Origin of the sequence: Caproiciproducens sp. CPB-2 (genome assembly GCF_036287215.1) — a bacterium.
Lineage (GTDB): Bacteria > Bacillota > Clostridia > Oscillospirales > Acutalibacteraceae > Caproiciproducens.
In genome coordinates this window covers 1-57671 of sequence record NZ_CP142860.1, presented here as the reverse complement: position 1 = coordinate 57671, position 57671 = coordinate 1, and the positions used below count along the sequence as shown (strand labels likewise).

54 protein-coding genes and 1 tRNA gene (1 of these 55 running past the window's edge) are annotated in these 57671 nt (G+C 55.6%); 27 read left to right on the top strand and 28 right to left on the bottom strand.

The annotated features are described in order from the left end of the window. The 10 genes from VXK30_RS00275 to VXK30_RS00230 all read right to left on the bottom strand — a co-directional run. Window positions 1-187: the start of an ABC transporter substrate-binding protein gene (locus tag VXK30_RS00275; protein ID WP_275715033.1), read on the bottom strand. Its footprint begins 1025 nt before the window's first position; only the first 187 of its 1212 coding nucleotides appear in the window; it begins with the start codon at window positions 185-187; its stop codon lies off the left edge, out of view. Between the two features lie 161 nt (window positions 188-348). Then, a complete protein-coding gene (locus tag VXK30_RS00270) occupies window positions 349-1242 on the bottom strand; it encodes a dihydrodipicolinate synthase family protein (protein ID WP_275715035.1) in 894 nt (297 codons plus the stop codon). Further along, window positions 1235-2275: a 2-dehydro-3-deoxygalactonokinase gene (locus VXK30_RS00265; RefSeq protein WP_275715037.1), complete on the bottom strand. Its 1041-nt coding sequence runs from the start codon at window positions 2273-2275 to the stop codon at window positions 1235-1237. Before VXK30_RS00265 ends, VXK30_RS00270 begins: the two co-directional genes overlap by 8 nt. A 21-nt stretch (window positions 2276-2296) precedes the next feature. Beyond that, entirely contained in the window at window positions 2297-3265 is a 969-nt protein-coding gene (locus VXK30_RS00260; protein WP_275715039.1) for a C-terminal binding protein, read from the bottom strand. A gap of 156 nt (window positions 3266-3421) precedes the next feature. Continuing rightward, entirely contained in the window at window positions 3422-4225 is an 804-nt protein-coding gene (locus VXK30_RS00255; RefSeq protein ID WP_275715041.1) for an IclR family transcriptional regulator, read from the bottom strand. Between the two features lie 466 nt (window positions 4226-4691). Further along, complete coding sequence (locus VXK30_RS00250) at window positions 4692-5117, bottom strand: VOC family protein (protein WP_275715043.1); 426 nt, start codon at window positions 5115-5117, stop codon at window positions 4692-4694. Window positions 5118-5443: 326 nt separating this feature from the next. After that, the gene (locus tag VXK30_RS00245) at window positions 5444-6412 is read right to left on the bottom strand and encodes a ketopantoate reductase family protein (RefSeq protein WP_275715045.1); all 969 of its coding nucleotides are present in this window, start codon (window positions 6410-6412) and stop codon (window positions 5444-5446) included. Window positions 6413-6543: 131 nt separating this feature from the next. After that, window positions 6544-6620, bottom strand: a tRNA-Arg gene (locus VXK30_RS00240). Window positions 6621-6681: 61 nt separating this feature from the next. After that, a complete protein-coding gene (locus tag VXK30_RS00235; protein WP_275715047.1) occupies window positions 6682-8601 on the bottom strand; it encodes a glycoside hydrolase family 13 protein in 1920 nt (639 codons plus the stop codon). A 27-nt stretch (window positions 8602-8628) separates the two neighbouring features. Further along, the gene (locus tag VXK30_RS00230) at window positions 8629-11091 is read right to left on the bottom strand and encodes a glycogen/starch/alpha-glucan phosphorylase (RefSeq protein ID WP_275715049.1); all 2463 of its coding nucleotides are present in this window, start codon (window positions 11089-11091) and stop codon (window positions 8629-8631) included. Window positions 11092-11579: 488 nt separating this feature from the next. Here VXK30_RS00230 and VXK30_RS00225 point away from each other — a divergent pair, with 488 nt between their 5' ends. From VXK30_RS00225 to VXK30_RS00095, 27 genes are all read left to right on the top strand, one after another. Further along, complete coding sequence (locus tag VXK30_RS00225) at window positions 11580-12101, top strand: cell division protein ZapA (protein ID WP_275715051.1); 522 nt, start codon at window positions 11580-11582, stop codon at window positions 12099-12101. Then, complete coding sequence (locus VXK30_RS00220) at window positions 12088-14154, top strand: U32 family peptidase (protein WP_275715053.1); 2067 nt, start codon at window positions 12088-12090, stop codon at window positions 14152-14154. Before VXK30_RS00225 ends, VXK30_RS00220 begins: the two co-directional genes overlap by 14 nt. 9 nt (window positions 14155-14163) lie before the next feature. Further along, window positions 14164-14625 carry a dUTP diphosphatase gene (dut, locus tag VXK30_RS00215; RefSeq protein WP_275715055.1) on the top strand — a complete coding sequence of 154 codons (462 nt, stop codon included), beginning with the start codon at window positions 14164-14166 and terminating at the stop codon, window positions 14623-14625. Further along, a complete protein-coding gene (locus VXK30_RS00210; RefSeq protein WP_275715058.1) occupies window positions 14622-14888 on the top strand; it encodes a DUF4321 domain-containing protein in 267 nt (88 codons plus the stop codon). Before dut ends, VXK30_RS00210 begins: the two co-directional genes overlap by 4 nt. A 10-nt stretch (window positions 14889-14898) precedes the next feature. Further along, complete coding sequence (locus tag VXK30_RS00205; protein WP_329493870.1) at window positions 14899-15471, top strand: Maf family protein; 573 nt, start codon at window positions 14899-14901, stop codon at window positions 15469-15471. Window positions 15472-15592: 121 nt separating this feature from the next. Continuing rightward, window positions 15593-16606 (top strand): rod shape-determining protein, encoded by a 1014-nt coding sequence (locus VXK30_RS00200; RefSeq protein ID WP_275715060.1) that lies wholly within the window; start codon window positions 15593-15595, stop codon window positions 16604-16606. 86 nt (window positions 16607-16692) lie between these two features. After that, complete coding sequence (gene mreC, locus VXK30_RS00195) at window positions 16693-17610, top strand: rod shape-determining protein MreC (RefSeq protein WP_275715062.1); 918 nt, start codon at window positions 16693-16695, stop codon at window positions 17608-17610. A gap of 1 nt (window position 17611) precedes the next feature. Further along, the gene (gene mreD, locus VXK30_RS00190; RefSeq protein WP_275715064.1) at window positions 17612-18124 is read left to right on the top strand and encodes a rod shape-determining protein MreD; all 513 of its coding nucleotides are present in this window, start codon (window positions 17612-17614) and stop codon (window positions 18122-18124) included. A 15-nt stretch (window positions 18125-18139) separates the two neighbouring features. After that, complete coding sequence (locus VXK30_RS00185) at window positions 18140-20305, top strand: penicillin-binding transpeptidase domain-containing protein (RefSeq protein ID WP_275715066.1); 2166 nt, start codon at window positions 18140-18142, stop codon at window positions 20303-20305. Window positions 20306-20422: 117 nt separating this feature from the next. After that, window positions 20423-21169: a nucleotide-binding protein gene (locus VXK30_RS00180; protein WP_275715068.1), complete on the top strand. Its 747-nt coding sequence runs from the start codon at window positions 20423-20425 to the stop codon at window positions 21167-21169. A 36-nt stretch (window positions 21170-21205) separates the two neighbouring features. Then, the gene (locus VXK30_RS00175) at window positions 21206-21610 is read left to right on the top strand and encodes a methylglyoxal synthase (protein WP_038322367.1); all 405 of its coding nucleotides are present in this window, start codon (window positions 21206-21208) and stop codon (window positions 21608-21610) included. 274 nt (window positions 21611-21884) lie between these two features. After that, window positions 21885-23177: a histidine--tRNA ligase gene (gene hisS, locus VXK30_RS00170; protein ID WP_275715069.1), complete on the top strand. Its 1293-nt coding sequence runs from the start codon at window positions 21885-21887 to the stop codon at window positions 23175-23177. A gap of 420 nt (window positions 23178-23597) precedes the next feature. Further along, window positions 23598-25382 (top strand): aspartate--tRNA ligase, encoded by a 1785-nt coding sequence (gene aspS / locus VXK30_RS00165; RefSeq protein WP_275715071.1) that lies wholly within the window; start codon window positions 23598-23600, stop codon window positions 25380-25382. Between the two features lie 588 nt (window positions 25383-25970). Then, a complete protein-coding gene (locus VXK30_RS00160) occupies window positions 25971-26645 on the top strand; it encodes an epoxyqueuosine reductase QueH (RefSeq protein WP_275715073.1) in 675 nt (224 codons plus the stop codon). Window positions 26646-26723: 78 nt separating this feature from the next. Next, on the top strand, window positions 26724-27872 hold the full coding sequence (locus VXK30_RS00155) for an MFS transporter (protein WP_275715075.1): 1149 nt from the start codon (window positions 26724-26726) through the stop codon (window positions 27870-27872). Window positions 27873-28032: 160 nt separating this feature from the next. Next, complete coding sequence (locus tag VXK30_RS00150; protein WP_275715077.1) at window positions 28033-28440, top strand: winged helix-turn-helix transcriptional regulator; 408 nt, start codon at window positions 28033-28035, stop codon at window positions 28438-28440. Between the two features lies 1 nt (window position 28441). Further along, window positions 28442-29455 (top strand): L-glyceraldehyde 3-phosphate reductase, encoded by a 1014-nt coding sequence (mgrA, locus tag VXK30_RS00145; RefSeq protein ID WP_275715079.1) that lies wholly within the window; start codon window positions 28442-28444, stop codon window positions 29453-29455. 242 nt (window positions 29456-29697) lie between these two features. Continuing rightward, entirely contained in the window at window positions 29698-32031 is a 2334-nt protein-coding gene (locus VXK30_RS00140) for an anaerobic ribonucleoside triphosphate reductase (protein WP_275715081.1), read from the top strand. Further along, window positions 32021-32542 carry an anaerobic ribonucleoside-triphosphate reductase activating protein gene (nrdG, locus tag VXK30_RS00135; RefSeq protein WP_275715083.1) on the top strand — a complete coding sequence of 174 codons (522 nt, stop codon included), beginning with the start codon at window positions 32021-32023 and terminating at the stop codon, window positions 32540-32542. Before VXK30_RS00140 ends, nrdG begins: the two co-directional genes overlap by 11 nt. Before the next feature lie 128 nt (window positions 32543-32670). Beyond that, a complete protein-coding gene (locus VXK30_RS00130) occupies window positions 32671-33885 on the top strand; it encodes a BTAD domain-containing putative transcriptional regulator (RefSeq protein WP_275715086.1) in 1215 nt (404 codons plus the stop codon). Between the two features lie 33 nt (window positions 33886-33918). Then, complete coding sequence (locus tag VXK30_RS00125) at window positions 33919-35010, top strand: transglutaminase-like domain-containing protein (RefSeq protein ID WP_275715088.1); 1092 nt, start codon at window positions 33919-33921, stop codon at window positions 35008-35010. A gap of 50 nt (window positions 35011-35060) precedes the next feature. After that, a complete protein-coding gene (locus VXK30_RS00120; RefSeq protein WP_275715090.1) occupies window positions 35061-36131 on the top strand; it encodes a type II secretion system F family protein in 1071 nt (356 codons plus the stop codon). A gap of 18 nt (window positions 36132-36149) precedes the next feature. Then, on the top strand, window positions 36150-36476 hold the full coding sequence (locus VXK30_RS00115) for a hypothetical protein (RefSeq protein WP_275715092.1): 327 nt from the start codon (window positions 36150-36152) through the stop codon (window positions 36474-36476). A 16-nt stretch (window positions 36477-36492) separates the two neighbouring features. Then, window positions 36493-36957, top strand: a complete 465-nt coding sequence (locus tag VXK30_RS00110; RefSeq protein ID WP_275715094.1) for a DUF4860 domain-containing protein — start codon at window positions 36493-36495, stop codon at window positions 36955-36957. A gap of 13 nt (window positions 36958-36970) precedes the next feature. Continuing rightward, window positions 36971-37414 (top strand): hypothetical protein, encoded by a 444-nt coding sequence (locus VXK30_RS00105; protein ID WP_275715096.1) that lies wholly within the window; start codon window positions 36971-36973, stop codon window positions 37412-37414. Between the two features lie 12 nt (window positions 37415-37426). Then, the gene (locus tag VXK30_RS00100) at window positions 37427-38044 is read left to right on the top strand and encodes a hypothetical protein (protein WP_275715098.1); all 618 of its coding nucleotides are present in this window, start codon (window positions 37427-37429) and stop codon (window positions 38042-38044) included. Between the two features lie 18 nt (window positions 38045-38062). Then, entirely contained in the window at window positions 38063-39145 is a 1083-nt protein-coding gene (locus VXK30_RS00095) for a type IV pilus twitching motility protein PilT (RefSeq protein ID WP_275715100.1), read from the top strand. Between the two features lie 91 nt (window positions 39146-39236). Here the strand turns inward: VXK30_RS00095 and VXK30_RS00090 are convergent, their stop codons facing one another. The 18 genes from VXK30_RS00090 to dnaA all read right to left on the bottom strand — a co-directional run bounded on the left by VXK30_RS00090 (window position 39237) and on the right by dnaA (window position 57671). Continuing rightward, the gene (locus VXK30_RS00090; RefSeq protein WP_275715102.1) at window positions 39237-40679 is read right to left on the bottom strand and encodes a DUF4340 domain-containing protein; all 1443 of its coding nucleotides are present in this window, start codon (window positions 40677-40679) and stop codon (window positions 39237-39239) included. Window position 40680: 1 nt separating this feature from the next. Next, complete coding sequence (locus VXK30_RS00085; protein ID WP_275715104.1) at window positions 40681-42360, bottom strand: Gldg family protein; 1680 nt, start codon at window positions 42358-42360, stop codon at window positions 40681-40683. 13 nt (window positions 42361-42373) lie between these two features. Continuing rightward, window positions 42374-43078: an ABC transporter permease subunit gene (locus tag VXK30_RS00080; protein ID WP_275715106.1), complete on the bottom strand. Its 705-nt coding sequence runs from the start codon at window positions 43076-43078 to the stop codon at window positions 42374-42376. After that, on the bottom strand, window positions 43075-44061 hold the full coding sequence (locus VXK30_RS00075) for an ABC transporter ATP-binding protein (RefSeq protein WP_275715108.1): 987 nt from the start codon (window positions 44059-44061) through the stop codon (window positions 43075-43077). Before VXK30_RS00075 ends, VXK30_RS00080 begins: the two co-directional genes overlap by 4 nt. Before the next feature lie 387 nt (window positions 44062-44448). Beyond that, the gene (locus VXK30_RS00070; protein WP_275715110.1) at window positions 44449-44703 is read right to left on the bottom strand and encodes a hypothetical protein; all 255 of its coding nucleotides are present in this window, start codon (window positions 44701-44703) and stop codon (window positions 44449-44451) included. A 10-nt stretch (window positions 44704-44713) separates the two neighbouring features. Beyond that, a complete protein-coding gene (locus tag VXK30_RS00065) occupies window positions 44714-45292 on the bottom strand; it encodes an NUDIX hydrolase (protein WP_329493859.1) in 579 nt (192 codons plus the stop codon). 530 nt (window positions 45293-45822) lie between these two features. Continuing rightward, on the bottom strand, window positions 45823-46458 hold the full coding sequence (locus VXK30_RS00060; RefSeq protein ID WP_275715112.1) for a lysozyme inhibitor LprI family protein: 636 nt from the start codon (window positions 46456-46458) through the stop codon (window positions 45823-45825). Window positions 46459-46473: 15 nt separating this feature from the next. Continuing rightward, window positions 46474-49020, bottom strand: a complete 2547-nt coding sequence (gyrA, locus tag VXK30_RS00055; RefSeq protein ID WP_275715114.1) for a DNA gyrase subunit A — start codon at window positions 49018-49020, stop codon at window positions 46474-46476. Continuing rightward, complete coding sequence (locus VXK30_RS00050; RefSeq protein ID WP_275715116.1) at window positions 49020-49571, bottom strand: YcxB family protein; 552 nt, start codon at window positions 49569-49571, stop codon at window positions 49020-49022. The genes gyrA and VXK30_RS00050 overlap by 1 nt, the downstream gene beginning before the upstream one ends. 12 nt (window positions 49572-49583) lie before the next feature. Beyond that, window positions 49584-50150 (bottom strand): YcxB family protein, encoded by a 567-nt coding sequence (locus VXK30_RS00045; protein WP_275715118.1) that lies wholly within the window; start codon window positions 50148-50150, stop codon window positions 49584-49586. 21 nt (window positions 50151-50171) lie between these two features. Further along, window positions 50172-50831 carry a YcxB family protein gene (locus VXK30_RS00040; protein WP_275715120.1) on the bottom strand — a complete coding sequence of 220 codons (660 nt, stop codon included), beginning with the start codon at window positions 50829-50831 and terminating at the stop codon, window positions 50172-50174. A 134-nt stretch (window positions 50832-50965) separates the two neighbouring features. Continuing rightward, window positions 50966-52906 carry a DNA topoisomerase (ATP-hydrolyzing) subunit B gene (gene gyrB, locus VXK30_RS00035; RefSeq protein WP_275715122.1) on the bottom strand — a complete coding sequence of 647 codons (1941 nt, stop codon included), beginning with the start codon at window positions 52904-52906 and terminating at the stop codon, window positions 50966-50968. A 58-nt stretch (window positions 52907-52964) separates the two neighbouring features. After that, window positions 52965-53363: a hypothetical protein gene (locus VXK30_RS00030; RefSeq protein ID WP_275715124.1), complete on the bottom strand. Its 399-nt coding sequence runs from the start codon at window positions 53361-53363 to the stop codon at window positions 52965-52967. A 9-nt stretch (window positions 53364-53372) separates the two neighbouring features. Then, window positions 53373-53645, bottom strand: coding sequence for an extracellular matrix regulator RemB (gene remB / locus VXK30_RS00025; RefSeq protein ID WP_275715126.1), 273 nt, complete (start codon window positions 53643-53645; stop codon window positions 53373-53375). A 15-nt stretch (window positions 53646-53660) separates the two neighbouring features. Next, window positions 53661-54728, bottom strand: a complete 1068-nt coding sequence (recF, locus tag VXK30_RS00020) for a DNA replication/repair protein RecF (protein WP_275715128.1) — start codon at window positions 54726-54728, stop codon at window positions 53661-53663. Then, window positions 54725-54943: an RNA-binding S4 domain-containing protein gene (locus VXK30_RS00015; protein ID WP_275715130.1), complete on the bottom strand. Its 219-nt coding sequence runs from the start codon at window positions 54941-54943 to the stop codon at window positions 54725-54727. Before VXK30_RS00015 ends, recF begins: the two co-directional genes overlap by 4 nt. Before the next feature lie 2 nt (window positions 54944-54945). Then, window positions 54946-56052, bottom strand: coding sequence for a DNA polymerase III subunit beta (dnaN, locus tag VXK30_RS00010; RefSeq protein ID WP_275715132.1), 1107 nt, complete (start codon window positions 56050-56052; stop codon window positions 54946-54948). A 305-nt stretch (window positions 56053-56357) separates the two neighbouring features. Next, complete coding sequence (dnaA, locus tag VXK30_RS00005) at window positions 56358-57671, bottom strand: chromosomal replication initiator protein DnaA (protein ID WP_275715134.1); 1314 nt, start codon at window positions 57669-57671, stop codon at window positions 56358-56360.

Sequence of the window (57671 nt, the reverse complement as noted above, 5' to 3'; positions counted from 1 at the left end):
TTGCCGTCGAAACCCCAAAAAGGATGTCTCCTTTCGGCGACGCGTCAGAACCCGCTGCGGAGCCTGTGCCCGCCGACGCGCCGGAGGCCGCCGAAGGGCTGCCGCCGCAGGCCGACAGCGGAACAATCATCGACAGGGCGAGAAGCATTGCAAGAATTTTCGAAGTTTTTCTGGACTTACCGTTCATTTTTCAATCTTCCTTTCTTTTACTAACAGTGTTATTCCTTTATTTCCGACATGTTTGGAAATGTATTCTGCTGACCGCTAAGAAAAGGATAATCTTTTACAAAAAGTTATTGGTTCGCATACTGAAATTTAGCAGTTTTGTAGTTTTAGCCCTAAAGTTGACTAAAGTTTTATGACGCCAAGCGCGAGAAGCTTTGCTTTGATTTCATCCTTTTCAAGCTGTGTGGGCGGCAGAAAAGGAGAACGGGGAAACGCTTTGAGGATTCCGCGGATCTCCAGCATCGCATAGATCGCAAGCTGAGTCGATTTCGCAAGATACATGATATCCCGAATCTGATTCACTTCGAATTGGGTTTCACGCAGGGCGTCATATTCTTTGTTCATTCCCTGATCGAACATCTTACAGCAAATCTCGGGGAGCGCGTTTCCGATTCCCGGAATGAAAGCCTCACAGCCCAGGACACAGGCGGAAAGCCACATGGCTTCCGTCCCCAGCGCAACGTCGAAATTGCCGTCCTTCAGAACGCGCATATAGCTTGCGTGGGCCAGAATGTCGAAGGTAGCGTCCTTCACGCCGTGGATGCCCATGCCTTTCAGCCTCTTCAGCAACTCCAGGCTGATCGTATAGCCCTGAAACTGGGTATTGTTATAAACATATACCGGGTAATCCGGTCCGACCGCCTCCATAATTCCGTCGTAAAACGCACAGATGCTGTCGTCGTTATGTTTGTAGTAATAAGGCCCCACCGCCGCGACCGCCTGTGCGCCGGCCTCTTTCGCGTACTTGGACAGCCGCGCCGCGCTTGCGGTGTCGGCCGTGCCCGTGTGAACGATCACGGGAATTTTTCCATCAACCTCTTTCACCGTAACGTCGATGATTTTCTTTCTTTCTTCTTCGGTGAGCAGTACGCCGCTCCCGTAAGAGCCCGTTATAAACATTCCATGCACATTGTTTTTGAGAAAATGGGCTAATGTTTTTACCCCTTCGTAATCCACCCCGCCGTTTTCCAAAAAGGGCGTAATTACCGGCGGAACTACCCCTCTCATCTTAAACATGATCGATTCCTCCCTTTTCACTTAATTGCCTGTACAGATCTGCGATTTTGACTCCGCCCCGAACCGTCAGTTCGGCAAGCTTCTCTTTGTCGAAAACGGAAACGATCTTCGCATTCTCCCCATATTCCTTCTTCAACAAATAGGAGTATAATTTACAGCGGGATTCCGGCCCGAAAAGAATATAAGCACCTCCATTATATTTCAAATCGAAGCTTCTGATGGCATTCATATCATCAACCGCAATGGAAGCGTCGACAAAACCGCGCCTTTCCATATAGTCCGATTTCAGCAATACCTGCATGAATCTGGGGATCATGAAACACCGGACAAGCCCTTTCGTACGGACGCAGCGCCCCGCAAACGTCACGATCTCCTCAAAGGTGTATCCTCCGCTCTCTTCTCCGTCGCACGGAACCAGACTTTTCCCCACGTTGGTCTGGTTGATGACCGCTTCGAACAGCTGCCCGCTGAGAGTCGTCATGCTTGCTTCCACTTTTCCGTCCCCGTTCACATGAATCATCTTTGAGTGGGAGCTGAGCACCAGGATATTCACCGGTTCCTTAATCCGGTATTCGTCGAGGATCCCAATGACCTGCGCCTCTTCGCCGCGCATAAAATCCACATCGTCGATTTCCGTCAGCGTGGCGTTGTCGCCGTAGTTGTTTCGGATTCCCCGTATAAACATGATGGGGATGTCGAGAGAAATAATTTCCCTGCCGGAAACGATTTTCACATTTTCGGCGAGCTCCCGGATTCCCGCGGGCGCCACCAAATGCGGGATTTCCATCAGTCCGATCTCCGACGTGATCATTCCCGAAGCAATCGCGTATTTTATATCTTTTGTTTTTGCTCCGGATTTTTCGATTGCCTCCAGAATAGCTTCCCGAAGGCCGTTTCTCAGCGCGTCCTTCGACCCCGTCATAGAGGTGTCCCGAACGCCCACCTTACGGGCGGCCTGACCTACCATCTGGTTTTCGTTATTTAATATGTAGACTCTTGTATTGGTCGTGCCGCAATCAATGACTGCATACATGATCTTTTCAGCCCCTTTCCATCAGCGTAATGACTTGTTTACCAGGTTCTTGGGCGCATTTCCCGAAAGCACCCGCGCCACCTCTTCGCCCACCTTCTGTTGAAGCGCATGAATGGATTCTTCCGTATACCACGCAATGTGCGGGGTGACGATAACGTTATCAAAATGAAGCAGAGGGTTGTCCATGGCAATCGGTTCCGTTTCCAGCACGTCGATTGCCGCCCCGCCGATCTCCTTTTTCCGAATCGCTTCGATCAAAGCCTTTTCATCCACGATGCTGCCTCTGGCCGTATTGATAAGCGCCGCTGTGTTTTTCATTTTTCTGAACACATCCGCGTTGATGGTCGCTCTGGTCTGCTCTGTAAGAGGACAATGGACGGACAGATAATCACTGGTTTCGACCAACTCTTCAAAGTCCACTTTCCGGACGCCGCACTGCTGCATCTGTTCTTTTGTCACATACGGATCATAGGAAATGATCTTCATTCCGAAGTTTTTCATCTTGCCTGCGACCATTTTAGGAATTGCTCCAAAGCCGTCGAGGCCAAGGCAGGCATTGCTTGCTCTGTACATTGGCTTCAGCAGGGAGTAATTCCATCTTCCTCCTCTCACCATAGAAACGGTTTGGTTCAGCTTGCGGTTCATGGCCAAAATCAGCATCACCGCGTGGGTTGAAACCTCATCAATAGAATAATCCGGTACATTTGCAACATAGATGCCCTTTTCCGTTGCGGCATCTATATCTATATTATCAACACCAATAGCATACCGCACGATCAGCCTGCAATGTTCCAAATTATTGATGACTTTTCTGGTGATGGGGCAGAACTGGACGATCAAAGCGTCGCAATTTTTGGCGACCGCGATTACTTCGTCTTCCGTTTTACACTGATAATCGAAAACTTCGGCATTGACTTTCGATATCTCCTCCTTTTCCGCATCAAGATTCTGATAAGCGTAATCCGTTATTACAACCTTTAATTTTTCCATTCTTCTATAATTCCTTTCATTAAAAATTACATAATTTAGGTTTGTTTTAGTTTTACTGAGTAAAACTAAGGTTCATTAATTTGCAAGATTATAAAAATCAAATTGACTTGGCCTGTCTTCCTGCCCTCCGCAATGTTTCTGTCTGCCGTTTCCGCCTTAGCTTACTATATTATGGCCTAGCTCATTTGAAATGTCTTCCGAAGCCTTCTTCGCAGCATCTTTAATTTTATTGATATCCATATCTGCTATCACTTCGCGAATTCCCGAAGCGCTGAAACCGGCAATCATTTTATTTGTATGGTCATAAATCGGGTAGCAAATACTGATGATTCCGTTTTCATGTTCGGAACTGGTGATAATTGATTTCTCTTTCGCAGCTGTTTTTACCAGGCGCATGATTTCGTCTCTGTCTAAAATAGTATTGGGCGTATACTGTTTTAACTCACAGGAATTCAAAATTTCTCTTGCCTTTTCCTCTTTCATATTGGCAAGAAACAAGCGGCCGATCCCGGTGCACCATATTGGCATGGAACCGCCGATATGAGAGCTTAAAGCCCGGCTGAATCCTACCTTCGGCAGGATTTTCAAAGTTAAGATCAGCTCATTTTTATTTAAAATCGCCATTTGTACGATCAGCCCGGTTTCATCTGCTAATTTCTTCAGTCTCGCAGATGCGATTCTATTTAAATCTAAAGAGTCAAAAGCAGACAAGCCCATTCTGACAATTTCAATTCCGAGCTCATATTTTTTTGATGTCTCATCTTGTTTTAAAAAGCCTTCCTGCACTAAGGTAAACACAATGCGAAGGGTAGTGCTTTTACTGATTCCACTTAATTTGCTGATTTCAATCAAAGAAAGCTGCACATTCTGCGCATCAAATAATTTTAAAACCTTTAGCGCGTTCTGAACGCTGGTAATTGCATATCTGCCGTTTCCCTCAGGTTTATTTCCCCTATACATAATATTTCAAATTGTCCCCTTAATCAAAATTTATTGTATTTAAATTTTATTGAGTAAAACTAAGTTTTATTATATGTCAATAATAACATGGGATTATGCAAAAGTCAATAATATATTTTTACATGAAATGAAATTTTTAGTTGTAATTTTAAAAAATGTGATACAAGGTATCAGCAGAAAGGCAATTTAAACAGTCATAAATTTCTATATTGGAACGGAATACAGGTGCTGCACGCTTAACCCGCGTTCCGGACGCAGTGCGGCCTTTGCACCTGCGGCGGCGGTCGCCCAAACCTGCACCGGGGTTTTCGCCTCGTGGCAGACAAAAAACAAGGACAGGGGCAAAGCCTGTCCTTATTTTTGGAGTAATAGTGGAAAAAAGATTTTGTAGATCCCGTAAATCATCTTACCAATTAAACCCGTATTTACAGGAATATCGTGAATTTCCTCTCAATTTCGTGATTTTCTATAACAACGCAAACTGGGCACTCTCGATAATCGATTTCATTTGACATAAGCAAAAAGGGTGTCCGGCGGGATCAAGCATAACTCTCCAATGATCAGAAAATTGCTCATCTGCGATGGTTGCTCCACAATGGATTGCATATTGAACTGCTTCTTCTAAATCATTAACAGCGAAGTCTATATGTGCCATTTGCTGTTGGGCTTCAGGCTCTGCCGGCCATACAGGCGGTTTATACTCCGGATTCCGTTGAAACATTATACCAGGATATGTCCCCTGATTGGTTCCCGGAGCGTATACACACGCCCAATCTTCATCGATAAACATGGTCTCCCACTTGAGCAACGCCGCATAAAATTCTGCTAATTCATGCGGGTCCTTGCAATCCACTGTAAATGAGTACAATTTTATTTTCAATTCATCATCCATAACGCTAATCCCTCCTATAATAATCTACACTACAACTGCCTGTTTATCGGCATGATGCAATATCTTTGAAATCCATAATATCACATTTATATATATAAAAAAAGACATACTATCCTCCTGACGGGAAAGTATGTCTTTTAGGCGCCCGGAGGGACTCGGGTGCGGAACGCTTCACCCGCGTTCCGGACGCGGCGCGTCTTTCGCGCCTACGGCGGCGGTCGCCTAAACCGTCGTGAAAAAACTTTCATACAGGGACTGTTGCAGAAAATGAATTGCCGCTTAGGGTTTTTCCCTCTGCACCGGGGTTTTCGCCTCGTGTCATTCGGTCAAAACAGATGCTCAATCTGCTTTTGAACCGCGCTGTAATTTGCATAAAAAGTTGGTGCCTGGACCTTGTTTTTTATTCCGCATTTATACACACTTTGACAGACAAACAACAAATCGTCCAAATTACTGTGGAGTGTCATAATTTCCCTTGTTAAAAGATTGCTGGCAAACATTTTTTTCATAATGAGGCCCGCCAGCTTCGATGGTATTTTATAAGGTAGAAGCTCATTTCTGTAATTTTTCAGGCATACACCTCTGGAAGCAATAATGTTTGCTGTGTCTCGAATGGATAAAACTACTTCCGACAGAGCTTTTGATGAACGCATAATCTTTTCGGCCGCGGCAGAGGTTTCCTGAACATTACCATATTTCCCGGCCGTGGTGATGACCCCGGCATTGATTGCCATGTGAAGCCATATCCATTCCAGCATATCAAATGGGACTTCAGGCTTAACCTCACAATCTGAAAAGAGCTGAACTAACTTTTCATAATTTAGAATATTAGTTTTACTTCGGGATTCAAGCATAAAATGGTCAAAAACACAGCAGCGTAGTCCTGATTCTGAAATGCTTCCGCCTGCGACCGGATAACCAAGGACATATTTCCAGCCGTCCATTGTTTTTTCAAGACAGGAGCGCTCCTCCCATATACCACATGATAGCAGAACGGTCCCATGCATATTCCACTCTTTTAGGGTAGCTATAACGCCAGACAGCTTACCTGCCGGCACACTGACAAAAATCAAATCATAGTTTTCATTTGGAGCTGCGTGATTTACAGAATATATTCCGTATTTTCTTTCTCCCTTTGAATTGATTCGTCCATCCAGAAGAGAGACACTCAATTCAGTGGTGGAAGCATTTCTGCTGCTATTTTGGATCAGATGCTCCACTTGGTGTCCGGCGCTTTGAAATAAGTATCCGTATGTGCTCCCTATGACGCCAAGACCAACAATTAATATTCTCATAACTTTTTACTCCCCACAAATGTTTTTTTCAGTTCCTTTGCCTTACTAACAATATCCATGTTTTTAAATTATGAATAATAAAAATCAGGCCGGAACAGACGCAGCTTTGCATCTGTTCCGGCCTATAATATTGGCGCGCCCGGAGGGACTCGAACCCGCGACCTCTTGATTCGTAGTCAAGCACTCTATCCAGCTGAGCTACGAGCGCATTTTGCGGCTTTGTTTTAAGCCGCCTAAGTATCATATCACATTTAGCGGGGATTTGCAACTTATTTTTTCAATTCAACTGATTCCTTCTGGAATTGCCCGCACTCCGGCCCGGCCGCCTTTGCCGTTTCCTTTTTCAGCAAAACGGCGCAGTCCTCCGGATTCAGGTACAGCGTATTGTTCCCGTCCGGCACCACGCCGATCACCGCGCGGGACTGCCGCCATTCTCCGGGAACCCGCACGCTGCGGCTTTCCGCCCCCGCATTGACGACGCAGAGCAGGCTGACCGCTTCGTCCCGGCGGAGATACCCCATGCAGGAGCCGTCGGCAAGAAACGGAAGAAAATCTCCTTCCCTGAGCGCGGAACAGTTGCGGCGCAGCCTGCCCAGCAGACGGTACCACTCCACCAGCTCCTTCTCTTCCTGCCCCCACGGGTAACAGGCCCGGTTGAACGGGTCGCGGTAGCCCTCCATCCCGGCTTCGTCGCCGTAGTAAATGCAGGGTACGCCGGGCAGGGTGAACTGCATCAGCGAAGCGAGCCGCATCAGGCGCAGGCCGCGGCGGCGGCGCTCCCTTGTCAGGCGCGCGGTGCTCTGCCACTCGCGGCCGCGCCCGTCCAGAGGCTCGCCCGCAAGCACAGTGAGCGCGCGTTCGGTGTCGTGCGTGCCGATATGGTTCATCAGCAGGCGGATGACCTGCGGCGGGTAATTTTCCAGAATACCGAGGATGATTTCCATCATATCCCCGGCGTCCGCCGCGGTCAGAAAGCCCAGGATCGCGCTGCGGAACGGGTAGTTCATCACGCTGTCGAGCTGTTTGCCCAAGAGGTACCGGCGCCTTTGTCCATAGGCCGTCTTATTGGAGGCATCCTCCCAGACCTCGCCCAGAATCAGCGCATCGCGCTTTTGCGCCTTTGCCGCCGCGCGGAGTTCGTCCAGAAAGAAGTCCGGCAGCTCGTCGGCAACGTCCAGCCGCCAGCCCGCCGCGTCCGCAGAAAGCCATTTCCGGATGATGCCGTTTTCGCCGTTGACATATTCCCGGTAGGAGGGCTCGCTCTCGTTCACGCTGGGCAGGGTAATGAAATTCCACCAGCAGTCGTATTCCTTCGGCCAGTGCCGGAAGGTGTACCAGGGATAGTACGGCGAATTTTTGGAATGGTACGCGCCGGGGGCGGCGTAGCGGTCCTGCCGGTTAAAGTAGACGCTGTCGCTGCCCGTGTGGTTGAAAACGCCGTCGAGCACCACCCGGATGCCCGCTTTTTCGGCGGCGGCGCACAGGCTCGTAAAATCCTGCTCATTTCCCAGCAGGGGGTCTATTTTGGAATAGTCCGCCGTGTCGTACCGGTGGTTGGAGTGGGATTCAAAAATCGGGTTCAGGTACAGGCAGGTGACGCCCAGCGACTGAAGGTAGGGGAGCTTTTCCTCGATTCCGCGCAGGTCGCCGCCGAAATAGTCGGTATTGGTGATCCTGCCGTCCTCATTGGGCCGCCAGTCGGGCTGTTCCTCCCAGCTTTCGTGCAGCCTCCGGTCGGCGGGAACGCCGGTTTTCGGCTGCGCCGAGCGGGCGAACCGGTCCGGAAAAATCTGGTACAGGATGCCGCCGGCAAGCCAGTCCGGAGTGGCAAACTCCCGGTCATAGACCGTCAGCTGCCAGAAGCGGGCCGCGTCGCTGAAAACGCCCTCCCCGCCGCGGCCGCGCGTGATCTGCAGGATCCCGCGTTCGGTATCGGTCTGGAACCGGTAAAAGAAAAGTCCCGGTTTTTCCGGCGTAAAGTGGCACTCCCACCACTCGCCGTCGCCGCCGTTCATACCGCACCAGAACATGCCGCGGGTAATCTCCCGTCCGGTAAAGCCGTCCTTTATCATCAGCCGCGCAGCGCTGCAGTGCAGCGCACGCGGCAGGGTAATCTTAAAATGCACCGGCGTGCCGTCCGCCACCGCCCCAACGGGGTCGCGGAACACCGGATTGCGGGAATCAAACATGGATATTCCTCCCAGGAAGCTTTCCAGTTATTTGCTCTTTCTGCCCGGACGTACGCGTCTGACCGGAACTTCCTGCTTTACAGCTTCTTCCGGCAGGGGCCGGGCGTGCCAGATTTTTTCCGCGTACTCGCGGATCGCGCGGTCCGCCGCGAAACGGCCCGCGTTCGCGGTATTGATCAGGCACATGCGCTGCCAGGCTTTCGCGTCGCCGTAAAGGGCCTCCGCCTTTTTCTGCGCCTTTGCGTAGGACTCGAAATCCGCCAGCACCATATAGGGGTCGTGATTCAGCAGGGAATCGGCGATATCGTTGAATTTTACGCAGCAGAAGCCGGTGTTCAGCTCCTCGACTGCCTGTTTGATCACCGAGCTGCCGTTGAAGTACTTCCTTGGGTCATAGTTCGGCTTGAGCGCTTCGACCTCCGACGCCGTCATGCCGAACAGAATAATGTTGTCGTCGCCGACCGCGTCGTGGATTTCAACATTCGCCCCGTCCAGGGTGCCGATGGTGACCGCCCCGTTGATCATGAATTTCATGTTGCTGGTGCCGGAGGCCTCGGTCCCCGCGAGCGAAATCTGTTCGCTCAGGTCGGCGGCGGGGGTCAGCAGCTCCGCGAGCGTCACGCGGTAGTCCTCCAGATAAACGACCCTCATTTTCTTGTTTACGCGCGGATCGTTGTTGATGGTGTTGCCCAGGTCGACGATCAGGCGGATCATCTGTTTTGCAAAGTAGTAGCCCGGCGCGGCCTTCGCGCCGAAAATATAGGTGTGGGGGGTGAATTCCGCGTCGGGATTCTCCCGCAGCCACTGGTAGACCGACAGGATATGCAGGGCGTTCAGATGCTGGCGCTTATATTCGTGCATGCGCTTGACCTGCACGTCGAAAATGGAGTCTGGGTCCACCTCCAGACAGTTCTCCCTTTTGATATACTCCGCGAGGCGGAGCTTGTTTTCCCGCTTGACCTTCGCCATCTGTTCCAGAACGGAAGCGTCGTCCGCGTAGCGCGCAAGCTTCTGCAGCTGCGCGGCGTCGTGAAGGTACCCGCCGCCGATCAGCCCGGTAATCAGCTTCGCAAGCCCGGGGTTCGCCTGGTTCAGCCAGCGCCGATGGGCGATGCCGTTGGTCACGTTCGTGAATTTTTCCGGCATCTCGGTATAAAAATCGTTGAACACGGTATTTTTCAGAATGTCGCTGTGGAGCTGGGACACCCCGTTGACACTGTGGCTGCTGACGACCGCGAGGTTCGCCATTTTGACGTAGCCGTCGTTCAGCGGGGCCATGCGGCCCACCTTGTAGCCGTCCACGCCCTTTTCGTGCATCTGCGCGCAGAAACGGCGGTTGATCTCCTCCACAAGCTGGTAGATGCGGGGCAGGCGTGATTTGAACAGGTCGACCCCCCAGCACTCCAGCGCCTCCTTCATGACCGTATGGTTCGTATAGGCGACGGTGCGGGTGACGATATCCCAGGCCGCGTCCCAGCCGTAGCCGCACTCGTCCAGCATCACGCGCATCATTTCCGGGATGGCGAGCACGGGATGGGTGTCGTTCAGGTGGATGGCCACCAGATCAGGCAGGTTGTCGAGCGTGCTGTATTTGAACAGGTGGCGGCGGATGATATCCTGAATGGTCGCGGAAACCAGGAAATACTGCTGCGAAAGGCGCAGGCTCTTTCCCTCCATGTGGTTGTCCTCGGGGTAAAGCACCTTGGTGATGACCTCCGCCATGGCGTTCTGCTCCATGGCGCGAAGATAGTCGCCGCTGTTGAACAGCTTCATGTCGAATTCGGTGGAGCTTGCCGCCCAGACGCGCAGGCGGCTGATGCCGCGCCCGTCCATCCCGGCGACGTACATATCGTACGGCACCGCGGTCACCTTTGTAAAATCCTTATGATTTACAACATGGTACTGGTTGTTCCAGAATTCCTCGATATGTCCGTTAAAATGGACCTCCACGCTTTTTTCCGGTACCGCCTGCATCCAGATTTTCCCGCCCGGAAGCCAGAAATCGGGCAGCTCCGTCTGCCAGCCGTCCACCAGCTTCTGGCGGAAGATGCCGTACTCATAGCGCAGGGAATACCCCGTGGCGGGGTAGCCCTGTGTGGCGAGGGCGTCCAGAAAGCAGGCGGCAAGCCTGCCCAGCCCGCCGTTGCCCAGCCCGGCGTCCGGCTCCTGCTCGTAAAGACAGTCCAGCTTCAGCCCCAGCTCGGCCAGCGCTTTGCGGAAATCCTCCTCGATCCCGAGGTTGAACAGACTGTTTTTCAGCGAACGGCCCAGCAGGAATTCCATACAAAGGTAGTAAACCTGCTTGGTATGGGTTTTTTCCGCCTCCGCCATATATTCACTCCGGCCCGCGGCCATCAAATCGCGCACGGTGAGCGCGACCGCCTTGTAACACTGCTCGTCGGTCGCGTTTTCAAGGCTGACGCCGAAAACACGGTCGAGCGTAGACAGGATCGTTTCCTTGATTTTTCCGACCGGCTGTCTGTAATTCATAATGATGTCCTCCATAATCAGGGAAACGCCGCGAAAATTCCGGCGCTTCCGGATGGTAATGCCGATGATTTTCCCGTTTGGGATTCCAATATACCAATATCGAATTTGTGTCTATTATATACCAATATCCGCAGTTTTTCAACAACAGCGTCCGGAAGAACGGATCTCACGGAAGAAACCGGGAAACAAAAGACGCAGAGCGGGTTTTTTCTGTTTTCCCCAGTGAAATCTTTCTTTTGTTATTACAACGTATTTTTTGCCGAAAATTGTACAATATTCACAAAACCGTAAAGCAAAGAAAAGCGGTTCCGCCGCTTTTTCCGTAAGAAACCACAATTCCATTTGCGCACAAACGCGGCGGGGACCTGCCGGTCCGCTTCCCGGCCGGGAGGTCCGTAAAAAATAATGAAAGCTCTTTCATATTATGTTATAATATATTATAATGTAAATAATTCTGAATTCGCTGTTGTGTGAAAGGGTATGACTTCATGAGTAAAAACAGAGTGAAATTGAATATTTGCGGCTGTGAGTGCGTCATCAGCTCGGACGACAGCGAGAGCTATGTACGCTCGATCGGCGACGAAGTGGAGAAGGCCATGGACGATATCACGGGCAAAAACGAGCGTGTTTCCATCACCATGGCGGCCGTCATCACGGCGCTCCGCTACTGTGACGAAGCCCACAAATCCGCGAACGGGGCGGACAACCTTCGCTCCCAGATCAAGGATTATCTGGAGGATTCCTCCCACGCGCGCATGGAGGCCGAGGAAGCCCGGCGGGAAATTGAGCGCCTGAAACGGGAAATCCAGACCCTTCGGGCACGCCTGTCGGAGGGCGGAGAGCCCGCCGCGGACAAGCCCGCGCAGGAGGTCCGCGCGCAGAAGCCGGCCGTTCCCGGCTCCCCCGTGCAAAGGCCGCAGGCGGGAAGCTATTCCCGCGTGAATCCGGACATCACCGCCGAGCAGGAAGGCTTTATGAGCTTCTTTGAAAAGAAAAATGACGAACAGTAACATAGAGGTTTTGGCCCCCGCCGGGTCGCCGGAAAGCCTGACCGCCGCGGTGCGCGCGGGGGCGGACGCGGTGTATCTGGGCGGAAGCGCGTTCAGCGCGAGGGCCGGCGCCAGGAACTTTGACAGCGGCGAGTTGAAATCCGCCGTGGAGTACTGCCATGCCCGCGGGGTAAAGGTCTACCTTGCGGTCAACACCCTGCTTTTGCAGGACGAGCTGCAAAAAGCGCTCGATTTTGTTTCCTACGCCTGCACCCTGCCGGTGGACGCGCTGATCGTACAGGACACGGGCCTGATCCGGCTTCTGCAAAAATGCGCGCCCGGCCTGCGGCTGCACGCCTCCACCCAGATGAGCATCCACACCCCGCTGGGCGCTTTGGCGCTTTCCGAGGCGGGAATCAGGCGCGTGGTGCTTTCCCGCGAGCTGTCACTCCGGGAAATTGAGGAAATCCATAAAGCGGCCCCCGTGGAGCTGGAAGCCTTTGTCCACGGCGCGCTGTGCATGTCCGTCAGCGGGCAGTGCTACTTCAGCTCCGTGCTCGGCTCCCGCAGCGGGAACCGCGGCCTTTGCGCCCAGCCCTGCCGGCTGCCGTTTTCCGTTACCGGCGGAACGGGGCACGATTTGAGCTTAAAGGACCTTTCCATGATCAGCCGTATGGACGAGCTGAGCCGCGCGGGCATTGCCAGCGCGAAAATAGAGGGCCGCATGAAGCGGCCGGAATATGTCGCCGCGGCAGCGCGCGCGAGCCGGCTGGCGGCGGACGGCGAACCGGTTCCCCCGGAGCTGGTGAAAAACCTGGGCGCGGTCTTTTCCCGCTCGGGCTTTACCACCGGATATCTGGACGGGAAGCTGGGCCGCGACATGTTCGGCGTGCGCTCCAGGGAGGACGTGACCGGCGCGACCGGCGCGGTTTTCGCCGAGCTGCACAGCCTTTACAACCATGAATACCAGAGGATTCCGGTCTCTTTCCGCCTGACCGTTCAAAAGGAGCAGCCGGTGGTGCTTTTCGCCGCCGACCGCGACGGCCGGACGGCCCGCGTTTCTCTGGGCGAAACGCCCCAGCCCGCGCTCAGCCGCGCGATCGACGAAGAGCGCTGCGCCGAACAGCTCAAAAAGACGGGCGGCACGCCGTTTTACGCCGACGAGATCGTCTGTGAGATCGGGGAGGGGCTTTCCGTCCCGGTTTCTTCCCTGAACAGGCTGCGCCGGGAAGCGCTGGAAAAGCTGGAGCAGATGCGCATGTGCCGCGCGGAGATTCCGTTCCAAATGTGCCGGATACCCGAAGCGGGCACCCATACGGCGAAAAAGCTTCGGCTGCGCGCGCGGTTCGCAAACACCGGTCTTCCGCCCGCGGCAAAGCAGTGTGAACTCGTTTATCTTCCGTACGATACGGATTTGGATATTCTTCAAAAATTAAAAGCAGACGGCTATCCCGTCGCGCTGGAAATCCCGCGCGGCATGTTCGGGATGGAAAAAGCCGTCCGGGCGCGGCTTTCCGCCGCGAAAGAAGCCGGCTTTGCCGACGTCTGGGCGGGGAACCTCGGCGCGGCGGCGCTCGGCCGGGAGCTGGGGCTGACCGTACACGGCGGCTTTTCGCTCAACATCACCAATACGGCGGCGCTTCTCTGGCACAGTGAATTCGGGCTTGCGGATACGGAGCTTTCCTTTGAGCTGACACTCGCGCAGGCCGCCGCCGTCGGCGGGGAGCTGCCGAGGGGCCTTCTGCTCTACGGGCGGCTGCCGCTGATGCTGACGCGCAACTGCCCCGCGGCGAACGCGGGCGGCTGCAAAAACTGTGAAACCGCGCCGTTTCTGACCGACCGGAAGGGAATCCGGTTCCCCGTCCAGTGTTACGGCGCGTGCAGCGAGGTCCTGAACTCCGTTCCTCTCTACATGGCCGACCGGCTCGGGGAAGTGCGCAATCAGGATTTCGGGGTGCTGCGCTTTACCACCGAATCCGCACGGGAGGCGGAGGAAATCATCGGCCGGTATCTGGCCGGTTCCCCGGACGAAGGGGAACACACCCGCGGGCTTTACTACAGGGGAATAGAATAGGGGTAATTTATGACTGACCATGTTTTAAAAATGAAAAAACTGAGGCAAAACGCCGTCACGCCGACCCGCGCAAGCGAGGGCGCGGCCGGATTCGACCTGTACGCCTGTCTGGACGCGCCGATCACCATCGAGCCGCGCGGGCTTTACAAAATTCCCACGGGAATCGCCATCGCGCTGCCGGACGAAAACACGGTCGGGCTGATCTTCGCCCGCAGCGGGCTGGGCGTCAACCACGGCGTTTCCCTTCCCAACGCGGTCGGTGTGATCGACAGCGACTACCGCGGCGAAATCCTGGTCGGAATGACCAACTGCAGCGACAAGCCCTACACGCTCCAGCCGGGCGAACGCTGCGCGCAGCTTGTGGTGACGCCGGTGCTGCTGCCCATTCTAAAAGAGACCGACGATCTTGGCGAGACCTCGCGGGGCACGGGCGCCTTCGGTTCTACGGGAAAGAGAGGGCTGCAAAAATGAAAAAAGGCGTTTTGAAAACAATTTTGTTGATTGTTCTGCTTGTATTGGCGGTGGTTTTGGGGCAGATTATTGGTACGGCCTGCGCCGGAATCCATTTTCTTTCCTGGCTGGGCGCCGCGGCGGACTTCGGACTGTCCACCACCGAGCTGAACCTCTCCATCATAAAAATCACCTTCGGCATCCGGCTTGGAATCAACGCGGCGCAGTCGATTCTGGCGCTGGCCGCGGTCATCGCCGTGATTCTCATCAAAGTGAAGGAATAGGAGGATACCCATGTTGCTGCTTGCATCTACTTCGCCGCGCCGCAGCGAGCTGCTGAAAATGGCCGGCTACGAATTCACCGCCGCGCCCTCGGATGTCAGCGAGGGATATCTGCGCGGAACCCCTCCCATGCAGATTGTCGAGCTGCTCGCCGCCCGGAAAGCGGAAGCGGTGGCAAAGCAGAACCCGCAGGACACCGTCCTCGGGGCGGACACCGTCGTTGTTTTCAAGGGCCGCGTGCTGGGCAAACCGAAGGACGCGGAGGAAGCCAAAGCGATGCTCCGGCTACTGTCCGGAAACGTCCATCAGGTTTACACCGGCTACTGCGTCATCAGCGGCAAGGAGCTGATCCGCGGGCACGAGTGCACCTCGGTGGAATTTTACCCGCTGAGCGAAACCGAAATCAGCGCCTACTGCGAAACAGAGGAGCCGATGGACAAAGCGGGCGCATACGCTATCCAGGGGCGCGGCGCACTGTTTATCAAGCGGATCGACGGGGACTTTTACAATGTAATGGGCCTGCCGATCGGCAAAATCAACCGTATTCTGACCGGGCTTAAAAATTCATCGAAAGAAAATTCATAAATATTGCGCGCTTTCTGAATTAATAGTTGAGAAATGACTCTTTTGAGGTTATAATAAATACTATCTGAAGCGATGAAACGATTTTTATTTTTTTGCCAGGTTTGAAAGGGGAAAATGATTCATGTTTTCAAAAGATATAGGAATAGATTTGGGCACCGCAAATACTCTGGTTTTTATGAAGGGAAAAGGAATCGTCATGCGCGAGCCTTCGGTGGTCGCCGTTGACGTCCGTACCGATACCGTTCTGGCCGTGGGCGCGCAGGCCAAGGAAATGATCGGGCGCACCCCGGGCTCCATCGTCGCGGTCCGCCCGCTGAAGGACGGCGTCATCGCCGACTTCGACATCACCGCCACGATGCTCAAGCACTTTATCCGCAAGGCCGTGAAATCCAACGCGTTTTCCCGCCCGCACATCATCGTCTGTATCCCGTCGGGCGTAACGGAAGTGGAACGCCGCGCGGTGGAGGACGCCGCCCGTCAGGCGGGCGCCAACAATGTCGAGCTGATCGAGGAACCCATGGCCGCGGCCATCGGCGCGGGGCTTCCCGTGAGCGAGCCGACCGGCAGCATGGTCGTCGACATCGGCGGCGGCACGGCGGAGGTCGCCGTGATCTCGCTGGGCGACATCGTGACCTCGGTCTCGGTCCGCGTCGCGGGCGATAAATTTGACGAGTCCATTATTTCCTACGTAAAAAAGAAGTACAACCTGCTGATCGGCGAGCGCACCGCCGAGGAAATCAAAATCAGGATCGGCTCCGCTTTCCCGACCGAGGACAACGAGGACGCCACGGTGGAAATCAAGGGCCGCAACCTGGTGGACGGCCTGCCGAAGAACGTGACCATTTCCGCCGAAGAGGTGAGGGAAGCGCTGAGCGACCCGCTGGCGCTGATTATCGACGCGGTGAAATCGACCCTGGAAAAGACCCCGCCGGAGCTTTCCGCGGATATTATAGACCACGGTATCATGCTGACGGGCGGCGGCGCCCTGCTGCGCGGCCTGGACAGACTGGTCGAACAGGAGACCGGCATGCCCGTCCATATTGCCGATAGCCCGCTGGACTGTGTTGTTGACGGAACAGGCAAGCTGCTTGAAATCACCATGCCCTCCTCGTATTACAAAAACAACAGAAAATAAGGGGATCACTTCAGCGGAGGGTGAAAGCTCTCCGCTTTTTGCACTTTCAGGAAATCGCGCCAAAGACTTGAAAAGGAGGTGCTGCGTTGAAAGATTTTTTTCATTCGAGGGGATTTAAGCTTCTCATCACCGTTGTGTTCATTATGTTCGCTCTGATGCTTTATACGGCGAGCACCGGCAGTTCCCTTACCGCGAACCTGCTCAGCCTGATTTCCACCCCGATGCAGAGGGTCAGCACCGTCGTCACCAACAACGCCGCCGTCGCGGCGCAGAACGCCGCGCGCACCAACGAAGAGCTGGCGGCGGAAAACGCGGCGCTGAGAAAACAGATCGAAGAGCTGAACAAAAAGCTGATCAACTATTACAGCTACCAGCAGGAAAACGCCCAGCTGCGCAAATTTCTGGAGCTGAAAAACGAAAACAAGGATTTCAAACCGGTCTCCGCCGCGGTCATCGGCCGCGACCCGAACGACCTGTTTTATAATTTTCAGATCGACAAGGGGTCCCTTGCCGGTATTGCCGTGAACGACCCCGTCATCACCGAAGGCGGCGTGGTCGGCTGGATTTCCAGCGTAAACGCCAGCTACAGCCGGGTGACCACGATTCTTTCCGCGGACACGAAAATCAGCGCCCTCGACAAGGTCAACCGCGATTCCGGGGTCATCAGCAGCGACATCAAATTCGCCGACAAGGGCGTTCTGAAGCTCGGCTACCTGACCGCAGACACGACGGTAAAGGCCGGCGACATCATTGTGACGAGCGGTTTGGGCGGCGTATTCCCGCGCAACCTTGCCATCGGCACGGTCAACGAGGTGAAGAACGATCCCTACGACGTTTCTCTTTATGCGGAGGTCAAGCCCTTTGTGGATGTAAAAACCGTGCGCGACGTCATGGTCATTACCGCCTTTGAGGGACAGGGCCAGGCGCTTTCCGACGGCGGCTCTTCCGCTTCCTCGACCGCCTCTTCGTCTCCCTCTTCCGCCGTTTCTTCCGGGGGGAAATAAAATGGAAAAGCTCAAGGTTCTCCGTTATTTTGCCTATACCATTGAAATACTGGTGTTTTATATGGTCCAGGAGACACCCGGCCTTGTTCCCGACCTGTTCGGCGCACGGCCGGTGCTTTTGATACCCATCGCGCTTTCCATCGCCATGTTTGAGAAAGAGACCGCCGCCATGGCCTTCGGCCTGCTGTGCGGGTTGCTGATCGATTTCGGCGCGGGCGGCGTGCTGGGCTTTCACGGCCTTCTGCTCTCCGTCATCTGCTACAGCGTGGGGCTGATCGCCGCCAACCTGATCCAGACAAATTTTCTGACCGCCATGATTACCGCGGTGATTTCCACCGGCTGCGTCGTTTTGCTGCAATGGGTTTTCTTTTACCTGCTGTTCAGCTACTCTCACGCGGCCTACGCGCTGACCGCGCATTACATTCCGCGGTTTTTCTATACGACCGCGTTTATGCCGGTCGCGTACTACTTCAACAGGGCGCTCGCCCTGCAGATACGGGCAAAAGAAGAATGAAAAGGAGGTTCCGCCTTGGACAAGCTGAAAGGACATTCCCGTTACTGGGCTATGGGGCTGATTATTTTCGCCATCATGGCCGTCTATACCCTGCGCCTTGTGGACTGGCAGATTCTCAACGGCTCCTCCTTTCTGAAGGAAGCGGACAAACTCAGTCCCTCTACCGTCGTCATGGACGCCGCCCGCGGCGAAATCCTCGACGTAAACGGCGTGGGCCTTGCCGTAAACAAAACGGGCTACGCCATTGTGTTCGACCGCGTCTATATGAAGTCCGAGACCCAGAACAACACCATTCACCAGCTGATTCAGCTTCTGAACCAGCGGGGGGAAAAATGGACGGACATTTTGCCGGTCAAGCTGAACGCCAAAGGGCAGTATGAGTTTGTTTCCGGCATGGACAAGGAAATCGCAACGCTCAAATCGGCGGATTACGCGAATGTGAATTCTTACGCTACGGCGGACCTGTGTATGGCCCACCTGATCGAAAAATACGAGGTGACAGGGTACGAAGCCGCACAGGCGCGCGACATTGTTTCCGTGCGCTACAATATGACAAAATCCGCCTTCGGCATTTCGGCGCCGTACACCTTTGCCGAAGACGTCAGCCGCGACACCATCGCCATCATCAGTGAAAATTCCTCCCTGCTGCCCGGCGCGGCCGGGAAGGTCACCACCGTGCGCCAATACCCGAACGGCAGCCTGATGCCCCATATCCTGGGAACCATCGGTTCCATTTCCCGGGAGGAATACGACGAGCTGAAGGACAAGGGCTACGCGTTTAACGACCGGCTGGGAAAGAGCGGCATCGAGCAGGCCTTTGAAAGCATGCTCCGCGGCAAGGCCGGGAAAAAAGTGGTGGAGACCACAAACACCGGCGCGCTTGCCTCGGAAACGGTAAAGACCGCGCCGGTTTCCGGCGACACCGTTTACCTGACTGTGGACAGCAAAATCCAGAGCGTCCTCAACGTTTCCCTGGCCAACAACGTAAAGGCGACCCAGGCCAACGGGCGCAAGCTTTCCGCCCAGCGATACAAGGGGATGTCGAGCGGCCACGGCGAGGACTGCGTCGCGGGCGCCGCAGTGGTGCTGCGGGTAAAGGATTTCTCCGTGCTGGCGGCGTCCACTTATCCTACCTACGACCTGACGGAATATCTGAACGACACCAACTATTACACGTCCCTGATCAACAACAAGGATAAGCCACTGATCGACCGCGCCTTCAACGGCGTGTTCACCCCCGGCTCCGTCGTGAAACCGTATGTTGCGCTGGCCGCTTTGCAGGAAAAGGCCATCACGACCTCCACCCGGCTGGAAGGCAACAGCAAGTACACCCGCTTTGCGGACACCGGCCTGATTCTGGGCAGTATCGGCAACTACGGGATGATCACCGCGAATTACGCGATTCAGAAGTCCAGCAACTCCTTCTTCTATGAAGTGGGGTACCGGCTGGGAATTACCAATATGAACCTGTACGCCAAGCGCTTCGGGCTGGGCGTGAAAACCGGGATCGAGCTGCACGAAAGCGCGGGAATCCTGGCGGGCAGGGAGGAGCGCGTCGCCTCCGGCGGTTCCTGGTACGACGCCGACACCGTGGAAGCCGCGGTGGGACAGAGCGACAACCAGTTCACCCCGCTGCAGCTTGCCACCTACGTCGCGACCGTCGCGAACAACGGCGTGCGGTTAAAGCCCCATCTGGTCGGCAAGGTGACCGACTACTCCCGCAAAAACGTACTTTCACAGAACGCCGCCGAAGCGGTGGACAATATCGGGGTCTCCCAATCCTACCTCGATTACGTCAAGTCGGCCATGCGCAGCGTGGCGACCGCCGGTACGGCGAGCTCCACCTTCAAAAACTACGGGATCGCCATCGCCGCCAAAACCGGTACCGCGGTACAGACCCCGCACTCCGACAACGTTACCTTCGTGGCTTTCGCGCCGTACGACAATCCGGAGATCGCCGTGGCGGTCGTTCTGGAGCGCGGCGCGACCAGCATGTACTGCAACGCCGTGGCCAAGGATATCTTCGACGCGTACTTTTACGGGAAAACCGTCGACGCCGACGGCAGCCTCGTGATGCCGTCCGCTTCCGGCACCGCTTCCTCCGGGGCCTCTTCGGGGACGGCTTCCGGCACGGCGTCTGGGAACCCGTCTTCGTCTTCCACCGGCTCCTCCGCGGGCTGAGCGCAGCAGAGTTAAATTGTTAACAAAATATTAAATGTTTTGTTTTGTGTATTTACGACAATAAAAACGCTTTGACTACCGGGAATGTTTGTGGTAATATGAGAGCGAGGTTTTTATATGGGTGTCGCAACAGTCATCACATCGGGTAAGGGCGGTGTAGGGAAATCCACCGTAACAGCCGGCCTTGGTTTTGCTTTGGCAGCCAGGGGCAGACGTGTTTTGCTGATTGACGGCGACGCCGGTCTGGGATGTCTGGACCATATGCTCGGCGTTTCGGAGCAGCAGGTCTTTGATATTGCGGACGTGGTTTCGGGCCGTGCCGAACCGGTAAAAGCCGTTTATCCGTGTCCCTTTTCGGAAAGGCTGTTTTTGCTGCCCGCCCCCGCGAGGGAGGACGATTTGATCAGCCCGGATATTATGAAGCAGCTCGTATCGGTACTTTCCCGGTATTACGACCACGTACTGATCGACAGCCCCGCCGGCGTGGGCGGCGGCTTTGCGAGCGCGGCGGCTTCGGCCCGGCGCGCGCTGATTGTCACAACACCCGATCCCATCTGTGTGCGAAACGCAAATAAAGCGCATTTTTTACTGGAACAGGCCGGGATAAAGCAGCAGCGGCTGATTATCAACCGTTTCAGCGGGCATAATTTCTACACGCAGGGATTTTACCCGGATCTTGATTCCGTGATTGATTCCGCCGGGGTGCGGCTCATCGCCGTGATTCCGGAGGACATGCTTCTGGCGGCCGCCGCTTCCAACTGCGAACCGGCCCCGCAGAAATCGGCCGGCGCGATGGCTTTCGGCCGGCTTGCCGCAAGGCTGGAAGGCGAACATGTGCCCTTGGCCGCGCTGCAGAAATTCTGATTTTACATATTCCTGATTATTAGGGAGGAAATAAATATGAATATTGCTTTAATCGCCCATGACGCAAAGAAGGAACTGATGGTTCAATTCTGCATCGCCTACTGCGGCGTTTTGAGCCGTCACCTGCTCTGTGCGACCGGCACCACGGGCAAGATGGTTTCCGAAGCGACCGGGCTTGAAATACAGCGCTTTCTGGGCGGCTCGCAGGGCGGCGACCAGCAGATCGCCGCGCGCATTGCCTGCAACGAGGTCGACCTGCTCCTGTTTTTCCGCGACCCGCTGAACCCGAAGCCGCACGAGCCGAACGACATGAACCTGCTGCGCCTGTGCGACATGCACAATATCCCCGTCGCGACCAACATCGCCACCGCGGAGGTTCTGATCCACGGTCTGGAGCGCGGCGATCTTGACTGGCGCAACATTTTGAATCCGAAAGCCTGATTTTTGATTTCGGCAACGACCGGAAGGAGTACCCAAAAGCTTAGCCACAGGGAGGGCGCGTCCCGGACTGTAAGCGCGCCTGCAGAAGAGCTTTGTGGAAGACATCCGCGAGCCGGCACGCCGCCCCGCGTTTCGGGGCTTTTCGAGGAGAGCTTCGGCTCTTGAAAAAGGGTGGCACCGCGAGGATCATTTTCCCTCGTCCCTTTGGCTGGGACGGGGGCTTTTTGCATTTTTAACCGTTTTTACAGATTATTTTAAGGTAAGGAGAAACGCTATGGAACTGATCAAGGCACAAAAAGGGACGCAGGATTTACTGCCCGCCCAGACGGAAAAATGGCAGGTTGTGGAGGACGTGATGCGCAGCGAGGCCAAAACCCACGGCTTCGGGGAAATCCGCACCCCGGTTTTTGAGGATACCCGGCTTTTTCAGCGCTCGGTGGGGGAAACCACCGATGTGGTACAGAAAGAGATGTATACCTTCAACGACAAGGGCGGCCGCTCCGTTACCCTCCGGCCGGAAGGGACCGCGGGCGCGGTGCGCGCCATGCTGGAGCACGGCATGTACAACGACGGGCTGCCGCTGCGCCTTTCCTACTTTACCTCCTGTTACCGCTATGAAAATACCCAGGCGGGCCGTCTGCGCGAATTCCACCAGTTCGGGCTCGAGGTGTTCGGCACCCAGTCCCCCATGGCGGACGCCGAGCTGATCGGCACGGCGAAAAGCATTTTCGGTCGGCTCGGCGTACAAAACCTCAAGCTGGAGATCAACTCCATCGGCTGCCCCGGCTGCCGCGCGAAATACTACGAGGCTTTGCGGGCGTATTTCAGCGACTACAGGGACCAGCTCTGTGAAACCTGCCAGGGCCGTCTGGAGCGCAACCCGATGCGGATTCTGGACTGCAAAAGCCCGGTCTGCTCCAAAATCGCCGCGGGCGCGCCGCGGATGCTGGACTATCTGTGCGACGACTGCCGCACGCACTTTGAGAGCGTGAAATCCTACCTTGACGCGATTTCTATCGAATATACTGTCAATCCCTCCATTGTCCGCGGGCTGGACTACTACACCAAAACGGTGTTTGAGTTTGTTTCAGACGACCTCGGCGCGCAGAGCACCGTCTGCGGCGGCGGGCGCTACGACGGGCTGGTGGAGGAAATGGGCGGGCAGCCCATGCCCGCGCTGGGCTTCGGTCTGGGCATGGAGCGCCTGATGATGATTCTGGACGCGCAGAAGGTCGAATTCCCAGAGCCGGAGACCTGCGACCTGTTCATCGGGGCGCTCGGCGACGCGGCCAGGCTGGAAGCGTTTAAGCTGACGCACAGCTTACGGGAATATTCCATCAGCGCCGCGTGCGACATCAACGACCGCGGGCTGAAGGCGCAGATGAAATACGCGGACAAGATCTCCGCGAAATACTCCCTGGTCCTGGGCGACGACGAGCTTGCAGCCAAAAAGGCCGTCATCAAGAATATGAAAACCGGCGAGAAGTCGAAAATCGATCTGAGCAAAGACTTTGTCGAGCAGTTTGTCACGCTGCAGACGAAGGACGAGGATTCGATCGCGTTTTAACACAATCCCCTCTAAGAGGGCGGCAGGAGTTCGGCCCCCTCCCAGAGGGGGCTGGCAGGCGAAGCCTGACTGAGGGAGTCTCCCCATATTACCCCCATTAGTGCATCACCGCAAGCAGGAGTTGATCGTCAGCTTTGCCCTCAGGCCGGGCAGGCCCCTACTTTCGGTTCTTGCCCGAAAGTAGGCAAAGTGCGCGCAGTGGGGATTTTTAATTCCCGGCGGGAGGGTTCCATAAAATCCCCCTGCACCCCCAGGTATCCCCAAAGTGTCTTTATGTGGCACGGCATCTTGGTGGTTTTCATTGACGGGGATACGAAAGCACAGTTCGACTTCTTTTGCCCCCTCGCCGAGGGGGCAAAAGCGACCCAGCGATTTTATCGGCAGTCTGAGATTGAATATCATTAATTGGAGGCTATTTTAATGGCAGAATTCATGACAGGAATGAAACGGACCCACTACTGCGGCGAGCTGCGCGCCGCCGATATCGGCAAAACCGTGACGGTTTGCGGCTGGGTGCAGCGCCAGCGCGACCTGGGCCAGCTGATCTTTATCGACCTGCGTGACCGTACGGGCATCCTTCAGCTTGCGTTCAACGACGCGACCGACCGCGCGGTTTTCGACAAGGCGTTCTCCGCCCGTGCGGAATATGTGCTGGCGGCGACCGGCGCGGTGCGCGAGCGTTCGTCCAAGAACGCCGAGCTCCCGACCGGCGAAATTGAGATCGAAGTGCGGGAGCTGCGCGTTCTGGCGAAGAGCGAGACCCCGCCGTTTGAAATCGCGGCGGATTCCAACGTAAAGGAAGACCTGCGGCTGAAATACCGCTACCTGGACCTGCGCCGTCCCAACGTTCAGAATAAAATCATCGGCCGCCATAAAATCGTGAAGGTTGCCCACGACTACTTCGACAGCAACGGATTTATCGAGGTCGAAACGCCGGTCCTGATTAAATCCACGCCGGAGGGCGCGCGCGACTACCTCGTGCCTTCCCGCGTGTTCCCGGGCAGCTTTTTCGCGCTGCCGCAGTCGCCCCAGCTTTACAAGCAGCTTTTGATGCTTTCGGGCTTTGACCGCTACATGCAGATCGCCCGCTGCTTCCGCGACGAGGACCTGCGCGCGGACCGCCAGCCGGAATTCACGCAGATCGACCTGGAAATGTCCTTTGTGGATCAGGACGACGTGATGGCGGTCGGCGAGGGCTTTATGAAGCAGGTCTACAAGCAGGTTCTGGATATCGATATCCAGACGCCGTTCCGCCGCATGACCTGGCACGAGGCGATGCGCCGCTTCGGTTCGGACAAGCCCGACCTGCGTTTCGGCCTTGAGCTGATCGACCTGACGGAGGACTTGAAGCAGACCGAATTCCGCGTGTTCAAGGGCGCGGTCGAGGGCGGCGGAAGCGTGCGCGGCATCAACCTGAAGGGCCTTGCCGACAAGCTCAGCCGCAAGGAAATCGACAAGCTGACCGAATGGGTGAAGGCCTACGGCGCAAAAGGCATCGCGTGGACAAGGCTGACCGAAGGCGGGGAGACCTCTTCCTTTGAAAAATTCCTTGCTCCGGAGGAAACCGCCGCGGTGCGCAAAACCATGGGCGCCGAAACCGGCGACGTGCTGCTGATTGTCGCGAGCGACGAGGACGCCGTGGTGTATGCTTCCCTTGGCGCGCTGCGCTGCGAGCTTGCCGCGCGGTTTGGCCTGATCGACAAAAGCAAGCCCTGCCTGCTGTGGGTCACGGACTTCCCGCTGTTTGAGTTCAGCAAGGAAGAAAACCGCTATATGGCGATGCACCACCCGTTCACCGCGCCGCGCGCAGAGGACATCGACAAGCTTGAAAGCGACCCCGGCAATGTCTGCGCCATTGCGTACGACATGGTCTTAAACGGCAACGAGCTGGGCGGCGGTTCCATCCGTATCAATGACCCCGAGCTGCAGCAGCGCATGTTCCGGGCGCTGGGCTTCACCCCCGAGGAAGCGCAGAAGCGCTTCGGCTTCCTGACCGACGCGTTCCGCTACGGCGCCCCGCCGCACGGCGGCATGGCGTTCGGCCTGGACCGTCTGGTGATGCTGATGCTCGGCTGCGACAGCATCCGCGACGTGATTGCGTTCCCGAAGGTCGCCTCTTCCTCCGAACTGATGTCGGGCGCGCCGACGGACGTGGACGAAAAACAGCTTACCGAGCTGGGCATAGGCCTCCTTCCGAAGGAATAACTATCCGGCGCTCCGCAAAACAGCGGAGCGCCGTTTTCCATTTACGGCAAAGTTTTTGGTTTTTATCATAATGGAAAGATTGTAGCAAATCCTATAACCTGTTATAATGAAGCAAAGCGGACCATGCGGTCGGCACGCGCCTACGGCGACGCTCTCAGACAGTTATGCGTGATTGACTCCTTCCGTCGCGCCGGGCGTGCCGCCTCCCTCACAGAGGGAGGCAGGGGTTCGTCTAAGGCTCCCTCTGTGAGGGAGCTGGCAGGCGAAGCCTGACTGAGGGAGTTTCATCCCCGTTTCCGTATCTCCCGTCAATGAAAACCATAACGATACCGTGTCATATAAAGGTACTTTGGGGATACCCCGGGGGTGCAGGGGGATTTTATGGGACCCTGCCGGCGTTACTTAGAACGACGGAATTAGCGATCAATTCATCTTCTTGCTTGCAGTCGAGTCCGCCGTAGGCGCTTCCCGGACCGGCAGGTCCTGACTGAAGGAGTCCAAACCCGTCGGCTGACCACTACTATGGTTTTCATTGACGGCAGTACGGGAAAGCAAAACCTTTACCCAAAGACAGAAAAGGAGGGCACCATGGTCAAAATCAATTATCAGAAGCAGCTGGACGCTGTGATTGCCGGCCTGCACGGCGAAACGCCCTCCCTTTTGCTGCATGCCTGCTGCGCGCCGTGCAGCAGCTATGTGCTGGAATACCTTTCGGACTATTTCCGGATTACGCTGTTTTATTACAACCCCAACATTTCCCCGGAGGACGAATACCGCAAGCGCGTGGAGGAAGTGAAGCGTCTGATCGCGGCGCTCCCGGCGAAGAACCCCGTTTCCTTCCTGGAGGGAAACTATGACACCGGCCGCTTTTTCGCCCTTGCGAAGGGGCACGAGGACGAGCCGGAGGGCGGCGAACGCTGTTTTTCCTGCTATGCCCTGCGGCTGCGGGAAGCCGCTCAGGCGGCAAAAGAGGGCGGGTTCGACTGCTTTACGACCACCCTTTCCATCAGCCCGTACAAAAACGCGGAAAAACTGAACGCCATCGGCGCACAGCTGGAAAAAGAATCCGGCGTGCGCTACCTGTATTCCGACTTCAAAAAGAAAAACGGCTACCAGCGTTCCATCGCGCTTTCGACAAAATACAATCTGTACCGGCAGGATTACTGCGGCTGTGTATTCTCCAAAGCGGAGCGTGACCGCCGTTTAAAAGTTCAAAACTTTTCCACACAAAAAGGACAGCCAGTGGAAAACCTTCCGATTTGATTTTCGGCAGGAAAATCCGACCCAAATTTTTCAATGGGCCTGATTTTTGTCTCCGGATTCAGACAGGAGGTTTTTTCTTTGAATAAAAGGAATGTTTATCTGCTGTACGGCGTCGCCCTGCTTCAGGGCATGGTGTTCTACGCGCCCATTGCCACACTGTACCGGCAGGCGCGCGGGCTGGGGATTTTTGAGATCACGCTGATCGAAAGCATCAGCATGGTGGTCAGCCTTGCGCTTGAGCTTCCATGGGGCTTTCTGGCGGAACGCATCGGATACCGCCGGACCCTGCTGATTTGTAACTTTTTCTATTTTGTATCAAAAATCGTCTTCTGGCAGGCGGCCGGCTTCGGCATGTTCCTGCTGGAGCGGCTGATCCTTGCCGTGGTGATCAGCGGCCTTTCCGGCTGCGACAGCGCGTTTCTCTACCTTTCGGCAGGAAAGGCCGATTCCCTTCGGGTATTCGGCATTTATTCCGCCATGGGTTCCGCCGGAACTCTGCTGGCTTCGACAGTATTTTCCCTTTTTCTGCACGGAAACAGTTCCCTGTCCGCGCTTTTTACGGTTTTCAGCTACGGGTTCTCGCTCCTTTTAACAATCTTTTCAACAGAAGTGGAAAACCATGTTGAAAACTCCAAAAATTTCCGTAAACAGGTTTTCGGGATGTTCGTCACCCTGAAAAACCAGAAAACTTTTTTATGGTTTTTACTGGCGGCGGCGCTGTTTGCGGAGTGCAGCCAGACAATTACGGTTTTCCTTAACCAGCTCCAATACCAGCGCGGAGGAATCCGCCCGGAAACCATGGGCCTGCTGTATCTTCCCGTGATTGTCGCCGGGCTCTTCGCCGCGCGTTCCCACCGGCTGGTCGGCCGGATGGGGGAAGGCAAAGCCTGTGCGCTGCTGTTCCTGACCGGAGGTGTGGCGTGCCTGGCAATGTTTTTTTCCGGGAACCCGGTGCTTTCCGTCGGGTGCGTCGTTCTGCTGCGCACCGCCGCCTCCCTTTTCGTACCCATTCAGATGGAGGCGGAAAACCGCACGGTTTCCGCCGGGAACCGCGCCGCCGTCCTTTCCGCCTACTCGGTCGCCATGGACGTGGTTTCCGCCGGCACCAACCTGCTGTTCGGCAAAGCGGCGCAGGCGGGCGTCGCGGCATCCATGCTGCTGGGCGCGGGTTTTTGCCTTGCGGCGCTTTTGTCCTACGGAATCTGGCGGCGGGCGGGAACCCGGTAGCACATTTTTGTTTACAATCCGCTTTGACGGTGCTATGATATGCTTATTATTCATGATATACTCAATATTATTGAGTGGGACAGTCTTGAAAATCGGGCGTCTGGAACCCGCGTGGTAAAATTGCGGCTGTGCCGATGATCCGAAGCGTCGGAGGCAGGACATGAAAAAAGACAAGGAAAAGAAAAAGAAGCGCGCAAAGCGCCCGGAGCCAAAGCTGGAGTCTGCGGAAAAAATTCGGGAAGGCGCGGCGGAGGAATCTTCCGAGGATCCTCTTTCGTATGCGCTGGCTGCGGTGGGCGGCAAATGGAAGCTCCGGATTTTATGGGCGCTGCGCGGCGGCGCAAGCCTTCGCTACGGCGAAATCAAGCAGCAGATTCCCCCGATCACCGACATGATGCTCAGCCAGAGCCTGCGCGAGCTGACGGCCTCCGGGCTGATCGTGCGCCAGCAGTTCCAGCAGATTCCGCCGAAGGTGGAGTACCGGATCACCCCCGCAGGAGGCGACCTGATTCCCGCGGTGGAGCTTCTGTGCGCCTGGGCCTCAAAACAAATCAAAGGAGAGAAATAAGATGGAGCGATACACCCTGGTTCCCCCCTACACCGCGGAGGAAACGCGCTATACGCAGATGCAGTACCGCCGCTGCGGCAAAAGCGGCCTGAAGCTGAGCGCCGTTTCGCTCGGCTACTGGCACAATTTCGGCACCTACGACCAGTACGAAACCGCCCGCGCCGTCACCCGCCGCGCGTTTGACCTTGGCATCACCGTCTTTGACCTTGCCAACAACTACGGCCCCCCGGCGGGCAGCGCGGAGGAGACCTTCGGCCGCCTGATGAAGGAGGACATGCACCCCTACCGCGACGAAATGGTCATCACCACCAAAGCGGGCTATACCATGTGGCCCGGCCCGTACGGCGATTTCGGCTCCCGCAAGTACCTGCTCGCAAGCCTTGACCAGAGCCTGAAACGGATGGGGCTGGACTATGTGGATATTTTCTATCATCACCGCATGGACCCGGAGACCCCGCTGGAAGAAAGCATGGGCGCGCTCGCGCACGCGGTTAAGAGCGGCAAGGCGCTTTACGCCGGGATTTCCAACTACAGCCCCGATAAGGCAAAGGAAGCCGCTTCCCTTTTAAAGGAGATGGGCGTTCCCTGCCTGATCTGCCAGTCGCGCTACAGCCTGCTGGACAGAAAGGTGGAACAGGACGGGCTGTTTGGGGCGCTTTCCGGCTGCGGCATGGGCGCGACCGCGTTCAGCCCGCTGGCTCAGGGCCTTCTGACCGGAAAATACAACAACGGCATCCCGCAGGATTCCCGCGCTGCGGGAGCTTCCGTCTTTTTGAACAAGGACCGCATTACGACTGAAACCATCGAAAAGGTCGTCGCACTCGGCAAGCTGGCAGCGCGCCGGGGCCAGACCACCGCGCAGTTCGCCCTTTCGTGGGTGCTGCGCCAACCGGTGATGGCCAGCGTGCTGATCGGCGCCAGTCGCGTTTCCCAGCTGGAAGAGAATATTGGCGCGCTGGACAATCTTGATTTCTCGGAAGAGGAGATCCGCGAGATCAACGCGATTCTGCGGTAACGGCAGTTCCCGTTTCAAAAATACCGCCCCCCGGAAGGGGGGCTTTTTGTGCCTGATTCCGACTTTTTTCTACATTTGTATCAAAGTGGTACATATAGTGTAATAATTCCAATAATTAAAAATTTAACACAATATATTGTTGACAAGCACACAATATTGCGGTAAAATTCAAAGTATCCACTGAAAAAAAAGGGCAAATTACGGAATTTTTGCTTTGATTTGCTTTGAAAGGAATGTTCGAAATGGCTGTCAAAATACAGAAGCGCAACGGTGTGGTCGTGGCGTTCGATAAAGAAAAAATTCGCAATGCGATTTATAAAGCCAATCAGGCGGTCGCGGAGGAAGAGATGGGCGCGCCCGTCCTTGACCGGCTGACGGGCAAGGTGGTCAAATCTTTTCAGGGCGACAGCGTCCCCACCGTCGAGCAGGTACAGGATACGGTGGAGGAAACCCTGATCGCCGCGGACTACGCCAAAACCGCGAAGGCTTACATCCTTTACCGCGCGGAGCACGCCAAAATCCGCCAGGCCGAGGGCGACCTGATGGATATCTACAAGGAGCTGACCTTCCGCGACGCGAAGGACGCCGATATCAAGCGCGAAAACGCGAACATCGACGCGGACACCGCCATGGGGACCATGCTGAAATACGGCTCCGAAGGTTCCAAATATTTTATCAACAACTACGTCCTTCCGAAGGATATTGCCGCGGCGCACATTGACGGCGATATCCATATCCACGACGAGGACTTCTATATGCTGACGGAAACCTGCTGCCAGATCGATCTGATCAAGCTGTTCAAGGGCGGCTTCTGTACCGGCCACGGCGCGCTGCGCGAGCCGAACGATATCCGCTCCTACGCCGCGCTGGCCTGTATTGCGATTCAGGCCAACCAGAACGAGATGCACGGCGGGCAGTCCATTCCGAATTTCGATTATTCCCTGGCGCCGGGCGTCGCCAAAACCTTCCGGAAGGCTTATTTCAAAGCGCTTTCCCAGTTTTTCCAGATTGCGAACGGCATGAAGGAAGCGGACGCCGACGCGCTGGTCAAAGCCGTCCGGGCGGATTTGGGCACGGACATTACGCTTTCCGCCGCCGGCCGGTACGGCGAGGCTTTGAAAGCCTACCTTCCGGAGCACCAGAAGAAAAACGGCTTTGAAGAAATCTCCGAAGAGGAAGCCGCGCGCGCGCACCGGTACGCCGTAAAGACCGGCACCGGCAACACCGAGTCGGCGACCTACCAGGCGATGGAGGCGCTGATCCACAACCTGAACACCATGAATTCCCGCGCGGGCGCACAGGTCCCCTTCTCTTCCATCAACTACGGCACCGACACCTCGCCGGAAGCGCGCATGGTCGTCCGCAACCTGCTGAACGCCACCTCCGCCGGGCTGGGCGACGGCGAAACGCCGATTTTCCCCGTACAGATTTTCAAGGTAAAAGAGGGCGTTAACTACAACGAGGGCGACCCCAACTACGACCTGTTCAAGCTGGCCTGCAAGGTAAGCGCAAAGCGCCTGTTCCCGAATTTCAGCTTTATCGACGCGCCGTTCAACCTGCAGTATTATAAAGAAGGCGACTATAACACGGAAGTGGCCTATATGGGCTGCCGCACCCGCGTCATGGGCAACGTTCACGACAGGACGAAGGAAGTCACCTGCGGACGCGGAAACCTGAGCTTTACCTCGCTGAACCTTCCCCGCATCGCGATCGAGGCGAAGGGCGACCTAAGGGCTTTCTATGAAATGCTGGACAAACGGATGGATCTTGTCATCCGCCAGCTGATGCACCGCTTCAAAATCCAGTGCTCCAAAAAGGTATACAACTATCCGTTCCTGATGGGGCAGGGCGTCTGGATCGACTCCGAAAAGCTCGACCCGCAGGACAGTGTGGAGGAGGTCCTGAAGCACGGCACCCTGAGCATGGGCTTTATCGGCCTTGCCGAGACGCTGAAAGCGCTGACCGGCAAGCATCACGGGGAAAGCGCGGAAAGCCAGAAGCTCGGCCTTGAAATCGTTTCCTATATGAGAAAGCGGATGGACGACGAATCGGCGAAAACCGGCCTGAACTTCACCCTGCTCGCCACTCCGGCGGAAGGGCTTTCCGGCCGCTTCGTGCGCATTGACCAGAAGAAATACGGCAAGATTCCGGGCGTCACCGACCGCGAATACTACACGAACTCCTTCCATGTGCCCGTCTATTTCCCGATCAGGGCGTTTCGGAAAATCGAGCTGGAAGCGCCTTACCACGCGCTGACCAACGCGGGCCATATCAGCTATGTGGAGCTGGACGGCGACACCTGCAAAAATATCGACGCGTTTGAAGCGGTGATCCGCTGCATGAAGGAACACGGCATCGGCTACGGTTCGGTGAACCACCCGGTCGACCGCGACCCGGTCTGCGGCTTCAACGGGATTATCGACAACGAATGCCCCAAGTGCCACCGCACCGAAAACGACGGCGGCCCCAAATTTGAGCGGATCCGCCGGATCACCGGGTATCTGGTCGGCACCACCGACCGGTGGAACAACGCGAAGCGCGCGGAGGAAAGGGACAGAGTGAAGCATGGGCTCTAAGCTGAAAATCTGCGGGATCGAGCCCGAGTCGATCGTGGACGGAAGGGGCTTCCGCTATGTGGTGTTTGCACAGGGCTGCCCCCACCGCTGTCCCGGCTGCCACAACCCGCAGTCCCACGATTTTAACGGCGGAAGATGGGCGGACATTGACGACCTGTTCGCCGAAATCTGTGAAAACCCGCTCCTGAAGGGCGTGACCTTCAGCGGAGGGGAGCCTTTTTCCCAGCCGAAGCCGCTGGCGGAGCTGGCCGGGCGGATCCACGCAAGAAAGCTGGATCTGACCGTTTTTACGGGCTACACCTATGAGCAGCTTTGCGCGCGGCACGACCCGGACACCGACGCGCTGCTGCGGGAAACCGACGTGCTGATCGACGGGCCGTTCCTGCAGGAGCAGAAGGACCTGACCCTTGTGTTCCGGGGGAGCCGGAACCAGCGCGTCATCGATATGAACCGAACGAGAGAAACCGGCGCGATCGTGCTGGATGAAGTCGAAAAAGAAGCGTCCTCCTGACGGAGGATGCTTCTTTTTTGTAAAAATATAGGTTTTCCTGTATCAAATTTTCCTTGTCAATTTGATTTCCATGTGTTACCATAATTATATATATTCCGGTCGATCTTTTCGGAAGGGGATGAGCGCTTATGCGGCCCGACGTTGTTGCACAGGAACAGATTCAGGTCAAAATGCTGGGCGAATTTTCCATAACCATCAACGGCAATCAGCTTACCAACTTGAAAGGCCGCACCAAAAGGGTGTGGATGCTGATTCAATACCTGATCGCGAACCGGCATAAGGAGAATTCCACCGAAAAGCTGGTGGAAGTGCTGTGGCCGGACAATCAATGCAACGACCCGCTGAACGCTCTGAAAAACCTTGTTTACCGGGCCCGGGAACTTTTAAAGGGACTTTCGGGAAACGACAGGGCGGAGTACATTCAGTATATCCACAATACCTATTCGTGGAACAACAGTTATTCCTGCCTGATCGACACGGAACAGCTTACGGAGTTTTACAGGCTGGGGAGCGACGTTTCCAAAACGCAGGACGAACGGGTACGGGCGTTTCAAGCCGCCCTTCAGCTTTACTGCGGGGAGTTCCTGCCCAAATCGGCCTACAGCAACTGGGTGATTTCCGCCGGCGCGTACTACGCGAACCTTTACAATCAGTGCGTGCTGCGCTGCTGCGGGCTGCTGATTGATCTTCGCCGTTTCGACGAGGTGACCCAGATCTGTGAAAACGCGCTGATTTATTCCCCGCTTGAGGAATCCATCCACAAGATGCTTCTGTTCGGCTACCTTTCCACCGGCCAGCGCAACAAGGCGCTGGACCATTACAACCATGTGATCGACCTGTTTTACAAGGAGCTGGGCGTGGATATCTCCGAATCCATGCGCGCGCTGTATAAGCAGCTGGTCAACAGCATCAACAACGTGGAAATGGACCTGGGCGTCATTAAGAACGACCTGAAAGAAGCTTCCGCCGTGGAAGGCGCATACTACTGCGATTACGACGTATTCAAATCCATCTACCGGATTCAGGCGCGCTCAGTGGCGCGCACCGGAAGCTCGGTCTTTATTGTTCTGTTCACCATCAGCGGCCTGGACGGCGAGCTGCCGAAGCCGCGGGTCGCCAAGCTGGCTTCCGAGCGGCTGAAAGCCACGATTATGGACAGCCTGCGCAAGGGGGACACGGTCGCTTCCTACAGCGCCACACAGTTTATCGTGATGCTGCCCCTCATCAGCTACGAAAACGCGGAAATGGTGGTAGACCGTATCCTGCAGAAATTCCGTTTCCGGTACCGCAGGGACAATGTGAAAATTTCCACCAGAATCAACGCGCTCGATTCAGCGGAGTAAGCGATTTGAAACCGGGCTGAGGGGAGGGACGACATGCGGAAATACAAATCCATATTCCTTGTGTTTTTTCTCGCGTTTCTGCTGTCCGCCTGTGCCGGGCAATCCCCCGGCAGCGCTCCGGCGCCGGTTTCCTCCTCCGTAGGTTTTCCCGCGGAGTCCGGCGCCGTTTCGGTTCCGTCTTCTTCACGGGACATTTCCTCCGGGGAAGCTTCCTCTGCCGGGGACGGTTCCTCTTCAGCCGCGGAATCCTCCTCCGTACCGTCGGAACCGGCGTCCTCTTCCAAACAGGGTCTTGTTTCCAAGGTCCTGAACCCCTCTTCCGAAACGGTCGTAATGAGTTCGTCCCTGCCGCCCAAGGCGGCCCCGGCCCCCTCCGCAAAGCCGATGCCCGCCGTCACGGCGAAGATGCCGCAGGCCCCCGGCACGGAGGTTTTCAGCAAAAGCGGCGCTTCGGTCGATTACAGCAACGCCGGGCAGGGCTATGTCATGGTACGCTACAGCGGTTCCTCGGTCATCAAGGTATTGGTCTATTTCAACGGCGGTTCCTCCTATTACCAGTACAACCTTGCGGGAAACGGCGCTTATGCCGCCCTTCCCCTGCAGAGCGGCAGCGGTACCTATAAAGTGCGGTTTATGGAAAATGTTTCGGGGAACAGCTACGCCGAGCTTTGCTCCACGGAGCTGAGCGCTTCCGTTTCGGGCTGGGGGTATACGCTTTACCCCAACCAGTACGTCAGTTACGGCGCTTCCTCCGCGGCGGTGGCCAAGGCGAAAAGCCTTTGCGCTTCGGCCACCAATAACGCGCAGAAGGTCTCTGCCATTTATCAATTTATTACCTCAGCCATCAAGTACGATTATCAGAAGGCGCGCAGCGTAAAAGCGGGCTATCTGCCCAATGTGGACAGCACGCTGTCCGCCGGAACGGGCATCTGCTTCGACTACGCGGCGCTGATGGCCGCCATGTGCCGCGCGCAGGGAATCCCGACGCGGCTGATCATCGGCAACACCAGCGTAGGATACCACGCCTGGAACGAGATTTATCTGGACGGGTGGAAGCGCTACGATTCCACTTTTGCCGCGGCCGGACAGTCCGCCGGAACCTATACGGCGGAAAAATACTATTAACGGCGGAGAATCGGAACAAAAAAGCCAATCGGCGGTTTGGAGGATGAACCATGGATCAAAACCCGGCTGTCAGCCAGCGTAAAACAAAGCCTCTTTCCTCGGGCGACGTTTCTCTCTTCTGTTCCCAGGTGGTTCTTCTGCTGCGGGCGGGAATCCCCCTGCGGGAGGGCATCGGCACGATCAGCGAAAATATTGCGGATGAAAAGGGACGGGAGCTGATCCACCGGATCCAGGCGGCGGTGGAGCAGAACGGCTCGCTGTACCTTGCGCTGAACAGCACCGGCGCTTTTCCGAAATACATGGTCAACATGGTGAATATCGGCGAGAAGGCGGGCAACCTCGACAATGTGCTGGAGGCTTTGGCCCTCTACTACGAGCGCGACGACAGGCTGCGCAGCTCCGTGCGCGGCGCGCTTCTGTATCCGCTGATCCTTGTCCTGATGATGGCGGCGGTCGTTTCCGTTCTGGTCATCAAGGTCCTTCCTGTTTTCAACGAGGTTTTTCTGGACATGGGCAGCGACGTTTCCGACGCGGCCGCCGCCGTGATGCGCGCGGGCAGCGTGATCGGCAGCTGGGCGCTGGCCCTGATTTTCCTGCTTTCCCTATTTCTTCTGGCCGCGCTGATCCTTTATAAAACGGAAAAGGGATACCGGTGGATGACCGGTTTCTTAAGCAATTTCCCGCTGACAAGGCAACTTTCGGAAAAAATCGCGCTGGCGCGCTTCGCGTCGGCCGTTTCCATGCTGCTTTCCAGCGGATACGATACCGAACAGGCGCTGGGGTTGGTTCCCGGCATTCTGAGCAGCCGGGCGGTCGCCGAAAAAGTGGACCGCTGCCGCGCGCTGATGAGCGCCGGCTCCTCCTTTACACAGGCGCTGAGCGAAGCGGATATTTTTCCCGGCATCTATTCGGGCATGGTGCGCATCGGCTGCAAAACCGGCAGCCTTGATTCCGTGATGCGCCATCTGGCGGAGATTTACAGCGAGGACGCGGACGAATCCGTCAGCCGCGCGGTTTCCGTGATAGAGCCCGCCATGGTCGCGGCGCTGTCGATCATTATCGGCGCGATCCTGCTTTCCGTCATGCTTCCGCTGATGGGAATCATGTCGTCGATCGGTTAGGGGAAAGGGGGCGATCGCTTGCGGCTTTACAAAAAGAAATTCGCTTACAGGGACCTTTTGCTTTCCGTCCTTCTCTTCTGCGCTTTGCTGTCCCTTTTCTGGTCCGGCCTGAGCGGCGCCCTTCGCGCGAACAGTGAGGAAAAGCTGCGCGTGACCCGCGCGGCCGTACAGAAGGCCATTGTCAACTGCTACGCGGTGGAGGGCTTCTACCCGCCGGATATTCAGTATCTGGAGGACCACTACGGAATTGAAATCGACCACGGCAAATACGTCGTCCAGTATGAAACGGCGGGCAGCAACATCATGCCCTCGGTGAGGGTGCTGGAGAAAGGCGCCGAATCTTAACAGGGAGGGATCCAGCTTGAACAGCAGAAATACCCATTCCGTCCATACCGTTTTCATCCTGCTGATTTTTTGCCTGTTCGCGGTCTGTTCCCTGTTTCTGGTGCTGATCGGGGCAAATGTTTACCGCGGGATCGTGGGTAAAATGGACAGCAACAACGAAACGCGCGCCACCCTTTCTTATGTCACCAATAAGGTCCACTCGGCGGACAGCCGCGACGTTTCCGTGGAAACCCTGGACGGGCGGCAGACGCTGGTGATCCGCTCCGATTTCAGCGGACGGGAGTACAAGACCTACATTTACTATCACGACGGTTATCTGATGGAATATTTCACAAGCGCTGAAAACGGCTTCAGCGTAGGCAGTGGCGACAGGATTACGCCGGTGTCCTCCTTTTCCATGGAGAAAGACGGGAACCGGCTGAGCCTTTCGGTCAGCGGCGAAAACAGCCGCGCGCTCGCGCTCAGCCTTTCCCTTACATAAAGCAGGTGATGGAATGAAACGGAACGCGGTACAGGTCAACAGCTTTTTTGTGGAGATCATTCTGGTCATCCTGTTTTTCGCCGTTTCCGTCACGGTCACCCTGCAGCTTTTTGTGCAGGCCGACAACCGCGCGCGGCAGAGCAGCGACCTGAGCGTCGCGGTGATTCAGGCGGAAAATATCGCGGAGCAGGTCCGTTCCCTCTCTTCGCCCGATCAGCTGCCCGAGGCGCTGAAAACCGCAAAGCAGGAAAACGGCGGAAGCTACCGCATCCTTTACGACCGCGACTGGAAGCAGACGGATACCGACCCGCGCTACGTTGCCGACGTCACCCTGAAAAAAACGCCCTCCGGCGGAGGGACCATGGTCAGCGTGAGCGTTTCCGTCAGCCGCCGCCAGAACGGCGGCGACAACCGTATTTATTCGCTGAGCTCCGCAAAATATCTGCCCGAAAGCTGAGGAGGTGCCCGTGTGAGAAGAAAAGGAAATTTTCATCTGGGTGTGGGCGCGTCCTCCATCCTGATGATTTTTGTCGTGCTCTGCCTGACCACCTTTGGCGTCCTTTCCTACGTGACCGCGAACGCGGACAACAAGATTTCCACCAAAAACGCGGAAACGGTTGAAAACTACTACGCCGCAACCGCTATTGCGGAGCAGAAGCTCCAGAAAATAGACGAAGCGCTTCTGAGCGCAAGGGAGGACGCCGCGAAGGCCGCGGACGGAATCTCCCTTACGCAGTTAAGTGAATACAATCAGTATAAAAGTCGTTCTGAATTACGATCAGTAACGGAAATTCTGGCAGGCAACGCGTCTGCGGAGCAGAAAAAGGCCGTTTGTTACCGCAGCTTTGCCCAGATGCTGCTCACCCGCCTTGACGGGGTCACGGTGGAGCCTTCCGACGGGGATTCGCTGAACGTTCGCTTTCTGGCCGGCGCGGGCGCGGGCAGGCAGATCGAAACGCGGCTGGCCGTCGGCGCCTTTGACGACGCGGAGCGGTACCGGATTACGGAAAGAAAACTGACGCCCCAGGCGCTTGAAAGCGGCGGCGGCGATACGCTGGAGCTTTGGCAGGGCAACAGCGCCCAATAAGCGCAACGGAGTGATTGCATGGAATTTGATATTATTAAAATCCTGAAAAGGGCCGTGGAGGAGAACGTATCGGATATTTTTATCATATCGGGCTGCCCCCTTTCCTTTAAGACGAGCGACCGCATCCATCCGGTGGGCATCGACGGCCTTAACTCCTACCGGCTGAAGCCGGAGGATACGAGAAAATGCATTGAGGAAATCTATTCGCTCGGCAGCGGCCGGGACATCCAGCCGTTTCTGAGAAGCGGCGACGACGATTTTTCCTTTTCGATAGAAGGGCTGTGCCGCTTCCGCTGCAACACCTATCTGCAGCGGGGGTCCATGGCCGCGGTGCTGAGGGTGGTCGCTTTCCGGCTGCCCGATCCCAAGGTCCTGCACATTCCCGATACGGTGATCGATTTAAACAAAATCAAAAAAGGCCTTGTGCTGATTACCGGCTCGGCGGGCAGCGGAAAATCCACCACGCTTGCGTGTATAATCGATAAGATCAACCATACGCGAAACAGCCACATCATCACCATAGAAGACCCGATCGAATACCTGCACCGCCACGATAAAAGCATCGTGAGCCAGCGCGAGCTCGCCCACGACACCCGGAGCTATGTGCGGGCGCTGCGCGCCGCCCTGCGGCAGGCGCCCGACGTTATTCTGCTGGGGGAAATGCGCGACTATGAAACGATCACCACCGCGATGACCGCGGCGGAAACCGGCCAGCTGGTGCTTTCCACCCTGCACACGGTGGGTGCGGCCAACACCATCGACCGGATCATCGACGTGTTCCCGTCCAACCAGCAGCAGCAGATCCGCGTGCAGCTTTCCATGGTGCTGCAGGCGGTGGTTTCCCAGCAGCTGATTCCCACGATGGACGGCGGGCTGATCCCCGCGTTTGAGATCATGCTGGTCAATCCGGCCATCCGCAACCTGATCCGCGAATCCAAGGTGCATCAGATCGACAACACTATTTATTCGTCCGGCAGCGAGGGCATGGTGGCCATGGATCTGGACTTACTCCGGCTTTACCGGGAAAGAAAAATCTCCCGGGAAAACGCGCTGATCTACGCCGCGAACCCGGAGACCTTAAAAAAGAAGCTGGACAATTAATAAGGCGGGGAGCATGGCTCCCCGCCTTAAAATATCTAAAAACTCCCTCAGAGAGGGGGCCAAAAAGAGGAGAAGCCTCTTTCTGTATCCGTCATTCTTCGTCCTGCAGCGTTTTCGCGCCGGTCAGGATCTTCTGAACGTCGTCCTGCGTTACGATCCCGTACACCGCGCCGTTCACCACCGCGGTGTAAAGCCGGTCTCCGGTCTTGTAAAACGCGGCCGTGTCCGTCCCGCTTTTGTCAAAATAGGTATATTCCAGCTTCAGTTCCGGAGTGCCGGCTGGCGCAGCGTCCGCCGCTTCCAGAAGCTGGATTCCCGTGGCCTGCTGGAAATACGCGGTATAGTTTTTCTCATAGTTCAGCTTTTTCCCGCCGGTTCCGGTGACCGCATAGGTGTATTCGGTTTTATCCTGGGTGGATTTGGTTTCATCCTTGGTTCTGGCGACGGCAAAGGTCAGGACCGTGCCGCCAGCCGTTACGGAAAGCGATTTTACCGCTGTGATGTCGGGCTTGAGGATGTCCTTGCTGCGGAGCGCGAACGCGTTCGCGCTGACCCACGCGTCAAGATTTTCCGCCTTGACCAGATACACGGCGTCCACCTTGTCGAGCTTTACATAATAGGAGGAATCCTTCTTTGCGCCGACCAGAAGCCGATAGCTTTCCTTGTTTACCGTAAAATCGGCAATCGCGAAGGGTTTGTCAAGCTCGTAGCTTTTCAGCGCCGCGGCGTCGGGATTTACGGCCTCGACGGAGTCCGCGGTCAGGTCCGTCAGCGCCGACTCGACCGCGCTGAGCTTTTCGGTGTCCGTGGGCGCGCTGACCGGGGAGGTAATCACGCTCTCCGTCCCGCTCTTTTCCACGGTGATGGGCTGCGGAAAATTCGTGCCGCTCAGCGTTATTTTTGTAAAATCGTTCACGCCGCTGCTGCTGGTAACCGCCATCACGGTCTTACTGACGAAATAGATCCTGCTTTCCAGAATCCCGCCGTCAATGCTGACGATATACACATTGTCGGAATTTTCGCCGCACATATAGTACGCGCTGCTGTCCGTGGCGGAGGGATTCCCGATTTTATAATTATAGGTGCTTCCATCCTTGAAAACGACTTCCACGGTTGCCTGGGGGTCCTTCAGCCCGAATTCGCCCAGGTCGCTGACAATCCCCAGATTTTTAGTGGCGACAAGGCTGAACCCGTTCTGAACAACCTGAGAGGCGGCGGTGTTGTTGATCGGCACGCCGCCGAGCTCTTTGACCAGATAGGTGATTTCCGCCGCGGTGCCGGAGGCGGCGGAAGAAGCGGCGGAAGCGGTCTCCGATTTTTCAACCGGGACGAGCGTATAGCCGCCCTTTTTATTTTTTACGGACATGGAAACGATATCCTGGCTCGTTTTGGAGACAAGCTCGATGGTCGAAGCGGAAGTCCCGGAAGAAGCGGTCTCCTGTTTATCCCCCGTCGTCAGCAGGACGGCGGCCACTCCGCCGAGCACCACGATACAGCCGGCGACAATTGCCAGATTTCTTGTGCTGGTTTTCATCTTACAGGCGCCTCCTCTTGCGGTACACACAAACGCCGGCAATGGCTACGAGCAATGGGATCAGCAGGGTAAACACGCCGATGCCGAGCAGGACGCTCATTTCGGCGCTCAGGGTAATATCGGAAACATTGGTCTGTACGGAGGTTTGCGTAATGGCGGTGGCGGAATTGGTGGTGCCGGTCGCGTAGCGGGAAAGGTCGACTACGTATTTCGCGTTGCCAAAGGTGCTTGCGCCCAGGATCTCCCCGGCAAACATGGCGGTGCTGCCCAGCGCGATCACATTCGCCTTGTATTCCTTCGCCCCGGCCTGCACCTTATCCTGTGAAAGCACCGCCGTATTATATGCGGTTTTCTGCGGAGTATCGTCCGCCTTGGTATTGTTGTCCACTAAATAGCAGGAATCGTTGGACTTCGCCAGCGAGTAAGTCGTTTTGGTCCCCCTGGTCTCAAACAGAATGTTGACCGGGTTGGACTGCGGGGTGGTAAAGTAACCGTAATCCGACTGTCCGCCCAGGCTCAGACCCGTCTGCACGGTGGAAAGAATATAGCTTGGGTCGTCGGTATAGTATTTGCTCTGGTCGCTTTCCACAACCACGGCCTGAGGCACCTCGATGCCCCATTCCTTCAGGAAAGCGGCGAGCTTCGGCATGGCCTGCTGGCTGGGATGGAAGGTAATCAGCAGGGAACGGTCGCCCGGGATTGCGGCGCTGCTCAGGAAGGTATCCAGCTTTTTCAGCTCCGCGTCGGTATAGTCGGTGGCGGGGCAGCCCAGAACCACCAGACGGGTATTGTCGGGAATCGCGTCCGTCAGCAGGTTGAAATCCTTCGTTTCAAAGCTGTTGTTTTCCAGCAGCTTTTGATAGGTGGCCGTTTCCATCTGCTCGCTGTGGCCCGTGTCGAACGAGGCGATCGCGACGGTGTCCGCAATCACGGAGTTGAGGGCGGAAGCAAGCGCGCTGTCCACCATGGAATAGGTTTCCGTCGACACGCCGTCCGCGCCGTACTGCACGTTGAACAGGTCGGTGTAGGCGAGCACGCGGTAACGCTTTTCCGTCTTTACCAGCACGTCGCCCGCGGTCAGATTGTCGTTTTTATAGGTGCTTGCGAAGGTCGGATTCTTATCAAGGTCCATATACTCCACCTTGATATTGGTATTTTTCTCGGCGATTTTTTCGGCGAGCTCCCCGACCTGGCTGTACTTGATGCCGAATTCCGACAGAAGCTGGTCCCCCTTTGTCTGCGCCTGTGTCGCCATAATATAGATGGTGGTCGGCACGTTCACCTTGGAGACGATTTCCGCCGCCTGAGCGGAGAGGGTATTCACTTTATTTTTTGTCAGGTCCAGATTCATGGACGGGTACCGCTGCGCCAGCACGCTTACGATCACATTGATGAGAATGACGACGACCAGGAACCCGGCGGTAAATGCGGTGGAAATTCCGCCGCGGCGGAATTTTGTGCTTTTCGTGTACGCGCCGACCTTTTCAGTCAATCTGCCTTTTTTCTTCTTTTCTTCCGGCTCTTCCGTTTCGGGGCCAATGTTCTCTTCCGAAAAATTCCCGGCTTTTTCCTTTCCGGCGGGTTCCCCGGCGGCAGGCTCCGTCTGTTCCGCCGCGGCCTCTTCGGCGGCTTCGGTTTCCGGAGTGGTCTTTTCTGTTTCGTGATTGTTATCCCTGTTCATTTTCATACCCCCCTTAGCTCCATCTTCTGCTTTCAAGCTTGCGGGCGGTCAGGAAAATAAAGACCGCGATCACGCTGAGGAAAAAGACAATGCTTGAAAGATCAAAAATTCCTTTGGTAAACGGCTGGTACCGTGTGTTGAAGGACAGCCAGCCGATCAGCTTGACCGCGGCCGGATTGCTGACAAGGCCGGTAAGCTGGTCCACGACCAGAAGAAGGATGGAAATGCCGAACGTGCCGATGGCGGCGACGATCTGGCTTTGCGTCAGCGAAGAAATAAAGATGCCGATGGAGATCATGGCCGCGCCGTACAGCAGGGACCCGAAAAAGTTCCCGAAAATCAACGCCCATTCCGGCGCGGAAAACAGCCCGATCACGGCCACGGGAATCAGGGTGCCGACCATGGCGATGGCATACACGGCCAGCGCGGCCAGAAATTTGCCCGACACAATGGAGGTGACGCCCACCGGCGCGGTCAGAAGCGCCTGATCGGTGCGGTTGCGCATTTCCTCACTGAAGCTGCGCATGGTGATGATCGGAATAATCATCATGCTCCAGATAAACATGGTGGCGTATACGCTGGAAATATAGGAGGAGGAACGCAACATCAGCACCTGGAAAAAATAGTATCCGTACAGCGCCAGAATCATGGCGACGCAGACATAGCCGATCGGAGAGGTGAAATACGCCTTCAGCTCCCGTTTTGTAATCGCTCTCATTCTTCTTCCTCTCCTTCCGTTATCGTTTCAGCGGCGGCGACGTCCTTCGTATAGGCCGCGCTGGTCAGGCGCAGGAACACGTCCTCCAGCGAGAGCCCGGTGTTGGACATGGACAGAATCGGGTAATTTTTCGCCGCGGCCGCCCGGAAAAGCTCCCTGCGCACATCGCGGCCGTCGCGGGCCTCTACCTCGTACTCGAAAACGCCCGGCTCCTTTTCGCCGCAGCTCTGCACGGTTTCCACAAACTTGACGGATTTCAGGGCGTTTCTGACGTCGGTCTCATTTCCCTCTATCCGGACGATCAGCTTATGGTCGGCGCTCAGGCTTTGGGAAAGGCTTTCCGGCGTGCCGTCCGCGACCAGCGTTCCCTTATTGATAATGATGATGCGCTCGCAGACCGCCTGGATTTCCGGCAGGATGTGGGAGCTTAAAATAATCGTGTGTTTTTTGCCCAGATTGTGAATCAGGTTGCGGATTTCGATAATCTGCTTGGGGTCAAGCCCGACGGTGGGCTCGTCCAAGATCAGAACAGGGGGATTGCCCAAAAGCGCCTGCGCAAAACCGACGCGCTGTTTGTAGCCCTTGCTCAGGTTGTTGATCAGGCGGTGGTACACCTCGTTGATTTTCACCAGCGTACAGATTTCCCTGATGTGCTTTTCGCGCGGGAGCGTGACTTTTTTCAGGTCAAAAAGGAAATCAAGATATTCCTTCACCGTCATATCCGGGTAAAGCGGCGGCATTTCGGGCATATAGCCGATCAGCTTTTTCACTTCGTTGGGATTGTCAAGCGTGTTGTACCCGCCGACCGTGACCGAGCCGGAGCTGGCCGACAGATAGCCGGTAATAATGTTCATGGTGGTTGACTTCCCCGCGCCGTTCGGCCCCAAAAAACCGACGACGGTTCCTTCTTCGACCAAGAAGCTGATGTTGTTCAAAGCGACGTTCTGACCGTAGCGCTTCGAGAGGTTTTTCACCTCAATCATGCAGATCCCTCCTGATGTTTCCATTATTTTCATGACCGATGCAGGTTGTAGACAAACTGCAGATTGCGACAAATCGTGCAAGTCAAGGCGGCAAGCGCAGCAAATAAGGGAGCAAACTCTCTGTATGTGACCGAAATTTGCAAGAGCAGCCAGCGCAGAAAGCAAACTGGTTTTGCAATTTCGCGGCTGCGCGGCTTTGCCGTCAATCTGCAGCGGACAAAGCCCGCTGTAACGCCATTTTATTGTAGCAATTCGGCGCGGCGGGAATGTAAACTTTTTTTGAATGTTTCCATTCTATTTTATAAACTTTATGTGATGACTATGTGAAAAGAGTCGGGAAATAAAAGAAAAGAGCCGCCCCGGGGACCGCAGCTCCCGGACGGCAATTCATTTTTCCTGTTCTTCCTCGCTTTTTGTCCCGTCCGGCTTTGCGGCGCCGGCTTCCGCACCGCTTCTCCTGCTTTTCAGCCGGCGCAGGGCTTCGGGCGCGTACGCCACGATCAGCCCGATCCCAAGGCCGATGGGCAGCCAGCTTCCCTGTGGGTTTTCGATGGCGAAAAACAGGGAGGCGGCCCAAAGGCCCAGATACATCATAAGACGTTTTTTCGGCTCGCTCAGCTCAGCGGTTTTTTTCTTTTTCATGGCGCACCCCTCAGATTTTTCCGTCCTTCAAAAGCCGCGCGGTTTTTAAAACCAGCACCTGCGTTTTAGAATCGGGGATTTCCCCGTTCATCACCATGCGCACCGCTTCGTCCACCGGGATTTTTTCCGTCTCCAGAAACTCGTCCTCGTCAAACTGCGTCTTGCCGGAGGTTTCCAGACGGCAGGCGTACAGATAAATGATCTCGTTGGAGTAACCGGGGGAGGGATAAAGCTTTCCCATGTCGATATAGCGGGAGCCGGTGGTTCCGGTTTCCTCAAGCTGCTCGCGCTTCATCGCCTCAAACGGGTCCTCGCCGGGTTCCAGCTTGCCCGCCGGCGTTTCCAGAACGACCTCTTTATAGGGATAACGGAACTGGCGCACAAACAGAATTTCGTTCTTTTCCGTCAGCACGGCGACGCTGACCCCGCCCGGGTGGTCGACGCACTCCCGGGTAGAGGTTCTGCCGTTAATCAGCTCCACCTTATCCACGTGAAATTTGAGGATTCTTCCTTCATAGATATCGTTCCTGCTCAGGGTTTTTTCGTTGAATTCCATCGTTTTCTCCCTGTTCTCAATTATTCTGATCATGAATATACCCATGCTTTTCCGTCTGTAAAACAAACGGTTATTTGCTTTAAGTATAGATTATAATTAATATAACAAATAGTATTGAAATATTTTCTGAAAGAGTCGCCGTAGGCGTTTGCCGACCGCATGGTCTGCCCTCAGGCCGGGCAGGCCCCTACTTTCGGTTCTTGTACGAAAGTAGGCAAAGTACGCGCAGGGGGATTTTTAATTCCCGGCGGGATGGTTCCATAAAATCCCCCTGCACCCCCAAGGTATCCCCAAAGTGTCTTTAGGAAATACGGGACTTGTATGGTTTTCATTGACGGGGGATACGGAAGCTTAGAGCGAACTCCCTCAGTCAGGCTGCGCCTGCCTGCTCCCTCAAAGAGGGAGCCTTAGAAGAACCCTTACCTCCCTCTTTGAGGGAGGTGCCGCGCCCGGCGCGACAGAAGGAGTTTCGGAGCACCTCGCTCACGATTTCGTGTAAGCTTACTGGGAACATCGCCGTAGACGCGTGCCGACCGGCAGGTCCGACGAAGGACTTATCCCTCTTATTTGAACGCGTAGGTGTAGTTTTGATCGAAAGAGTAAAGCTGGCGGTAAATCTGCGCGGCGCGGCTGCGGTAATAATCCATGGTTGCGCTCGCGGCGTTGACCTGAGCCATGGTTCCGCCCGCGGCCTGGGCCTCGTCGCTGATTTTTTTCAGCGCTTCGGTCTTGCCATTCACCCAGGCGGCCTGCTCCGCTTTGATCTTGGAAAGGGCGTCGCCCGTGGCCAGCTTCGTGACCTTGTCATAGGCGGAGGCGGCTTCTTTTTCCCAGATACCGGCGTATTTGTTGGAAAGGTTGACCATCTCCACATTGGAGAAGGCTTTGTTGGACTCCGCGATATATTGCTTGTCAATCGGATTTTTCTTAAACAGCGCGTTAAATTCGGGGCTGTCGGTCTCTATATCAATGACCGGGCCGGGCTGGGATTCGGACGGTTCGTTCGGCGTTACCACGGGAACGCTGCCGGCCGGTTCGCTCTGCGCGCTGCTTGCCGGCCGGGACTCCGCCTGAGAGGATTCGCCGAGCCCGCTTGCCGGGACGGAGCTTTCCCCGCCTTTCACCGCCCCGCAGCCCGCGAACGCCGCGATCGTCACGGCAGCCGCCAGGGGAATACAAAGCTTTTTCCAGTGATTCATTGACTGCACCCTTTCTTATTCCTCGGTGTTTTCCTGTTCCGTGTCCGTTGAAAGATTCTCTTCCATGTCCTCCGGTTCGTCTTCGGAACCGGCGTCCGCGTCGCCCTCGTCCGCGGGCAGGGCATCCACCGCGTCCTCCTCGTGCGCCGTGCGGGCCAGCGTGACGACCTCGCTGTTTTCGTTCAGGCGCATCACACGCACGCCCTTGGCGGGCCTTGCGCATTCGCGGATGGAGTTGGCCGGAATGCGGATAATGATACCGTCGGAGGAAATCAAAATCACGTCGTCGTCCAGATCGACCACCTTGATGGCGGCGACCTCCCCGTATTTCTGAATATGATAGTTGGTAAGGCCCTTGCCGCCCCTCGACTGGATACGGTAGTCATTCATACTGGAAAGGCGCCCGTAGCCGGTTGCGGAAACGGTCAGCACAAGGCCGTCCGCGCGCAGCGAGCTCATTCCGATAACATAATCGCTTTCTTTCAGGGTAATCGCTTTCACCCCGCGGGCGGTCCTGCCCATGGGGCGGACGTCCCTTTCGTCAAAACGGATCGCCATGCCCAGACGGGTCGCGACCAGAAGCTGCGTATCGCCGGTGGTCAGGCGCACCCAGGAAAGCTCGTCACCGTCGTCCAGATCGATCGCGATCACGCCGCCCTTGCGCGCGGTGTTGTAAGCCGAAAGGCTGGTGCGCTTGATGATGCCGTTGCGCGTCACCATGCACAGATAGCTTTCGTCGTCGAATTCCGGCACGCGGATCATGGAGGTAACCTTTTCATCCTGCGCAATCGGCAGCAGGTTCGCAATATTCATCCCTTTGCTCGTGCGGGAGCCCTCCGGGATTTCGTAGCATTTCAGCCGGTACACGCGGCCCAGGTTGGTAAAGAACATGACATAGTCGTGGCTGTTGATGACGAACATGTCGCTCGCGACATCCTCTTCGCGCCTTGTCATGCCGCTGACGCCGCGGCCGCCCCTGCGCTGAATATGGTAAGTATCGGTTTTCTGACGCTTGACGTAGCCGAAGTTGGTCAGGGTCAGCACGCATTCCTCCTGCGGAATCAGGTCTTCAATATCGACCTCGCCGCTGACGGCCGCAATCTCCGTACGGCGTTCGTCGCTGAATTTATTCTTCACCGCGAGCGCTTCGTCCTTGACGATGCCGAGCAGACGCGTTTCACTGCTCAAAATATCTTTGTAATCCGCGATTTTCGCTTCCAGCGCGGCGATTTCGTCCAGCAGCTTCTGGCGCTCCAGACCGGTGAGCGCGCCGAGCGGCATCTGTACGATCGCCTGTGTCTGCGGGTCGTCCAGCCCGAAGCGTTCCGTCAGGCGGGCCCTTGCCGTCGCCCTGTCCTTGGAACCGCGGATAATGGAAATCACTTCGTCGATGTTGTCGACGGCGATTTTCAGGCCTTCCAGAAGATGAGCGCGCTCCTCGGCCTTTTTCAGGTCGTACAGGGTGCGGCGCCTTACGACGCTTTCCTGAAACTGAATGTATTCCTGCAGCATTTCCTTGAGCGTCAGCGTTTTTGGCTCGCCGTTGACGATGGCGATCATGATGACGCCGAACGTCGTCTGCATCTGGGTATAGGAATAAAGCTGATTCAGGACGATCTGCGGGGAAGCGTCGCGCTTCACGCTGATGAGCAGGTGCATGCCCTCGCGGTCGGAGTGGTCCTCCACGTTGGAAATCCCTTCGATGCGCTTGTCCTTGACCAGCTCGGCGATGCTTTCGACCAGCCTCGCCTTATTGACCTGATAGGGCAGCTCCGTAACGACGATATTGAAGCGGCCGTTTTTCTCTTCCTCGATCTCCGCGCGGGCGCGCACCGTGATGCGGCCCCGGCCGGTGGCGTAGGCGGCGCGGATGCCCGCCCGGCCCATAATGATGCCGCCGGTGGGGAAGTCCGGCCCCTTGATGCTCTGCATCAAATCGTCCAGAGAAGCGTCGGGATTGTCAATCAGCGTGCACATGCCGTCGATGACCTCGCCCATGTTGTGCGGGGGAATATTCGTGGCCATGCCGACCGCGATCCCGGTCGAACCGTTGACCAGAAGGTTCGGAAAATGGCTGGGCAGAACGATGGGTTCCTTCAGACGGTCGTCGTAGTTCGGCTGGAAATCGACGGTATCCTTGTCGATATCCTCCAGCATTTCCACGGCGATCTTGCTCATGCGGGCCTCGGTATAACGGTAGGCGGCCGGGGGGTCGCCGTCCACGGAACCGAAGTTGCCGTGTCCGTCCACCAGCATATAGCGCATGGAAAAATCCTGCGCCAGGCGCACCAGCGCGTCGTAGACCGAAGCGTCGCCGTGCGGATGGTAGCGGCCCAGCACGGAACCGACGGTGTCCGCGCATTTTCGGTAAGCCTTTTCCGGGGACAGGCCGTTTTCAAACATGGTATACAGAATCCTTCTGTGAACCGGTTTTAACCCGTCGCGCACGTCCGGCAGCGCGCGGGACACAATGACCGACATGGAATAGGCAAGAAACGACTGTTTCATTTCCTTTTCAAGGTCGACATTGATGATTTTTTGATTTTCCTGAAATTCGTCCATTAGCGGGCACCTTCCTGCTGATATTTTTCCTGAAGCTTTGTCTCAAGAATGTTGTGAATCCTGGCACATTCGCTTTCGTTCATCGCCCTTTTGGGGATGAACCTCATCTCGTTGATTCCTGTGTATATAATAAAAACCCTCGCGTCCTCATACGCTTTATACAGCATCTCATAGGGAATTGCAGCCGTATACCGTTCGGTTTGAAAGGTTATGGTTTCCTCTGAAAATTCCGTGGTCTGCGCGATAAATTTTTCACTGTTCGCCGTAAAGTAGCTCAGGGCGTGCCGCCGCACGGCGTACAGGACGATCGTATCGTAAAAGCATCCGATGATCACGCCGACCGCGGCCATGGCCGCATAAATGAAATTCTGATAGAAATTCCCGTAAACAAAGGCCCTTAAAAGAAACGCGGCCAGAATCAGAACGGTTCCCGTAGCTTTCAGAATGATTTTTTCGCTTTTCCTCATGGCGGCTTTCGCCGCCGCGGCCTTGAAATCGGCATAATCGAATTTTGTGGTAAGGCAGCTTACCGAAATTGGGCTTTCAGGCAAATAAATCCCTCCTTAACGCCCGCTTTTCAAATAGCGCGAAGCAAACGCGCCGGCAAGGTGTGCGGAAATTTTTTCAATCTGTTCGTTCGTAAGTCCCTGCTTTTTGATGATCAGCAAGTCCCGTTCCCGCCCGCCGGTCACGACAAAGGCGGACGGGGTCTCTATGCACTTGCTGAAATCGGTCCAGTACTCCAGCATTTTTTCACAGCTGCTTTGAATCACCACGCTGTCCCGGAAAATCTCGATTTTCTGCGGCAGGGCCAGCAGCCGGTTGGAGCGGTACAGCTCCGCCGCCCATTTCCGGGTATCGTCCGGCTGGATAAAAAAGAACAGAAAGGCGAGCGCAAGAGCCAGGACAATTCCGCACGCGGGCCCCCAGCAGGTAAAGAATCTTGCGCGGTAAAACGGAATAAAGGAAGCGATGACGATGGCCGCGGAAAGACAGATCCCCGCACGCACCCATTTTGTGTGGATGGGGGAAACCGCACTCTGCGCGGTGTAGTACGCCGCGGCGTATTCGTCGGGGCCAACCGTCTGTTCCACCGTATCGACCGGCCCTCCCTCGTAAAACGTCGGCATCTTTCCGTCTCCTTTCCTTTTTCAGCTTTTGGGGTGCGTCCCCGCCAAAAGCATCGCCTGAACCTCCGGCAAAACGCCCGGTTCCACACAGCGCAGCGGAAGAATCACCATATTCCGGTCGTCTATGTACAGCACGATCAGATTTTCGATCTGAACACATTCGCTGGTCCCGTCGAGCGGGATTTCCCATCTTTTGCCGGGCAAGCCCATTTCGATATGGTCGGGGTAAATCTTCATGCGGATCTCCCTGCCGTCGGCGATTTTTGACGAATGCGCCCGGATGACGGCCGTCGGGAAAACCGCGACCACCAGAACCAGCAGAATGCACACCACCGCCAAAGACGCGTAACGGCTGTCGCCCGTCGAGCGGAACTGCATCAGAAAGACGACCGCCATCGCGGTGCTCAGCACGACCGCAACGGCTGAAAGCCCTAACCTTGTGCCGGTGTACTGGCTTTTCCAGAGAACTTTGAAAATTTCGCCGGAGGTCAGCGTGTATGTCAGCTTGATCCCCGTATTCTGTTCCTCAAACGCCAGCGCCGTTTCGTCGGCGACCAGCTCGGCTTCGGAACCGTCCCATTCCACTTTGTCTTCCTCAGGTTGGTCCTCGTCGGGGGTCTGTTCCCCCCGGGGTTCAGGAGGTTTTGAGGCGGTTTCCTGTTCCTTTACAAATTGTTTCATGAGAAATTCTCCTTTTCGCTTATGTAGTACGAACTGTAATTTTCATACTAAAAAATACATTCTGCAAAAATTCAGGCTGAATTTTGCCTGTTTATACCGAAGGATGCCCGCGCAAAGTACGAAAAGCCGCAGCGTCAGACATCAAGGTTCTTTGCGTACTTCGCGTTGCTTTCAATAAAAGCGCGGCGCGGCTCGACCTTGTCGCCCATCAGAATGGTGAAGGCTTCGTCCGCGGCGGCGGCGTCTTCCACCTCCACGCGCAGCATGGTGCGGGTCTCCGGATTCATGGTCGTTTCCCAAAGCTGCTCGGCGTCCATTTCACCAAGGCCTTTGTAGCGCTGGATCTCGTAATTGCTGGCGAGCTCCGCCATTTTCTGATCGCGTTCCTCGTCGCTGAATGCGTAGTAATGATTTTTTCCCTTGCTCAGCCGGAACAGCGGCGGCTGCGCAAGGTAAACGTGGCCTTCCTCCACAAGCGGCTTCATAAACCGGAAGAAGAAAGTCAGAAGCAGGGTGCGGATGTGCGAACCGTCGACATCGGCATCGGCCATGATGATGATTTTCCCGTAGCGCAGCTTATTCATATCGAATTCTTCGCCGATCCCGCAGCCGAGCGCGGTGACGACGGGCATCAGCTTTTCATTGCCGTACACCTTGTCGAGCCTTGCCTTTTCCACGTTGAGCATTTTGCCCCAGAGCGGCAGAATCGCCTGATATTTGCGGTCGCGTCCGCCTTTTGCGGAACCGCCGGCGGAATCACCCTCGACGATATAAATTTCCGTCTCGTCGGGATTACGGCTCTGACAGTCGGCAAGCTTGCCCGGAAGCGCGGCGTTTTCCAGCGCGGATTTGCGGCGGACCAGGTCGCGGGCCTTCCTCGCGGCGTCGCGCGCGCGGGAAGCGGCCAGCGCCTTGTCGAAAATCGCCCTTGCCGTCGCCGGATTTTCTTCGAGATAGGCGGCCATTTTATCGGTAATGAGGTTGCTGACCAGCGTGCCGATTTCGGTATTTCCCAGGCGGGCCTTTGTCTGGCCCTCAAACTGGGCGTCCTTCATCTTCACGCTGATAATGACGGTCAGGCCCTCGCGCACGTCGTCACCCGAAAGGTTTTTATCGCTTTCTTTGAGAATGTTGTATTTTCTGGCGTAATCGTTCATCACACGGGTCAGGGCGCGTTTGAACCCGTCCTCGTGCGTGCCGCCGTCGGTGGTATGAATATTGTTGGCAAAGGACAGCATCAGCTCGTTATAGGAATCATTATACTGCATGGCAACTTCCGCCGTTGCCGAATTATCTGGGGCGACGGAACTAAAGTGGATGATGTCGGGATGGATGATCTCGACCGCTTTCTTTTTATTGATGAATTCCACAAAGCTGCTGATGCCGCCGTGGTAGCAGTAGTTGTCGTGTACGGGATTGCTTTCGTCGCGCAGGTCGGACAGAGCGATATGGATGCCGGCGTTCAGAAACGCCTGCTCGCGCAGCCTCGTCTGCAGGGTTTCGTAGTCGTAGGCGGTGGTCTCCCTGAAAATTTCCGCGTCCGGCTTAAAGGTGACGAACGTTCCGGTTTTTTCCGTTTCGCCGCGCACTTCCAGCTGGGTGATGGTTTTTCCGCGCTCAAAACGCTGGTAGTAAATCTTACCCTCGTTGTAAACCTCGACCTCCAGCCATTCGGACAGCGCGTTGACGACCGACGCGCCGACGCCGTGCAGGCCGCCGGCTACCTTGTAGCCGCCGCCGCCGAATTTTCCGCCCGCGTGCAGCTCGGTGAAAACAACCGTGACCGCCGGGATTCCCATCTGATGCTGGATGCCGACCGGGATTCCGCGCCCGTTGTCCAGTACGCTGATGATGTCCCCGGGCAGGATTTTGACTTCGATTCTGTCGCAGAAGCCCGCGAGCGCTTCGTCGATCGCATTGTCCACGATTTCATAGACGAGGTGATGCAGCCCGCGCGGCCCGGTGGAACCGATATACATGCCGGGGCGCTTTCTGACCGCGGCCAGGCCTTCCAGTACCTGTATCTGATTTTCGTCGTATTTTTGTTTTGTTTGCGTAATTTCGCTAAACTCCAAGTTTAACCCTCCAATTATAATACGTATCGTATACTCTCGTTAAACCGAAACGTTCTGTTCAGAATCTTCTGTCTCTTCTATCGTAAATTTTCTGTGTCTGCTGCTGGGGGGACGGCTGATGCGGCCGGCCGGCGGGAGGCTGTTTCCTGCGGACTGCCGGTTTTCTGAGCCTGACCAGGAAAAAACAAAGCAAATAAAATATAAAATACGGCAGCATAATGAAAAAAATGGAAGCAAGACTGAGCATTTTTACGGAAATCATCCAGACAAGGTAAATCAGCCCGCTGAGTACGATTGCGCCGATGGCAAAAAAGTGAACGGCGGGGTCGAGTTCAATATTGGAGTAGCCGCCGCACTTGGGGCATTTGTACTCGCCCTGTGTCTTGATCGCCCAGGCGCGCAGCAGCGTCAGTTTATTTCCGCAGTGCGGACATCGTGCTTTTCTGAATTTTTTCATTTTTTCACCTTAAACATTTGATATCTCGTCGATAAACCCTGTCCTTTTCAGAAGGGTGGAAGAGGAGATTTGCGTGATATAAACGGTAATCCGGCGGCTTTTATCACAGCAAAGCACAAAGGACTTCGGCATTTCCATGGAAACGTTGACGACCTGGCCCTCTTTCTGGGCCGCGGAAAGATAGTTTCTGGTCGATTTGGAGATGGTAGAGGTTTCCATATCGAATATGCCCACAATATCACTGACTTTAATCACCGTGTCCTGCCCGAGATGAAGATACATAAAATAAAACCTTTCTCATTTTTTTATCAGGGTGCCGCCGTCCATTTCAAACAGGGCGCCCTCCCGGAGCTGCTGAATTGCGCCGGGTTCACAGCAGGTTATGAAAACCTGACAGCGATCCAAATGATTGAGTAAATAATCCTGCCTGCCGGAGTCCAGCTCGCTCATCACGTCGTCGAGCAGGACAACGGGTCTTTCTCCGGTCTGGCGGTAAAGCATCTCGGCCTCCGCAAGCTTTAAAGCAAGGACGGCGGAGCGTTTCTGGCCCTGTGAGCCGAACGTCCGCGCAGGGCGGAGGTCTATGGCAATATCAATATCGTCGCGGTGCGGGCCGACGCTGGTATGGCCCAGCGCCACATCCTCCCGGCGGGCCGCTTTCAGCGCCTTTTTCAGGTCTTCGGTGCTTTTCTGATAGGTTAAATCAATGATTTCGGTATGTTGGGAAATGCCGGCGTAAATCTCTTTGACCGGTTCCTTGATTTTACGGATATAATCCATCCTGCCGAGGACGATCGCTTCGCCGTAGGAAGCAAGCTTTTCATCCCAGATTTCGAGCGTATCCATCAGCTCGGCATGGCGGGGGATATCTTTTAAAAGGGTGTTGCGCTGGATCAGCGTGTGGTGGTACCGCGAAAGAAGCGCGGCGTACCCGGGTTTGATCTGGCAGAGGGCGGCGTCCATAAAGTCGCGGCGCTGGGATGGGCCTTCGCGCACAAGCGCGATATGCTCCGGGGAAAAAATCACGGAAAAGAACTTTCCGACCAGCCCGGAAGCGTTTTTTTGGGGAATCCCGTTCAAAACGGCATTTCTGCGCCCGTTTTCAATCGTGATTTCCGCCGTCTGCTCACGTTCGCCGCTGAAAAATTTCAGCTTGAGCTTTGCGCCGGCTTCTCCCTGCAGAACAAGGTCGGCGTCCTTCGCTCCCCGAAAGGAACGGCCGCCCGTAAAAAGCCAGACCGCTTCCAGCAGATTGGTCTTTCCCTGTGCATTTTTCCCATATATTATATTGATCCCATTCTGCGGAATTATCACGCAGCGCCGGATATTTCTGTAATTTTCAGCCTCCAGGTGCTGGATAATCACCCGTTACACACCTCATATGTCACATCGTTGTATTCGGCCTTGTCGCCGCTTCTCATTTTTTTGCCGCGCATGGTGCAGATTTCTCCGTTGACCTTCACTTCGCCGGACTGCACGATAAATTTTGCCCGGCCGCCGGTGTCCACCGCGCCGCCAAGCTTCAAAAGGGCGTCCAGCCGGATAAACTCGGTATCAATGACGATTTTTTCCGTTTTCATTTCTACGCCTCGCTCTTCAAACGGACCGGCAGCACCAGGAAAAGGAAGGAGTCCCCTTCGCGCGGAAGGATCTTCATCGGGCTCAAAGCGCCGTTGAGCTGTATTTTCACTTCGTCGCCCTCGGTGTTGCGCAGGGCGTCGAGCAGATAGCGGTTGTTAAAGCCCATTTCCACGCCCGCGCCGTCGATTTTCGCGGAAAGCTGGTCGTTGGCGTGACCGATGGAGGTCGAGCAGGAAACCTTGATCTCCCCGTCCTCAAACACGCAGCGCACGGGGCTTTTCAGCCTGTCGGTGATCAGAAGGGAAACGCGCTCCACGCTGTCGATGAACGAACGGGTGGAAACGATGATCTCCGTTGAGCTGGCGCCGGGGATGGCGGCCTTATAGTCGAGGAATTCCCCTTCGAGAAGGCGGGAAATCACGCAGTAGTTTCCGATCTGGAATAAAATATGGCGCCGGCCGATCTGGACCTCCAGCTCGGTGTCGTCGTCGCTCAGAAGCTTGAGCACTTCGCCGAGCGTTTTGCCCGGGACGACAAAGCTGGTTTCCTCGCCGCAGGCGGCGGTTTCTTCCCTCAGAGCAAGACGGTAGCCGTCCACGGAGATCAGGCGGATCTTATTTTTGCTCAGTTCAAACAGGGTACCGGTGTGGATCGGCTTCGCGTCGCTTTCCGCGACGGCGAAAATCGTCTGCCGGATCATGCTTTTCAGAATGCAGTTCGCGATCTTGATCGAGGTTTCCCCTGTAATGGCCGGAAGCTCCGGGTATTCCTCCGCGGGGATTCCCACAATGGAGAAATCGGCCGGCCCGCTCTTGATGGAAGTGATTTTTTTCTCGTCGGTGGCAAGGTACACGGTGTCCGCCGGCAGACGGCGGACAATGTCGCCGAACAGCCGCGCGCTCAGGACGATGCTTCCCGGTTCTTCCACCTGGGCTTCTATTTTTGTGGTCATTCCCAGTTCAAGGTCGTATCCGCACAGTGTAATTTCATTCTCGCCTGTTTTGAGCAGGATGCCTTCCAGAGCGGGAACGGATGATTTTGTGGACACGGCGCGCTGAACATTCAACACAGCTTCGTTCAGCTGCTGCCGCTGGCAGGTTATTTTCATAAACTCACCCTCTGCTTCCTTTTATAATAGATAGTATAGATTTAATTTAGTAAGAGTAGTAGGCGGCGCGGAAAAGTGGAAAGATTTCGGAAATACAGGCGCGGCTTTGTTTTTTCGCCGTTCACCGCGTGTGATTTCAATGTTAAGGTTTTGTTAACTTTTCGTATAAAATTGAAGTATTTAACAGGATGTTGAAAACTCTGTGGGGAATGTTGAAAACAAGTTCAATAATCCGGGATGTCTGAAAACCCGTTAAAAGCGCGGATGAACAGAAATTGTTGAAATGTCAACTTTTTTTCCACTTTTCAGCGGTCGCGGATATTCTTAATGATATCTTCGACGGTCGCCTTGATTTTCGGGTCGCGCTTGATTCCCTTTTCTACCTGCTGGATGGCGTATACGACGGTGGAGTGGTCGCGTCCGCCGAATTCCTCGCCGATGGAGGTCATCGGGAGCTGGGTAATTTCCCTCACCACATAAATCGCCATCTGCCGCGCGCTCGAAATGTTTGCGGAACGCTTGGAGGAACGGATGTCCTCGCCGGTCGTACCGAACGTGCGCGCAACCTCGTCGATAATTTTTTCTACGGTAAACGGGGTGGGCTGGTCATTGTTGATGATATCGCTGATCGCCGCCTGCGCCGTGGTGATGCTGGGGTCCTCTCCGGCAAGCAGGTAGTAGGCTTTCATTTTTTTCACCGCGCCCTCCAGCTGGCGGATGTTGTTTTTCAGCCGGTTGGCTATGTATTCCGCGACGTTGTCGGGCAGATCGATTTCCAGAAGCTCCGCTTTCCTTTTAATAATGGCGATGCGCGTTTCAAAATCCGGCGGCTGAATGTCGGCGGTCAGTCCCCACTCAAAACGAGTGAGCAGACGCTCCTCCAGGGTGGCGATATCCTTCGGCGGCCGGTCGGAAGTCAGTACGATCTGTTTTTTTGCCTCATATAACGTGTTGAAGGTATGAAAAAATTCCTCCTGGGTGGAATCTTTTCCGGCGATAAACTGAATATCGTCCACCAGGAACACGTCCGCTTTCCGGTAACGGCTGTGAAATTCCGCGGTGGTGCCGCGGCGGATCGCTTCGATCAGCTCGTTGGTAAATTCGTCGCCTTTTATGTAAATAATGTTCATTTCGGGATGGGTCCGGCTGATCTCGTTGCAGATCGCGTATAAAAGATGGGTTTTTCCCAATCCTGAATTTCCATAAATGAACAGGGGATTATAAAGGGTTGCGGGCTTGTTCGCCACCGCCATGGAGGCGGCGTGCGCAAATTTATTGGAAGAACCGACGATGTAGGTGTCGAAGGTGAATTCGTAGTCGTCGTTGATGGCGGGCGTTTCGTCGCTCTGTTTTTCGACCCCAGCCTCTTCCGGGGTACAGACGCGAATCTGGATTTTTTGACCGAAAATCTGTGTGAATGCTTCATCGAGCATATCCATATAATAATGTTTGATCGTCTGCCGGTGAAGTTCGTTCGGGACTTTAATGACCGCAACTCCCTGCGCAAAGTCAAGATTGACCGGTTCTATGCGCTTGATCCATGTGGAATAGGCAATATCGGTGATCTTGTTTTTGCAATAATCGCAGACCAGATTCCAGACCTCGGTGAAGGATTCCAT

What these genes read in the sequence shown, in the direction of transcription:
- VXK30_RS00225 (WP_275715051.1), top strand. Translation starts at nt 11,580, where the DNA reads ATGAGTAAAAACAGAGTGAAATTGAATATTTGCGGCTGTGAGTGCGTC.
- VXK30_RS00205 (WP_329493870.1), top strand. Translation starts at nt 14,899, where the DNA reads ATGTTGCTGCTTGCATCTACTTCGCCGCGCCGCAGCGAGCTGCTGAAA.
- VXK30_RS00085 (WP_275715104.1), bottom strand. Translation starts at nt 42,360, where the DNA reads ATGAACAGGGATAACAATCACGAAACAGAAAAGACCACTCCGGAAACC.
- gyrA (WP_275715114.1), bottom strand. Translation starts at nt 49,020, where the DNA reads ATGGACGAATTTCAGGAAAATCAAAAAATCATCAATGTCGACCTTGAA.
- dut (WP_275715055.1), top strand. Translation starts at nt 14,164, where the DNA reads ATGACTGACCATGTTTTAAAAATGAAAAAACTGAGGCAAAACGCCGTC.
- VXK30_RS00070 (WP_275715110.1), bottom strand. Translation starts at nt 44,703, where the DNA reads ATGAAAAAGAAAAAAACCGCTGAGCTGAGCGAGCCGAAAAAACGTCTT.
- VXK30_RS00265 (WP_275715037.1), bottom strand. Translation starts at nt 2,275, where the DNA reads ATGTATGCAGTCATTGATTGCGGCACGACCAATACAAGAGTCTACATA.
- VXK30_RS00250 (WP_275715043.1), bottom strand. Translation starts at nt 5,117, where the DNA reads ATGGATGATGAATTGAAAATAAAATTGTACTCATTTACAGTGGATTGC.
- VXK30_RS00040 (WP_275715120.1), bottom strand. Translation starts at nt 50,831, where the DNA reads ATGAAACAATTTGTAAAGGAACAGGAAACCGCCTCAAAACCTCCTGAA.
- VXK30_RS00235 (WP_275715047.1), bottom strand. Translation starts at nt 8,601, where the DNA reads ATGTTTGATTCCCGCAATCCGGTGTTCCGCGACCCCGTTGGGGCGGTG.
- VXK30_RS00210 (WP_275715058.1), top strand. Translation starts at nt 14,622, where the DNA reads ATGAAAAAAGGCGTTTTGAAAACAATTTTGTTGATTGTTCTGCTTGTA.
- VXK30_RS00130 (WP_275715086.1), top strand. Translation starts at nt 32,671, where the DNA reads ATGCGGCCCGACGTTGTTGCACAGGAACAGATTCAGGTCAAAATGCTG.
- VXK30_RS00095 (WP_275715100.1), top strand. Translation starts at nt 38,063, where the DNA reads ATGGAATTTGATATTATTAAAATCCTGAAAAGGGCCGTGGAGGAGAAC.
- VXK30_RS00080 (WP_275715106.1), bottom strand. Translation starts at nt 43,078, where the DNA reads ATGAGAGCGATTACAAAACGGGAGCTGAAGGCGTATTTCACCTCTCCG.
- VXK30_RS00045 (WP_275715118.1), bottom strand. Translation starts at nt 50,150, where the DNA reads ATGCCGACGTTTTACGAGGGAGGGCCGGTCGATACGGTGGAACAGACG.
- dnaA (WP_275715134.1), bottom strand. Translation starts at nt 57,671, where the DNA reads ATGGAATCCTTCACCGAGGTCTGGAATCTGGTCTGCGATTATTGCAAA.
- VXK30_RS00160 (WP_275715073.1), top strand. Translation starts at nt 25,971, where the DNA reads ATGGTCAAAATCAATTATCAGAAGCAGCTGGACGCTGTGATTGCCGGC.
- aspS (WP_275715071.1), top strand. Translation starts at nt 23,598, where the DNA reads ATGGCAGAATTCATGACAGGAATGAAACGGACCCACTACTGCGGCGAG.
- VXK30_RS00180 (WP_275715068.1), top strand. Translation starts at nt 20,423, where the DNA reads ATGGGTGTCGCAACAGTCATCACATCGGGTAAGGGCGGTGTAGGGAAA.
- nrdG (WP_275715083.1), top strand. Translation starts at nt 32,021, where the DNA reads ATGGGCTCTAAGCTGAAAATCTGCGGGATCGAGCCCGAGTCGATCGTG.
- VXK30_RS00120 (WP_275715090.1), top strand. Translation starts at nt 35,061, where the DNA reads ATGGATCAAAACCCGGCTGTCAGCCAGCGTAAAACAAAGCCTCTTTCC.
- VXK30_RS00220 (WP_275715053.1), top strand. Translation starts at nt 12,088, where the DNA reads ATGACGAACAGTAACATAGAGGTTTTGGCCCCCGCCGGGTCGCCGGAA.
- mreD (WP_275715064.1), top strand. Translation starts at nt 17,612, where the DNA reads ATGGAAAAGCTCAAGGTTCTCCGTTATTTTGCCTATACCATTGAAATA.
- VXK30_RS00030 (WP_275715124.1), bottom strand. Translation starts at nt 53,363, where the DNA reads ATGAAAAAATTCAGAAAAGCACGATGTCCGCACTGCGGAAATAAACTG.
- VXK30_RS00200 (WP_275715060.1), top strand. Translation starts at nt 15,593, where the DNA reads ATGTTTTCAAAAGATATAGGAATAGATTTGGGCACCGCAAATACTCTG.
- VXK30_RS00245 (WP_275715045.1), bottom strand. Translation starts at nt 6,412, where the DNA reads ATGAGAATATTAATTGTTGGTCTTGGCGTCATAGGGAGCACATACGGA.
- dnaN (WP_275715132.1), bottom strand. Translation starts at nt 56,052, where the DNA reads ATGAAAATAACCTGCCAGCGGCAGCAGCTGAACGAAGCTGTGTTGAAT.
- VXK30_RS00230 (WP_275715049.1), bottom strand. Translation starts at nt 11,091, where the DNA reads ATGAATTACAGACAGCCGGTCGGAAAAATCAAGGAAACGATCCTGTCT.
- VXK30_RS00270 (WP_275715035.1), bottom strand. Translation starts at nt 1,242, where the DNA reads ATGTTTAAGATGAGAGGGGTAGTTCCGCCGGTAATTACGCCCTTTTTG.
- VXK30_RS00060 (WP_275715112.1), bottom strand. Translation starts at nt 46,458, where the DNA reads ATGAATCACTGGAAAAAGCTTTGTATTCCCCTGGCGGCTGCCGTGACG.
- VXK30_RS00015 (WP_275715130.1), bottom strand. Translation starts at nt 54,943, where the DNA reads ATGAAAACGGAAAAAATCGTCATTGATACCGAGTTTATCCGGCTGGAC.
- VXK30_RS00255 (WP_275715041.1), bottom strand. Translation starts at nt 4,225, where the DNA reads ATGTATAGGGGAAATAAACCTGAGGGAAACGGCAGATATGCAATTACC.
- mgrA (WP_275715079.1), top strand. Translation starts at nt 28,442, where the DNA reads ATGGAGCGATACACCCTGGTTCCCCCCTACACCGCGGAGGAAACGCGC.
- VXK30_RS00150 (WP_275715077.1), top strand. Translation starts at nt 28,033, where the DNA reads ATGAAAAAAGACAAGGAAAAGAAAAAGAAGCGCGCAAAGCGCCCGGAG.
- VXK30_RS00260 (WP_275715039.1), bottom strand. Translation starts at nt 3,265, where the DNA reads ATGGAAAAATTAAAGGTTGTAATAACGGATTACGCTTATCAGAATCTT.
- VXK30_RS00140 (WP_275715081.1), top strand. Translation starts at nt 29,698, where the DNA reads ATGGCTGTCAAAATACAGAAGCGCAACGGTGTGGTCGTGGCGTTCGAT.
- hisS (WP_275715069.1), top strand. Translation starts at nt 21,885, where the DNA reads ATGGAACTGATCAAGGCACAAAAAGGGACGCAGGATTTACTGCCCGCC.
- VXK30_RS00065 (WP_329493859.1), bottom strand. Translation starts at nt 45,292, where the DNA reads ATGATCAGAATAATTGAGAACAGGGAGAAAACGATGGAATTCAACGAA.
- VXK30_RS00125 (WP_275715088.1), top strand. Translation starts at nt 33,919, where the DNA reads ATGCGGAAATACAAATCCATATTCCTTGTGTTTTTTCTCGCGTTTCTG.
- remB (WP_275715126.1), bottom strand. Translation starts at nt 53,645, where the DNA reads ATGTATCTTCATCTCGGGCAGGACACGGTGATTAAAGTCAGTGATATT.
- VXK30_RS00175 (WP_038322367.1), top strand. Translation starts at nt 21,206, where the DNA reads ATGAATATTGCTTTAATCGCCCATGACGCAAAGAAGGAACTGATGGTT.
- VXK30_RS00090 (WP_275715102.1), bottom strand. Translation starts at nt 40,679, where the DNA reads ATGAAAACCAGCACAAGAAATCTGGCAATTGTCGCCGGCTGTATCGTG.
- VXK30_RS00105 (WP_275715096.1), top strand. Translation starts at nt 36,971, where the DNA reads ATGAAACGGAACGCGGTACAGGTCAACAGCTTTTTTGTGGAGATCATT.
- VXK30_RS00075 (WP_275715108.1), bottom strand. Translation starts at nt 44,061, where the DNA reads ATGATTGAGGTGAAAAACCTCTCGAAGCGCTACGGTCAGAACGTCGCT.